General features: G+C 65.2%; 43 protein-coding genes (2 of these 43 cut by a window edge). 21 read left to right on the forward strand and 22 right to left on the reverse strand.

Going from position 1 to position 57,671, the window contains the following annotated elements:
• The 5 genes from guaA to M2332_RS12285 form a co-directional block, all read left to right on the forward strand.
• A protein-coding gene (guaA, locus tag M2332_RS12265; RefSeq protein WP_181560712.1) for a glutamine-hydrolyzing GMP synthase crosses the window boundary here: on the forward strand, nucleotides 1-663 show its final stretch. It extends 918 nt beyond the left edge of the window; the window shows 663 of its 1,581 coding nt (coding positions 919-1,581); its start codon lies off the left edge, out of view; the stop codon is at nucleotides 661-663.
• Nucleotides 664-1,028: 365 nt separating this feature from the next.
• Complete coding sequence (locus M2332_RS12270; RefSeq protein ID WP_264574255.1) at nucleotides 1,029-3,878, forward strand: TonB-dependent receptor domain-containing protein; 2,850 nt, start codon at nucleotides 1,029-1,031, stop codon at nucleotides 3,876-3,878.
• Nucleotides 3,879-3,936: 58 nt separating this feature from the next.
• Nucleotides 3,937-5,538: a carboxylesterase/lipase family protein gene (locus M2332_RS12275; protein WP_264574256.1), complete on the forward strand. Its 1,602-nt coding sequence runs from the start codon at nucleotides 3,937-3,939 to the stop codon at nucleotides 5,536-5,538.
• Nucleotides 5,531-7,225 carry a tannase/feruloyl esterase family alpha/beta hydrolase gene (locus M2332_RS12280; protein WP_264574257.1) on the forward strand — a complete coding sequence of 565 codons (1,695 nt, stop codon included), beginning with the start codon at nucleotides 5,531-5,533 and terminating at the stop codon, nucleotides 7,223-7,225. The genes M2332_RS12275 and M2332_RS12280 overlap by 8 nt, the downstream gene beginning before the upstream one ends.
• 104 nt (nucleotides 7,226-7,329) lie before the next feature.
• Complete coding sequence (locus M2332_RS12285; RefSeq protein ID WP_264571367.1) at nucleotides 7,330-7,452, forward strand: hypothetical protein; 123 nt, start codon at nucleotides 7,330-7,332, stop codon at nucleotides 7,450-7,452.
• Between the two features lie 23 nt (nucleotides 7,453-7,475).
• On the opposite strand, the gene M2332_RS12290 is transcribed toward M2332_RS12285, so the two are convergent.
• Genes M2332_RS12290 through M2332_RS12315 form a run of 6 tightly spaced genes read right to left on the reverse strand, consistent with a single transcriptional unit; the run spans nucleotide 7,476 to nucleotide 15,342 of the window.
• A complete protein-coding gene (locus tag M2332_RS12290) occupies nucleotides 7,476-8,222 on the reverse strand; it encodes a response regulator (protein ID WP_264574258.1) in 747 nt (248 codons plus the stop codon).
• Nucleotides 8,219-10,888 (reverse strand): sensor histidine kinase, encoded by a 2,670-nt coding sequence (locus M2332_RS12295; RefSeq protein ID WP_264574259.1) that lies wholly within the window; start codon nucleotides 10,886-10,888, stop codon nucleotides 8,219-8,221. The genes M2332_RS12290 and M2332_RS12295 overlap by 4 nt, the downstream gene beginning before the upstream one ends.
• The gene (kdpC, locus tag M2332_RS12300) at nucleotides 10,885-11,475 is read right to left on the reverse strand and encodes a potassium-transporting ATPase subunit KdpC (protein WP_264574260.1); all 591 of its coding nucleotides are present in this window, start codon (nucleotides 11,473-11,475) and stop codon (nucleotides 10,885-10,887) included. The genes M2332_RS12295 and kdpC overlap by 4 nt, the downstream gene beginning before the upstream one ends.
• An 11-nt stretch (nucleotides 11,476-11,486) precedes the next feature.
• Complete coding sequence (gene kdpB, locus M2332_RS12305) at nucleotides 11,487-13,520, reverse strand: potassium-transporting ATPase subunit KdpB (protein WP_264574261.1); 2,034 nt, start codon at nucleotides 13,518-13,520, stop codon at nucleotides 11,487-11,489.
• Nucleotides 13,521-13,533: 13 nt separating this feature from the next.
• Nucleotides 13,534-15,237, reverse strand: coding sequence for a potassium-transporting ATPase subunit KdpA (gene kdpA / locus M2332_RS12310; protein WP_264574262.1), 1,704 nt, complete (start codon nucleotides 15,235-15,237; stop codon nucleotides 13,534-13,536).
• 15 nt (nucleotides 15,238-15,252) lie between these two features.
• On the reverse strand, nucleotides 15,253-15,342 hold the full coding sequence (locus tag M2332_RS12315) for a potassium-transporting ATPase subunit F (RefSeq protein ID WP_181560703.1): 90 nt from the start codon (nucleotides 15,340-15,342) through the stop codon (nucleotides 15,253-15,255).
• A 368-nt stretch (nucleotides 15,343-15,710) separates the two neighbouring features.
• Here M2332_RS12315 and M2332_RS12320 point away from each other — a divergent pair, with 368 nt between their 5' ends.
• From M2332_RS12320 to M2332_RS12330, 3 genes are read left to right on the forward strand one after another with little or no spacing between them, the layout of a single operon-like run.
• Complete coding sequence (locus tag M2332_RS12320; RefSeq protein ID WP_264574263.1) at nucleotides 15,711-17,384, forward strand: MFS transporter; 1,674 nt, start codon at nucleotides 15,711-15,713, stop codon at nucleotides 17,382-17,384.
• On the forward strand, nucleotides 17,381-18,541 hold the full coding sequence (locus M2332_RS12325) for an HlyD family secretion protein (RefSeq protein ID WP_264574264.1): 1,161 nt from the start codon (nucleotides 17,381-17,383) through the stop codon (nucleotides 18,539-18,541). Before M2332_RS12320 ends, M2332_RS12325 begins: the two co-directional genes overlap by 4 nt.
• Entirely contained in the window at nucleotides 18,541-19,914 is a 1,374-nt protein-coding gene (locus tag M2332_RS12330; protein WP_264574265.1) for an efflux transporter outer membrane subunit, read from the forward strand. The genes M2332_RS12325 and M2332_RS12330 overlap by 1 nt, the downstream gene beginning before the upstream one ends.
• Nucleotides 19,915-19,939: 25 nt before the next feature.
• On the opposite strand, the gene M2332_RS12335 is transcribed toward M2332_RS12330, so the two are convergent.
• From M2332_RS12335 to M2332_RS12380, 10 genes are all read right to left on the reverse strand, one after another.
• Nucleotides 19,940-20,509 carry an alpha-ketoglutarate-dependent dioxygenase AlkB gene (locus M2332_RS12335; protein WP_181561528.1) on the reverse strand — a complete coding sequence of 190 codons (570 nt, stop codon included), beginning with the start codon at nucleotides 20,507-20,509 and terminating at the stop codon, nucleotides 19,940-19,942.
• Nucleotides 20,510-20,525: 16 nt separating this feature from the next.
• The gene (locus M2332_RS12340; protein ID WP_264571358.1) at nucleotides 20,526-20,789 is read right to left on the reverse strand and encodes a DksA/TraR family C4-type zinc finger protein; all 264 of its coding nucleotides are present in this window, start codon (nucleotides 20,787-20,789) and stop codon (nucleotides 20,526-20,528) included.
• 65 nt (nucleotides 20,790-20,854) lie between these two features.
• On the reverse strand, nucleotides 20,855-22,825 hold the full coding sequence (malQ, locus tag M2332_RS12345; protein WP_264574266.1) for a 4-alpha-glucanotransferase: 1,971 nt from the start codon (nucleotides 22,823-22,825) through the stop codon (nucleotides 20,855-20,857).
• Between the two features lie 11 nt (nucleotides 22,826-22,836).
• A complete protein-coding gene (locus M2332_RS12350) occupies nucleotides 22,837-23,151 on the reverse strand; it encodes a DUF2934 domain-containing protein (protein WP_264574267.1) in 315 nt (104 codons plus the stop codon).
• Nucleotides 23,108-25,387 carry a malto-oligosyltrehalose synthase gene (gene treY / locus M2332_RS12355; protein WP_264574268.1) on the reverse strand — a complete coding sequence of 760 codons (2,280 nt, stop codon included), beginning with the start codon at nucleotides 25,385-25,387 and terminating at the stop codon, nucleotides 23,108-23,110. Before treY ends, M2332_RS12350 begins: the two co-directional genes overlap by 44 nt.
• Nucleotides 25,388-25,389: 2 nt before the next feature.
• Complete coding sequence (treZ, locus tag M2332_RS12360) at nucleotides 25,390-27,144, reverse strand: malto-oligosyltrehalose trehalohydrolase (protein WP_264574269.1); 1,755 nt, start codon at nucleotides 27,142-27,144, stop codon at nucleotides 25,390-25,392.
• Entirely contained in the window at nucleotides 27,117-29,267 is a 2,151-nt protein-coding gene (glgX, locus tag M2332_RS12365; RefSeq protein ID WP_264574270.1) for a glycogen debranching protein GlgX, read from the reverse strand. Before glgX ends, treZ begins: the two co-directional genes overlap by 28 nt.
• Nucleotides 29,264-30,496 carry a glucose-1-phosphate adenylyltransferase family protein gene (locus M2332_RS12370; RefSeq protein ID WP_264574271.1) on the reverse strand — a complete coding sequence of 411 codons (1,233 nt, stop codon included), beginning with the start codon at nucleotides 30,494-30,496 and terminating at the stop codon, nucleotides 29,264-29,266. The genes glgX and M2332_RS12370 overlap by 4 nt, the downstream gene beginning before the upstream one ends.
• Nucleotides 30,497-30,728: 232 nt before the next feature.
• Nucleotides 30,729-31,742: an inorganic phosphate transporter gene (locus M2332_RS12375; protein WP_181560695.1), complete on the reverse strand. Its 1,014-nt coding sequence runs from the start codon at nucleotides 31,740-31,742 to the stop codon at nucleotides 30,729-30,731.
• 12 nt (nucleotides 31,743-31,754) lie between these two features.
• The gene (locus M2332_RS12380) at nucleotides 31,755-32,861 is read right to left on the reverse strand and encodes a DUF47 family protein (protein WP_264574964.1); all 1,107 of its coding nucleotides are present in this window, start codon (nucleotides 32,859-32,861) and stop codon (nucleotides 31,755-31,757) included.
• 288 nt (nucleotides 32,862-33,149) lie between these two features.
• On the opposite strand from M2332_RS12380, the gene M2332_RS12385 reads away from it, so the two are divergent.
• The 3 genes from M2332_RS12385 (at nucleotide 33,150) to M2332_RS12395 (ending at nucleotide 38,800) form a co-directional block, all read left to right on the forward strand.
• Entirely contained in the window at nucleotides 33,150-34,685 is a 1,536-nt protein-coding gene (locus tag M2332_RS12385; RefSeq protein WP_264574272.1) for a right-handed parallel beta-helix repeat-containing protein, read from the forward strand.
• 195 nt (nucleotides 34,686-34,880) lie between these two features.
• A complete protein-coding gene (locus tag M2332_RS12390) occupies nucleotides 34,881-36,374 on the forward strand; it encodes an ATPase domain-containing protein (protein WP_264574273.1) in 1,494 nt (497 codons plus the stop codon).
• Nucleotides 36,374-38,800 carry a PAS domain-containing sensor histidine kinase gene (locus tag M2332_RS12395; RefSeq protein WP_264574274.1) on the forward strand — a complete coding sequence of 809 codons (2,427 nt, stop codon included), beginning with the start codon at nucleotides 36,374-36,376 and terminating at the stop codon, nucleotides 38,798-38,800. The genes M2332_RS12390 and M2332_RS12395 overlap by 1 nt, the downstream gene beginning before the upstream one ends.
• A gap of 23 nt (nucleotides 38,801-38,823) precedes the next feature.
• Here the strand turns inward: M2332_RS12395 and M2332_RS12400 are convergent, their stop codons facing one another.
• Nucleotides 38,824-40,992 (reverse strand): sugar nucleotide-binding protein, encoded by a 2,169-nt coding sequence (locus M2332_RS12400; RefSeq protein ID WP_264574275.1) that lies wholly within the window; start codon nucleotides 40,990-40,992, stop codon nucleotides 38,824-38,826.
• A 193-nt stretch (nucleotides 40,993-41,185) separates the two neighbouring features.
• Between M2332_RS12400 and glf the strand changes: the two genes are divergently transcribed.
• Nucleotides 41,186-43,447, forward strand: a complete 2,262-nt coding sequence (glf, locus tag M2332_RS12405; RefSeq protein ID WP_264574276.1) for a UDP-galactopyranose mutase — start codon at nucleotides 41,186-41,188, stop codon at nucleotides 43,445-43,447.
• A gap of 272 nt (nucleotides 43,448-43,719) precedes the next feature.
• Here glf and M2332_RS12410 read toward each other — a convergent pair whose 3' ends face one another.
• Nucleotides 43,720-44,343, reverse strand: coding sequence for a class I SAM-dependent methyltransferase (locus M2332_RS12410; RefSeq protein ID WP_264574277.1), 624 nt, complete (start codon nucleotides 44,341-44,343; stop codon nucleotides 43,720-43,722).
• Nucleotides 44,344-44,515: 172 nt separating this feature from the next.
• Here M2332_RS12410 and M2332_RS12415 point away from each other — a divergent pair, with 172 nt between their 5' ends.
• A complete protein-coding gene (locus M2332_RS12415; RefSeq protein ID WP_264574278.1) occupies nucleotides 44,516-45,523 on the forward strand; it encodes an alcohol dehydrogenase catalytic domain-containing protein in 1,008 nt (335 codons plus the stop codon).
• A gap of 23 nt (nucleotides 45,524-45,546) precedes the next feature.
• Here M2332_RS12415 and M2332_RS12420 read toward each other — a convergent pair whose 3' ends face one another.
• Both M2332_RS12420 and M2332_RS12425 read right to left on the reverse strand, forming a co-directional pair.
• A complete protein-coding gene (locus M2332_RS12420) occupies nucleotides 45,547-45,780 on the reverse strand; it encodes a hypothetical protein (protein ID WP_181560687.1) in 234 nt (77 codons plus the stop codon).
• Between the two features lie 159 nt (nucleotides 45,781-45,939).
• Nucleotides 45,940-46,845, reverse strand: a complete 906-nt coding sequence (locus M2332_RS12425; protein WP_264574279.1) for a LysR family transcriptional regulator — start codon at nucleotides 46,843-46,845, stop codon at nucleotides 45,940-45,942.
• A gap of 87 nt (nucleotides 46,846-46,932) precedes the next feature.
• Between M2332_RS12425 and M2332_RS12430 the strand changes: the two genes are divergently transcribed.
• The 4 genes from M2332_RS12430 (at nucleotide 46,933) to M2332_RS12445 (ending at nucleotide 49,924) form a co-directional block, all read left to right on the forward strand.
• Nucleotides 46,933-47,967: an aldo/keto reductase gene (locus tag M2332_RS12430; protein WP_264574280.1), complete on the forward strand. Its 1,035-nt coding sequence runs from the start codon at nucleotides 46,933-46,935 to the stop codon at nucleotides 47,965-47,967.
• Nucleotides 47,968-47,981: 14 nt separating this feature from the next.
• Nucleotides 47,982-49,163 carry an MFS transporter gene (locus tag M2332_RS12435; protein WP_264574281.1) on the forward strand — a complete coding sequence of 394 codons (1,182 nt, stop codon included), beginning with the start codon at nucleotides 47,982-47,984 and terminating at the stop codon, nucleotides 49,161-49,163.
• A gap of 114 nt (nucleotides 49,164-49,277) precedes the next feature.
• On the forward strand, nucleotides 49,278-49,628 hold the full coding sequence (locus M2332_RS12440) for a DUF2200 domain-containing protein (RefSeq protein ID WP_264574282.1): 351 nt from the start codon (nucleotides 49,278-49,280) through the stop codon (nucleotides 49,626-49,628).
• An 86-nt stretch (nucleotides 49,629-49,714) separates the two neighbouring features.
• Entirely contained in the window at nucleotides 49,715-49,924 is a 210-nt protein-coding gene (locus tag M2332_RS12445; protein ID WP_264571338.1) for a hypothetical protein, read from the forward strand.
• 1 nt (nucleotide 49,925) lies between these two features.
• On the opposite strand, the gene M2332_RS12450 is transcribed toward M2332_RS12445, so the two are convergent.
• Nucleotides 49,926-50,111 carry a YbdD/YjiX family protein gene (locus tag M2332_RS12450; protein WP_264571337.1) on the reverse strand — a complete coding sequence of 62 codons (186 nt, stop codon included), beginning with the start codon at nucleotides 50,109-50,111 and terminating at the stop codon, nucleotides 49,926-49,928.
• The gene (locus tag M2332_RS12455) at nucleotides 50,108-52,156 is read right to left on the reverse strand and encodes a carbon starvation CstA family protein (protein WP_264574283.1); all 2,049 of its coding nucleotides are present in this window, start codon (nucleotides 52,154-52,156) and stop codon (nucleotides 50,108-50,110) included. The genes M2332_RS12450 and M2332_RS12455 overlap by 4 nt, the downstream gene beginning before the upstream one ends.
• A gap of 310 nt (nucleotides 52,157-52,466) precedes the next feature.
• Between M2332_RS12455 and M2332_RS12460 the strand changes: the two genes are divergently transcribed.
• The 4 genes in view from M2332_RS12460 to M2332_RS12475 are tightly spaced (at most 57 nt apart) and all read left to right on the forward strand, a layout consistent with a single transcriptional unit that may run on beyond the window.
• The gene (locus M2332_RS12460) at nucleotides 52,467-52,796 is read left to right on the forward strand and encodes a hypothetical protein (protein ID WP_264574284.1); all 330 of its coding nucleotides are present in this window, start codon (nucleotides 52,467-52,469) and stop codon (nucleotides 52,794-52,796) included.
• 57 nt (nucleotides 52,797-52,853) lie between these two features.
• Complete coding sequence (locus M2332_RS12465; protein ID WP_264574285.1) at nucleotides 52,854-54,128, forward strand: TolC family protein; 1,275 nt, start codon at nucleotides 52,854-52,856, stop codon at nucleotides 54,126-54,128.
• Nucleotides 54,125-55,267, forward strand: coding sequence for an efflux RND transporter periplasmic adaptor subunit (locus tag M2332_RS12470; protein WP_264574286.1), 1,143 nt, complete (start codon nucleotides 54,125-54,127; stop codon nucleotides 55,265-55,267). The genes M2332_RS12465 and M2332_RS12470 overlap by 4 nt, the downstream gene beginning before the upstream one ends.
• Nucleotides 55,268-55,270: 3 nt before the next feature.
• On the forward strand, nucleotides 55,271-57,671 hold the 5' portion of the coding sequence (locus tag M2332_RS12475) for an efflux RND transporter permease subunit (protein WP_264574287.1). The gene runs 848 nt beyond the window's last position; the window shows 2,401 of its 3,249 coding nt (coding positions 1-2,401); the start codon lies at nucleotides 55,271-55,273; the stop codon falls past the right edge of the window.

Here is a 57,671-nt window from a genome sequence, read left to right on the forward strand (position 1 = left end):
GCCAAGCGCAAGTTCATCGGCAAGGCGTTCATCGACCTGTTCGAGGAGGAAGCCCGCAAGATCGGCGGCGCGGATTTCCTCGCGCAGGGCACGCTCTACCCGGACGTGATCGAGAGCGTCTCGTTCACCGGCGGGCCGAGTGTGACGATCAAGAGCCATCACAATGTCGGCGGCCTGCCTGAGCGCATGAACATGAAGCTGGTCGAGCCGCTGCGCGAACTCTTCAAGGATGAGGTGCGCGATCTGGGCCGCGAGCTTGGTCTGCCGGACATCTTCGTCGGCCGCCATCCCTTCCCTGGGCCCGGCCTCGCGATCCGCATCCCCGGTGAGGTGACCCAAGAGCGCTGCGACGTGCTGCGCAAGGCGGACGCCATCTACCTCGAGGAAATCCGTAACGCCGGGCTCTATGACGCGATCTGGCAGGCCTTCGCGGTGCTGCTGCCAGTGCGCAGCGTCGGCGTGATGGGCGACGGGCGGACCTACGACAATGTCCTCGCCCTGCGGGCGGTAACCTCCACCGACGGCATGACGGCCGACATCTACCCCTTCGACGCCGCCTTCCTCAGCCGCGTGGCGACGCGGATCATCAACGAGGTGCAGGGTATCAACCGGGTGGTGTACGACTATACCAGCAAGCCGCCGGGCACGATCGAGTGGGAATGAGATCGGCATAAGCTACGCACGGGTATCTTGCTAAATTCCCAGAGGCCGCGAGCCTCCGGGTTGGCTTTTATCTACGCGCGAATTAACGATCCCGGCGGCTCGGCGGTGATCGTGACAGCTTGATGCCGTCCCGCCTCCAATTACGCCGACAAATAATGGCCGTTGACCGAAAATTCCGGCTCAGAAAATTGGCGTGATTTCAACGGAAAGCACCAAAATCTGCCGCCAGCGCCCACGCTATTTGTTGAAGTTTCTACATCATATATTGACATCTCAACAACATTTGACAGATAATGGTCTGCAATCGATTGAATCGAGCATGCTCGCCAGGGAGGCGGGCGCAATTGTCCGAAAGAGGGGATGTTATGAACGAGCGAGTCTCAGCCAAAACGCGCGGATTGCGCGATTCTCTGCTGATCACGGCAGCAATCTGTGCGGTGGCGGCAAGCGTGCCGGCGATGGCGCAGGACGCGCCCCAGGCCGATGAGGCCGACGCCGAAAGCATCGTGGTTACCGGCACGCGCCTAAGCGCCACCGGCTTTACCGCGCCGACGCCGGTCACGGTGATGGATGCGGACCGGATCGCAAAGATCGCGTCGCCCACCGTCGGTGAGGCGCTGGCCCAGCTGCCGTCCTTCCGGCCGTCCAGCACGCCGAACACGCAGAACATCTTCCCGGCCAATGCCGGCGCCCGCATCTCGGATCTGCGCGGTCTCGGTGCCTCGCGCACGCTGGTGCTGCTCGATGGCCGGCGCTTCACGCCCAGCACCTCGACCGGCAGCATCGACCTCAACATGATGCCGACCCTGCTGATCCGCAGCACGGAAATCGTCACCGGCGGCGCGTCGGCTGCTTATGGTTCGGACGCTGTCTCGGGCGTGATCAACCTGCGTCTCGACACGCGTCTCGATGGGCTCAAGGCGACGGCCGGCTACGGCGTGACCGATCGCGGCGATGGCGACCAGTATTTCTGGCAGATCGGCGCGGGCAAGCGCTTCGCCGATGATCGCGGTCGCTTCATCTTCGGCGCCGAGTATAACAAGGACGAAGGCACCGGTGGCTGCTACACCCGCGATTTCTGCGGCAATGAAGTGGGCGACCTGACCAACGTGCCGGGCCTCGGCGGTCGTCCCGCTCACAACATCATCACCGGCATGCGCACCGCGACACTGACCCCGGGCGGCCTTATCACCGCGACCATCAACGGCGCAGGCACGTCCACGCCGGCGCGCGGCGGCGTGCTGGACGGCATTCAGTTCGGCCCCAATGGCTCGCCCACGCAGTTCGTCTACGGCCAGAACGCCAGCGGTCTCTTCCAGCAGGGCGGCTCGGGCGAAGGCCTCAACGCCTTCTTCGACGATCCGCTCCTCTCCATCCCGGTGACGCGCTACAACACCTTCGCGCATCTGGAATATGAGTTCTCGCCAGCCTTCACCGCGTTCCTCGAAGGCAGCTACGGCCATGTCGATGGCTTCACGCGGGGCCCGGAAATTCGTGCGGCTTCCAACATTGCCGTCGACAATCCCTTCCTGCCCGCCTCCATCCGTACCACGATGCAGAACAACGGCATCGCCGCGATCAGCGTTGGTAAGCTCGGCGTCGACTTCGGCCGCATGGACAGCACGTCGATCCGCGACACCTATCGCATCGTCGGCGGCGCACAGGGCGATCTGGGCGGCGGCTGGTCATGGGATGCCCATGCGCAATATGGTGAGACGGCTTACAAGCAGAACACCATCAACAATCGCATCAATGCGCGCTACGCCAATGCCGTCGACGCGGTGGCCGGCCCCAATGGCCCGATCTGCCGGATCAATGCGGACAGCAATCCCAACAATAACGATCCGTCGTGCGTCGCGCTCAACATCCTGGGTCAGGGCCAATATTCGCAGGCCGCGAAGAACTACGCCTTCGGCACCACCTGGCAGGACAACAAGTACACCCAGCTTGCTGGCGCTGTGAACATCAACGGCACGCCGTTTGAGACCTGGGCCGGCCCGGTCGCCTTCGCGGTCGGTGTGGAAGGGCGTCGCAACACGCTCGACATCAGGGTCGATCCGATTTCGGCCGCCAACGGCTTCTACGTGTTCAACCAGACGCCGTCGGCCGGTAACACCAGCGTTGTCGAAGGCTATGTCGAGCTGGGCGTGCCCCTGCTGCGCGAGAGCGCTGTCGGGTCGCTGGACCTGAACGGCGCGATCCGCCAGGCCCATTACAAGAACGAAGGCGCCGCAGGCAGCAACACGTTCAACGCCACCACGTGGAAGGTCGGCGCGACCTACAAGCCGGTCAACTGGGCGATGCTGCGGACGACCTACTCGCGCGACTTCCGTGCGCCCAACACGTCCGAGCTGTTCACGACGCCCGTCAGCGGGGTCGGCGTGTTCTATGATACGGTCAAGGGCGCCGAGAAGTTCATGAACGTGCTCACCGGCGGCAATGTCCGGCTGCGTCCGGAAACGGCCAACACGTTCACCGCTGGCTTTACCCTGCAGCCGCAGGGCGCATTGCAGGGCCTGCGCTTCTCTGCCGACTACTATAACATCCGCATCAACGATGCGATTGCCACGCTGTCGGCGCAGGTCATCCTCAACACCTGCAACACGACGGGTGCTGCCGATGTCTGCTCGCTGGTCCAGCGCGACGCCAACAACTTCGTGGACACGATTTCGGTTCTCTTCCTGAACCTCAATCGTCAGCAGCTGCGCGGCGTCGACTTCGAGGCAGGCTACAACCTGCCGTTCGGCGGTGAGCGTTCGGTCGATTTCCGGCTGCTCGCCACCCACACGATCGACTTCACCAACAGCGCCCTGCCGGGCATCGATCGCGCCGGGGACAACAGCGCGTCCGGTATCCCGTCCTGGATCCTTGATGGCATGGTGAGCCTCGATATGGGTCGCCTGGGTGTGAACCTGCAGGGCCGCTATCTCTCGAGCGGTAAATATGATGCGACGCTGATCGGCCCGGAAGATGCCGGTTACAGCATCACCCTGCCCAACAGCATCAACACCAACCGCGTGCCGTCGCGCTTCTACACGAACGTCGGCGTGACGTTCGACCTGATGAGCGAAGGCAGCAAGAAGGTTGAGCTGTTCGCCAACGTCTACAACCTGTTCGACGTGATGCCGCCGCCCTACTGGAACGGCAACAACAACGCCGTCTACTACGACAATGTCGGGCGCCGTTACCGCATGGGCGCACGGGTCGTCTTCTGATCAAATCCTGAAAGCCCCGACCTCGGCCGGGGCTTTCGCTTTTTAAGGAGAGGGCGCAATGCGCGAGGATGCTTTTCCGGCCAAAGGCATCAGCCGCCGGGCTTTTTCGATAAGCTGTGCGGCGGGGCTGGGCGGACTGCTTGCCCGTCCCGCGCTGGCCGCAGCGGCACCGATCGCAACGACCACGCACGGGCAGGTCCGCGGGCGGTGCGAATATGGCGTCAATGTATTCCGCGGCATTCCCTATGGCGCCTCGACGGCGGGCCGGAACCGATTTGCCGCCCCGCAGCCGCCTGCGGCGTGGAGCGGCGTGCGCGATGCGCTCGACTATGGCCTGCGCAGCCCGCAACTGCCCGATGGGCCGGACGGGCCGGGCTTCTCCTCATGGCGCGAGCCGAAGGCCTCGGGCGAGGATTGCCTCGCGCTCAATGTCTGGACCCCGGGCCTTGCCGACGGGAAGAAGCGCCCGGTGATGGTGTGGCTGCACGGCGGCGGCCTGGCGGTGGGCTCGGGCGCGACGCCGGTCACCGACGGGCGCAATCTGGCGGCGCGGCAGGATGTCGTCGTCGTCGCCGTCAATCACCGGCTCAACCTGTTCGGCTATCTCTATTTCGGCGATCTCACCCGCGATCGCAGCGTCGCCGCCAATCCGGGGCAGCTCGATATGGTCGCCGCCCTGCAGTGGGTGCGCGACAATATCGCCGCGTTCGGTGGCGATCCGCAGAATGTGACGATCTTCGGCCACTCCGGCGGCGGCCTCAAGGTCGCGGGGCTGATGGCGATGCCGGCGGCCAAGGGGCTGTTCCATCGCGCGATCCTGCAGAGCGGCTTTGGCACTACCACTGTCGCGCGCGACGAGGCGGAGCGCATCACTGCCTCCCTGTGCAAGGCCGTGGGCGTGCGGGCCGGGGACGTGGAGGCATTACGCGCCATCCCCATCGAGCGCCTGCTGGCCGGCCTGCAGGAGATCACCGGCGGCAATCCGGTGCGCGGGCCGGGGCTGGTCGCCGATGGCACCGTCGTGGCGCGGACACCGTTTGCGCCCGATCTTCCGGCGGTCTCGCCCGACATTCCGGTGATGGTCGGCCATACCAGTGCGGAGACGACCGTGCTGTTCCCGCCGCCCGGCGCCTTCGATCTCGACTGGACAAATCTGCCGGCGGCGCTGGAAGGCCGCGTGGCATCGCCTGCGCCGCTGATCGAAGGGTTCCGCAAGCTGCACCCCAAGGCCACGGCGAGCGACATCTTCTTCGCCATCACGACCGAGGCCGGCATGGGCCGCAATGCCCGCATCGTCGCGGAAACCCGCGCGGCGGGCGCGACGAAGCCGGCCTATGCCTATCTCGTCAACTGGCAGTCCCCGGCGCAGGGCGGGCGGATGCGCAGCCCCCACGGCATCGAGGTGCCGATGGTGTTCGATATGGTAACGGAAAGCTATGGCAGCGTCGGCGAGCGCATGGCCAATGCCAAGCATCTGGCCGACGGCATGAGCCGCTATTGGGCCAATTTCGCGCGAACCGGCGATCCGAATGGCGATTGCCTGCCGCTCTGGCCGGCTTATGGACAGGACCAGCGGATGACGATGATTTTCGACACTGAGTATGCCGCCAGCGCCGATCCGCTCGGTGCCGAGCAGACGCTGATTGCCCGCTATGCCTGAGGCCTTCCCGGTCCGGGCTGTGACGTCCGCTCGCCCTGCCACGCAGGCCGTGCTGGCTATCCTGCTGCTTGTGCTGTCAGCCCTTGTCGCCGCGCCGCACGCTATGGCCGCGCCGAAGAGCGAGGCCACGCCGTTCACGCTCCCGGCTCGCCCGGCCAGTGCGCCGCAAATGCCCTGCGGTGACCTCGTCAAGCCGGTCTCCCAGCAAGCGGAGGACATCGTCTATCGCGTGCGTTCGGCGACGGTGGAAGGCGCCAGCGCGGCGACACCGGGCGTCTGCCTCGTCAAGGCTTATACGGCGCCGCAGACCGAGTTTGAGCTCCGACTGCCGATGGCCGGCTATGCCGGGCGGTTCCTGCAAGGGGGCTGCGGGGGCATGTGCGGAGTCATCGGCCGCGAGGTGACGCCGCTCTGCAGCAACGCCCATATCGCCGATGGCAGCTTTGCCGTCGCCTTCAACAATGGCGGCCATCACAGTGCCGGCATCGGCGATGGCACATGGGCGGTCGGCGCGCCGGAATTGCGGGAGCAGTTCGCGCACAAGGCGGCCCATGCCGTTGCCGTTGCCTCCAAGGCGATCGTTGCGCAATTTTACGGCGCGCCGCCGGCTTACAGCTATTTCGTCGGCTGCTCGGGCGGCGGGCGGGAAGCCTTGATGGAGGTCCAGCGCTATCCGGATGACTTCGATGGCGTCGTGGCCGGCTCGTCGGTCGCCATGCCGGCGGCGATGCAGCTCTTCCTGTGGGAAGCGCAGCAGGGGCTTTATCCCGATGGGCGCGAGATTTTCACGCCGCAGGCTGTCGACCTGCTGCACGCCGCCGTCATCAAGGCCTGCGACGGGCTGGATGGCATCACCGATGGCCAGATCGACGATCCGCGCCGCTGCCGATACGACCCGGCAAAGCTCGCCTGCCGTCCGGGCGCGTCGGGGCAGGCCAATTGCCTCAATGCCGGTCAGGTTGCCGCTGCCCGCGCTTATTATCGCGGCCCGACCGATGTCGGCGGTCAGGCGCTCTTCCCCGGCGGCGCGCCTTATGGCGCCGAACTGGGCTGGGTTGGCCGCGGCGCGCCGACGCAGACGGGCAAGTTCGCGGCACAATCCTTCCTGCAATATCTGCTGCTGCAAGGCGAACTCCCGGCCGACTTCACCTGGCGCGACTGGACCTTCTCCCGCGAAAGCCTGCAGCGGCTGCTCAAGGGGGGCGAACTCTACGATGCCGGCAACCCGGACCTCTCGGCCTTCCGCGACGCGGGCGGCAAGCTGCTGATGTGGCAGGGCGTTGCGGACAATGCCGCCGGCGCTTATGGTATGCTCGACTATTATCAGGCCGTGCGCGACCATGCCGGTGGCCTGGACGCGGCCCGCGCCTTCGCCCGCATGTTCCTCGTGCCCGGCGGTTATCACTGCGCGGGCGGCTATATCCCCTATGATCAGGATTTCCTGGGCGCGGTGGTGCTGTGGGTGGAAGAAGGCAAGGCGCCGGACACCGTGGTGGCCAGCGCGCGCCTTGACGATGGGGTGGTACGCCATCGGCCGCTTTATGCCTATCCCATGCTCACCCGTTACCGGGGCGGCGATGTGAATGCCGCGACGTCTTTCGAGCCGGTCGCGCCGAAGACGGAGCCGCAAGACGGCTTCGACTGGCCCGGCTCCCACGCCAAGACGCGCCCGTTGACCGGGCGTTGATCCGCGCGCGGCGGGCCAGGAGGGTGGATGGAATCACAACGCGTGATACCGCCGCGATCTGATAAGCTGCCGGCCTGCGCGAGGAGACGCTGGTCACGGTTGTCATGAGCGTCTCCCGCCCCGACGAACGTCTGCTGCTGATTGGCGATGCACTGCTGTGCCCATGCAGTGAGCGCAAACGAGCCGCAGCTCTGGCGCAGATCGGGGAGGCAGCCGCGCTGGATTGATCCGGCAGCGGTTTGCCCGTTCCTTATCCGCCGAGCCTCGCCGCTGTGTCTCCTGCGGCGAACTCCTCTGTCTCGCCTTCCACATTGAAGCGCAGACGATAGCCGATGCCAAGCTCGTTGCCGATGATCCGGGGACGCTGGGGATCGGCTTCCAGCTTCTGGCGCAGCGTGCGGACGAGCACGCGCAGATACTCCACATGATGCGCCTTTTCGTGCGGCCAGGCATGGGCCATGATCTGCTGATGCGTGATCACGCGGCCGGGGAATTTGGCGAGCTGGGCGAGCACGGTATATTCCTTGGGCGTCAGGTGCACTTCTTTCCCCGCCTTCAGCACGATCCTGTTGAGAAGGTCGATTTCCACGTCGCCCGCCCGCACCATGGACACGCCGCCCTCCTTGGCCATGCGATTGCGCAGCGCCACGCGCACGCGCGCCAGCAGCTCGTCGGTATCGAACGGCTTGGTCAGATAATCGTCGGCACCCAGATCGAGCGCGGCGACCTTCTGGTCCGTCGCGTCGCGGGCTGACACGATAATCAGCGTCGTGTCCGACTGCTGTTTGAACAGCGGCACCAGTTCGAGGCCGTCGCGGTCGGGCAGTCCCAGATCGAGGAGGCTGATGTCCGGCCGCTCCTCTTTCAGCTTCTCCATCGCTTCACGCGCATTCTCCGCTTCGACGATGGCGTAATCGGCGCGGGCCAGCGCGGTGTGGATCAGCTTGCGGATATGCGGCTCGTCATCGACGATCAGCACCTTGTGACGGACGTTCATAGCAGATCCTCGTGGGGGACGTCGGAGATGATCAGCGCCTGCGGGATCATGATCGTGAAGGCGGCGCCGCGCGGCTCGGCATTGTTGGCGGCGGACACCGTCAGGCCCATGGCCTCGGCAAAGCCTTTCACGATGGCAAGGCCAAGGCCGGTGCCATGCTTGGCCCGGTCGGAGCCTTCCAGCCGCGTAAAGGTATCGAACACCCGCGCTTCTGCACCCGCCGGAATGCCCGGCCCTTCATCGACCACCGACAGGGCGATCGCATCGGGCAGGCGCTGGCCGCGCACGATCACGGGCGTTCTGGGATGAGCATAGCGGCCGGCATTATCCAGCAGGTTGATGAGGCAGTGGTGAAGCAGCGTCGGGTCGACACGAACCAGCGGAATGTCGGGCGCGATCTCCACCTCGACCGCATGGCCCTGCAGGGACTGGCGCGTATCATGCACGGCGCCGGCGACAGCATCAAAGAGGTCGGTCGGCTCGACCTTGAGCGGCAGGGCGCCCGCTTCCACCCGCGCCATGTCCAGCAGGTTGGCGACGAAGCGGTTCAGCCGTTGCGCTTCGGCATCGACGGTATCGAGCAGATCGGAGGGATGCTGGCGTTTCAACTCGTGGACGGCGGAGAGGATGGTCGTCAGCGGCGTCCGCAAATCGTGGCTGACCGAGGAGAGCAGCGCCGAGCGCAGCCGGTCGCGTTCCCTGATCTGGTGCGCATCGAGCATTTCCTGCTCCAGCGCCATGCGATCGAAGGCGATGGAGGCCTGATCGAGCAGGCTCATCAGCAGCGGAACCTGATCGGACCGCAGCGGCGGCCCGGCGTCTTCGCGGGCCAGACCTAGCACGCCGAGCACGCCGCGCTTGGTCCGCAGCGGATGGAACAGCCAGTCCGACGCGGTGAGCGTGGAGGATCCGCGCCCGGCCGGCTGCTCATTGTCCATCGCCCATTGCGCGGCGGCCTTCTCGATCTGTTCGAGCCGATCCTCCGGTGGCACCGCTGCGCGCAGTTGCGGCCCATCGCGTGACGGGAGCAGCAGGACGGTGCGCAGCTGGAGCAGGCGGCCGACTTCCGCGCAGATGGCGTGCATCAGCTCCTCCTGGCTCGCCGAGGCGGTGAGCTGGCGCGAGAACCCTGCGAGCGCCGCGTTCTGGCGCGCGCTGGACTGGGCAAGATCGGCCTGGGCGCGGACGCGCGCGGCGAACTGGCTGGTCACGATCGCCACACCCAGCAGAACAAGGATGCTGACGACATTCTCAGGATTATTGACCGTCAGCGTGCCGGTCGGCGGCAGGAAGAAGAAATTATAGGCGAGGCTCGAAAGCAGGCCGGAGACCAGCCCCGCCCGCAGGCCATAGCTGGCGGCGGCGAACATGACGGGCACGAGGTACATGAGCGCGATATTGCTGAGGTCGATCGCCTCGATGAGCAGCCTGCCGAGCGCCGTCATCGCGGCGATCATCACCGCCGACCAGAGATAGTGGGACGGTTTACCCCATCCCTGACGAAAACGCTGGCGCACCGCCTGCGGGCCGGGCGTGACGGCATCGCCGGGCAGGACATGCACCGCGACATCCCCGATCTCGCGCACCAGCTTGTCGACAACGGAGCCATGGCGCAGCTCGAACCACCAGGGGCGCGCCGATTTGCCGATCACGATCTGGGTCGCGCGGGCGTCGGCCACATAATCTTTCAGCCCCTCGACGACGGACGTCGCAGGGATCGTCGCAGTCGTGGCGCCGAGGCGGGATGCGAGCGCCATGGTGTCGGCCAGTTGCTCCCGCTCTTTGGGGGTAAAGGAGAGGCTGCGCTGCGTCTCGATATGGACGGCGGACCAGGGCGCCTTGAGCGCATCGGCGAGCCGCTTGGCCGCGCGGACGAGGCCCTGCGCGCTGGTGACTTCACTGATCGCGACCAGAACGCGTTCGCCCGCCGCGAAGCTGCCGGCCAGGGCATGGGCGCGCACATAATCGAGCATCTGGGCATCGACGGCCTGTGCGGCGCGGCGCAGTGCCATCTCGCGCAGGGCTGCGAGGTTGGACTTCGAGAAGAAATGGTTGAGCGCGCGGCTCGCTTCCTGCGGAATATAGACCTTGCCCTCTTTCAGGCGCTCGATCAGCTCGTCCGGCGGAATATCGACCACCTCGATCTCGGCCATTTCGAGGATGGAATCGGGCACGGTCTCGCGCACATGGACGCGGGTGAAGGAGGCGACGACGTCGTTGAGGCTCTCGACATGCTGGATATTGACGGTGGAATAGACGTCGATGCCCGCATCCAGCAGCTCCTCGACATCCTGATAGCGTTTGGGATGCCTACTGCCCGGCGCATTGCTGTGCGCCAGCTCATCCACCAGCACGAGCTGGGGGCGGCGCGCGAGGATGGCGTCGATGTCCATCTCGCCGAGCCGGTGCCCCTTATGCTCGACGGCGCGGCGGGGGATTACCTCATGCCCGATCAGCAGCGCCTCGGTCTCCTTGCGGCCATGGGTCTCGACGACGCCGACCACGACGTCGATGCCGGCCGTGAGCCGCTGCATACCGTCGGTCAGCATCTCGTAGGTTTTGCCCACGCCCGGAGCAGCCCCGAGGAAGATCTTGAGACGGCCGCGACCCTCCTGCGTCGCCTGACGCAGAAATGCTTCCGGATCGCGGCGGTCTGGATCGCTCATGACGGCGTGGTAGCGCCGTTTCCGTCCAGACGTCGATTGATTTCCAGCACATTGACGCGCGGCTCACCCAGAACACCGAGCAGCGGTTGTTCGATGCTCTGGTCAACGAGGGACCGGACCCTGGCTGCGTCCCAGCCGCGCGCACGGGCAATCCGGTCCACCTGATAGTAGGCCGCCTGCGGGGTGATGTGCGGATCGAGGCCTGAGCCGGATGCCGTGACCAGATCGGCCGGCACCGCCTTGCCGGCATTGGTCCGTTCCAGCGTGGCTATGTCCGCCTGCACACGGTCGATGAGCGCGCGGCTGGTCGGGCCGAGGTTCGAGCCGGAGGATGCCATGCCATCATAGCCGTTGCCCGCCGCCGAGGGGCGGGGGTGGAAATAGCGATCCGCCGTGAACGCCTGCCCGATCAGGCGCGAGCCGACCGGCTTGCCCTTCTGTTCTACCAGGCTGCCATTGGCCTGTGACGGAAAGATTAGCTGGCCGATGCCGGTGAGCGCGAGTGGATAGGCGAGCCCCAGCAGGAGGGCGAAGAGCGCTGTCATGACCAAAGCCGGTCTGAGCGCGGTGAGAATGTCCTTGTTCATGCGTCTGTTCCTCAGGCCAGGCCAAGGCCGTTGACGGCCAGGTCGATGAGCTTGATGCCGGCGAAGGGCGCGATCAGGCCGCCCAGGCCGTAGATAGCGAGATTGCGCGCCAGCAGCGGCCCCGCGCCGATCGGCTTGTAGGTCACGCCCTTGAGCGCGAGGGGCACCAGAAACGGGATGATGAGGGCGTTGAAGATGATCGCTGACAGGATGGCGCTCTGCGGCGTCGCGAGGCCCATGACGTTGAGCACGCCCAGCCCCGGATAAAGCACGACGAACATGGCCGGGATGATCGCGAAATATTTGGCGACATCATTGGCGACGGAGAAAGTGGTGAGCGCACCCCGGGTCATCAGCAGCTGCTTGCCGAGGCCGACGATCTCGATCAGCTTGGTGGGATCGCTGTCGAGATCGACCATGTTGCCTGCCTCGCGCGCCGCCTGCGTGCCGGTGTTCATGGCGACGCCGACATCGGCCTGCGCCAGCGCGGGCGCGTCGTTGGTGCCGTCACCGCACATGGCGACGAGCCGGCCGCCTTGCTGCTCCTTGCGGATCAGCGCCAGCTTGTCCTCCGGTGTCGCCTGAGCCAGGAAATCGTCGACCCCGGCCTCGGCGGCGATCGATGCGGCGGTCAGCGGATTGTCGCCGGTGATCATCACCGTGCGGATGCCCATATTGCGCAGTTCGCCGAAACGCTCGCGGATGCCCGCCTTCACGACATCCTTGAGGAAGATCGCCCCCAGAAGCTGGCCATCCTTGGCGACCGCCAGCGGCGTGCCGCCGGCCCGGGCAATCTCGTCGGTGATGCGCCGCAGTTCCGCCGCCGCGGGGCTTTTGTCCGGGCCTGCCATGGCATTCAGGACCGCATCGACAGCGCCCTTGATGACCGTGGTGTCGCCCGTGACCACGCCGGAAATCCGGGTTTGCGCGGTGAAGGGGATCACCTGCGCATCGGCCGGCAGGGCTCGGGCTGCCTCACCGAATTTCTCGCGCGCGAGCGCCACGATCGAGCGGCCTTCCGGCGTCTCATCGGCCAGACTGGCCAGCAGGGCGGCTTCGGCCAACTGGGCCGGCGTCGCCCCGCCGACTGGCCGGAATGCCGTCGCCTGCCTGTCACCGACCGTGATCGTGCCGGTCTTGTCGAGCAGCAACACATCGATGTCGCCCGCAGCCTCCACCGCACGGCCGGACTTGGCCAGCACATTGAAGCGCACAAGGCGGTCCATGCCGGCGATGCCGATCGCCGAGAGCAAAGCGGCGATGGTCGTCGGAATGAGCGTGATGAGAAGGGCCGCAAGGATCGACACCGGAATGGCGCCGCCGGCATAGCTGGCGAAACCGGGAATGGTGCCGACCGCGATCAGGAAGATGATGGTGAGGCCGACCAGCAGCAGCGTCAGCGCGATTTCGTTCGGCGTCTTCTGCCGTTCGGCGCCTTCCACCAGCGCGATCATGCGATCGAGAAATCCCTGGCCGGGATTGACGGTGACGCGCACTTGGATCTCGTCCGAGATGACGCGGGTGCCCGCCGTCACCGCCGACCGGTCGCCGCCCGCCTCCCGGATGACCGGGGCGGACTCGCCGGTGATCGCGGCCTCGTTGACCGAGGCGACGCCCGCGACGACCTCGCCATCCGATGGGATGAGACCGCCGGTCCCGACCAGCACGGTGTCGCCGACCCGCAATGCGCTGGCCGGCACGGTCTCGACCTCATGACCGTTCTTCAGGCGTTTGGCGGTGAGGTCCGCCTTGGTCGCCCGCAGGGACGCCGCCTGCGCCTTGCCGCGACCTTCGGCCAGCGCTTCGGCAAAGGTGCCGAACAGGACGGTCAGCCACAGCCAGATGACGAGCTGGAGCTTGAAGCTGGCGGCAAGGCCATCCTGACCGACGATGAGCAGCACCGTCAGGAGCACCGCCACTATGGCGGTCGTGAACATCACCGGATTACGGATGAGCTGGCGCGGGTTCAGTTTGCGGACCGAGTCCATGATCGCCGGGACGATCAGATCGGTCTTGAAGAGCGATGGGGACGCTTGGCGTGCCATGGAGGGGCTCCAATCAGAAAAGCTGGCCACGGATCATCGCGAGATGATCGGCGATGGGGCCAAGGGCGAGGCTGGGCAGGAAGGTGAGGCCGCCGACGATCAGCACGATTCCCACCAGCAGGCCGGTCCAAAGCGGCCCGGTGGTCGGAAAACTGCCTGCCGTCTCCGGCGTGTAGGTCTTCGCCGCCAGCCCGCCGGCAATCGCCAGCATGGGCACGATGACGAAAAAGCGGCCGACCCAGATGGCGACGCCCAGCATGCCGTTGTAGAAAGGCGTGTTGGCCGAGAGCCCGGCAAAGGCCGATCCATTGTTCGCAACCGCGCTGGTGAAGGCGTAGAGAATCTCGGAAAAGCCGTGGGGTCCCTTGTTGAGCGGGCCGGCCAGCCCGGCCGCGGTGACCGAGGCGATGGCGGTGAAGCCCAGGATCATGAGCGGCAGCACCGCGATGGCGAGAACGGCGAGCTTGACCTCGCGGGCCTCGATCTTCTTGCCGACATATTCCGGGGTTCGCCCGACCATCAGGCCTGCGACGAACACTGCGAGGATGGCGAACAGCAGGAAGCCATAGATGCCGGCGCCCACGCCGCCGACGACAACCTCACCCAATTGCATGTTGAAGAGCGGGATCAGGCCGCCAAGTGCGGTGAAGCTGTCATGCATCGCATTGACCGCGCCGCAGGAGGCCGCCGTGGTGACGACGGAAAAGAGCGCGGAGGCGGCGATGCCGAAGCGGACTTCCTTGCCCTCCATATTGCCGCCGGCGATGCCGAGGCTGTGCAGGATGGGGTTGCCCGTTGCCTCCTGCCAGTAGGTGATCGTCGTTCCGGCCAGGAAGAGCAGCATCATGGCGGCAAGGATCGCCCAGCCCTGGCGACTGTTCCCGACAGCCTTGCCGAAGGTGTAGGTGAGGCCCACCCCGATCACGAAGATCGAGAGCATCTGGACGAAGTTGACGAGCGCCGTCGGGTTCTCGAACGGATGCGCGGAGTTGGCGTTGAAAAAGCCGCCGCCATTGGTGCCGAGCATCTTGATCGCTTCCTGCGAGGCGACCGGCCCCAGCGCGAGTGTCTGCCTCGCACCTTCCAGCGTCGTTACATCGACTGACCCCGCCAGCGTCTGCGGCACGCCGCTCGCGATATAGAAGAGCGCGATGACGCAGCAGAGCGGCAGCAGCAGATAGAGCGTCACCCGCGTCACATCGGCCCAGAAATTGCCGATGCCCTTGGCTTCCCGCCGCGCGAACCCGCGGAACAGCGCAAAGGCCAGCGCGATCCCGGTCGCTGCCGACAGGAAGTTGTGGATCGTCAGGCCGAGCATCTGGCTAAGGGGCGACATCGTCGACTCACCGCCGTAATTTTGCCAGTTGGTGTTGGTCGCAAAGCTGATTGCCGTGTTGAAGGCGAGCGGCTGGCTCACCCCCGGATGGCCCAGCGGGTTGAGGGGCAGCACGCCCTGCAAGCGCAGGATCGCATAAGTGAAGACCAGCAGCGCCGTGTTGAACAGGAGCATGTGGACGGCATAGCGGCGCCAGCCCTGCTCTTCCTGCGGGTCGATGCCCGCCAGCCGGTAGAAGCCGCGCTCCAGTGGCCCGAGCAGGCCATGGAGCGGCGTCTGCCGCCCTTCATACAGCGCGAAGAGCCACAGGCCGACGGGTTTGGCCAGTGCCAGCAAGATGCCGACAAAGACGAGGATCATGATCCATCCCTGAACTGTCATGATGTCGCTCCCGGATCAGAAGCGTTCGGGGCGTGCGAGCACGGCCACCAGATAGAAGAGCAGGCCGACCGCGGTCGCAGCGGCCAGCCAATGGTCGATAGTCATGGTCGCCTCCCTCACGCCTTGTCGCACAGCGCCGCGTAACCGAGCGTTGTGGCCAGCAAGCCGAGGGTGAGCCCCAACCAGAGCATGTCCTGCATGATCATTCTCCTGCACGACGTCCGAGACCGCAGGAGATGCGGCGCCGAATCATGTGCCGCAGGTCAAATAAGGCAGAGCCGCATTTGAATTCGAGAGACAGGAAAGGCGATCCGCATAGTATTTGCATATGAATCGCGCAGGTCTGGGGCCCGCAGCGCGCTGGACTGGCCGACAGACCGCCCATCCCTGGAACGATCCGCGCGCTGAACACTTTGCATTGCAGTCTTCAGATATCCGTCCGAGGATAGAGGCTGGCATGGAAAGGCCCGTGGTTGAGCAGACGGTCTGAAGAGTCGGAATATCAGTTCGAGCCGCACGAGCGGCCGATGATGCCGGGGTCTCCGGCGACGCCCTACCATCCAGGCCGGCGCCGCTTGGGATATTTGCTGATCGGCGTGCTGCTCGGCCTCACGGGTGGCTTCATCAACGGCCTGCTGATGGCGAACCTGCCCCAGATCCAGGGTGCGCTCGGGCTGACCAGCGTGGAGGCCGGCTGGCTGACTGCTGCCTATACGATGACCAATGTCTGCATGAGCCTGCTGCTCATCAAGTTCCGCCAGCAATTCGGCATCCAGCGCTTTGTGCGGATCGTGCTGATCGGCTTTCTCGTGCTCAACACGCTGCAACTGTTCGTGCACAGCTATGGTCTGGAACTCTTCGTGCGCGCGGGCAGCGGCATCGTTGCCAGCGGCCTGTCCACGATGGCGCTGTTCTACATCATGCAATCGATGAAGGCAGAGGCGCGGCTGGGCGGGCTGGTACTGGGCGTCGGCGTCTCGCAGATCGCAACCCCGCTCGCCCGGGTGATCTCTCCGGCATTGCTCATCCATGGCGATGTGCAGAACCTGTACCTGTTCGAGTTCGGCCTCACATTGCTCTGCCTCGCCGGGGTATGGCTGCTGCGCCTGCCGCCAAGCGAGCGCATCGACGCCTTCGAGCCGCTGGATTTCCTGACCTTCGCTTTGTTCGCCCCCGGCATAGCCCTGCTCTCCGCCGTGCTTGTGCAGGGCCGCATCGTCTGGTGGTCGACGCAGTGGCTGGGCTATGCGCTGGCGGGCGCGATCCTGCTGATCGGCGCGGCGGTGATCGTCGAGCACAACCGCGCCAATCCACTGCTCAACACGCGCTGGATGGGCAGCGCGGCGATCATCCGGTTCGCCGTCATCGCCGCCAGCATGCGCGTGCTGCTCGGCGAGCAGAATGTCGGCGCCAGCGGTCTGCTGACCGTGCTCGGCATGGGGCAGGACCAGCTGATCGGTTTCTACACGGTGGTCACGCTGGCGACCATATTCGGGCTGGCGGTGAGCCTCAAAACGCTCAAGCCGACCGACCTGCTCAAACCCGTGATCATCTCCTGCGCGCTCATCGCCATCGCCGCGTTCTTCGACACCCAGTCCAGCAATCTCACGCGCCCGGCGCAGCTTTATGTGACCCAGGCGATGATTTCCTTCGCTGCGATCTACTTCATGGGGCCGACGCTCATGGCGGGCATCCTGCAGGCACTGGCCAAGGGGCCGAGCCATATCGTCAGCTTTTCGGCCGTGTTCGGCATTTCGCAGCAATTGGGCGGCATCGGCGGGGCAGCCCTGCTGGGCAGCTTCCAGATTGTCCGTGAGCGCTTCCATTCCGAAATGCTGGTCCAGTCGCTCGTGGGCACCGATCCGCAAGTGGCGCAGCGCATCCAGCAGCTCGGCGGCGCCTATGCGCGGACGCTGGGCGATCCGGCCTTGCGTCAGGCGGAGGGCAGCATCCTCCTCTCCCAGCAGGTCGCGCGGGAAGCCAATATTCTGGCGTTCAACGATGTGTTCATGCTGGTCGGTGCGCTGGCCACGCTCGCCTTTGTGTATCTCGGCGCGCGGTGGATTTATTATCGTCGCAAAGGCATTACCCCCCTGGCCGAAGAGCTTGCGGCCTTGGCGGCAATGAGGACCAGGGCCCAATCATGAGTGACACATCCGCCGAACATCCGCGCCCATCCAACCGGACCGACCGTCTGGAAGATCCGGTGGAAGTGCCCAATGACACCACCCCCGTGGCCAGCGCGCCGAAGCGCGGCTGGGCGCCCCCGCAAGCCGGCCGCAGGGTCACGCTGCTGGCCGTGCTGTTCATCGTCGTCGGCATTCTCATCGTACTTTACGCCTGGGGCCTGCCGCCTTTCTCCTCGGATGTTCAGACGACGGACAATGCCTATGTGCGCGGCCAGACGACAGTCATCGCGCCGCAGGTGAACGGCTATGTGGTGGAGGTGCAGGTTCAGGATTATGAGCAGGTCCGCAAGGGGCAGGTCCTCGCGCGGATCGACGACCGGATCTATCGCCAGAGAGTGGCGCAGGCGCAGGCCCAACTCGCCACGCAGCGCGCCAATCTCGCCAATAGCAGCCAGAGCGAGGCGTCCAGCCAGGCCCAGCTTGCTGGGCAAGCGGCCAGCGTTGCCAACGCCAGGGCGCAACTGGCCCGCGCGCAGGCCGATATGCGGCGTGTGAACGATCTCGTCAGCCAGGGGTCGGTCTCCCTGCGCGAGCGGGACCAGACTCTGGCGGCGCTGCGTCAGGCGGAAGCGGCCGTGCTGCAGGCGCAGGCGCAGCAGCAGGTGGCGAGCGAGCAGGTCCGCACGGTGACGGTGGGGCGCGGTGGCCTGCGCGCCAATGTCGATGCGGCGCAGGCGGCCCTGCGCCTCGCCGAGATCGATCTCGCCAACACGATCATTCGCGCCCCGCAGGATGGGCGGCTGGGCGAGGTGGGCGTGCGGCTGGGGCAATATGTCACGGCCGGCTCGCAGCTGACCTTCCTCGTGCCGCCCTTCGTCTGGGTGGCTGCGAACTTCAAGGAAGCGCAGACGGCCCATATGGCGCCGGGCCAGAGCGTGCGGCTGCGGGTCGATGCGCTCGATGGCGCCGTGATCCACGGCAGAGTCGAGCGGCTGGCGCCCGCCGCCGGCAACGAGTTTCAGGTGATCCGATCCGACAATGCCACCGGCAATTTCGTGAAGGTGCCGCAGCGCATCACGGTGCGGATTGCCCCGGATGCCAAAGACCCCCTCTATGCGCGGCTGAGGCCGGGCATGTCCGTCCAGGCCAGGGTCGATACGGCAGGTCACAGGTGATGCGGCCGGCCATCGCCTTGCTGGGCGTCGCCTGCCTGTCCGGCTGCATGGCGCCACCGACGCCGCTGCCCTCCTCGGCCACCGTGACGCCGCCTGCCGGCTGGCAAAACGCCGTGGTGGGGGACGGAGAGGTCGATGCCGGCTGGTGGCGGGCATTCAATGATCCCGCGCTGACGCAGCTGGTTGAGACCGCGATCGCCAACAATGTCGACATTGCTATCGCTGCCGCGCGGGTCCGCGAAGCGCGGGCGCAGGAGCGGCTGGCGCGCGCCCAGCTTTTCCCCACGCTGGATGCGACCGCCGCCGGCTCCCACGGCCGATCGCTCAACCCGTTTGGCCAGGCGACCGAGGGCACCAGCGCCCAGCCTGCGCTGCAGGTGGCTTATGAACTCGATCTGTTCGGCAGGATCGACGATCAGACGTCGGCAGCGAGATCGGCCTGGCTGGCCAGTCAGGCCGCGCGCGACGCGACGGCGCTTTCGGTCAGTGCGGCCACGGCATCGGGCTACATCACGCTGCTGGCCCTCGATGCGCGTCGCGACGTGGTCCGCCGGACGATCACGGCGCGGGCCGAAAGCCTCCGTATTGCCCGCTCCCGCGCCGAGGCCGGCTACACCTCCCAGCTGGAGCTGCGCCAGGCCGAGGCGGAATATCAGGCCGCAGCCATCATCCTCCCGCAGGTCGATCTGGCGATCCTGCGGCAGGAGAATGCCCTGCGCCTGTTGACCGGGGATGGGCCGGGCGTGATCCAGCGCGGCGGATCGCTCGACGCCCTCGTCGCGCCGCCCGTGCCCGATCAGGGGCTGCCGTCCGAACTGTTGCGCCGCCGTCCCGACATCGCGCAGGCCGAGTTCGCTCTGGCCGCATCGGATTCCACCCTGTCAGCCGCGCGCAAGCAGTTCCTGCCGAGCCTTCGCCTGTCTGCTGCGGCGGGCGCGATTTTCAGCAGCGCGTTGGCGAACCCGGTAACGATCTGGTCCGTCGGCGGCAGTGTGCTGGCGCCCTTGTTCGAGGGCGGGCGCTTGCGCGCCGGCGTGGAAACGGCCGCCGCCCGCCGCGATCAGGCCGCCTTTACCTATCGCAAGACGGCCCTGACCGCGTTCGGTGAGGTGGAGAATGCGCTGGGCAATGTCGCCAGCCTCCGCCAGCAGCGCGCGAGCGCCGAGGCGCAGAGGGCAGCCATTGCCGACGCATTGCGTCATGCGACCAATCGCTATCGTGCGGGCTACAGCAGCTATCTTGAAGAACTCGATGCACAGCGCGCCCTGCTCTCCGCCGACCTCGCGCTGGTGCAACTGCGCTCCGATCAGCTCAACGCCCTGGTCACTCTGTATCAGGTGCTGGGCGGCGGCTGGGAGAGCGACGCGCGTTGACCTGCATTAGCTTTGGGAGGCTGGCTCAGCCCCTACGCCCTTTGTCGGATAGGCTGCGGAAGGTGATCGACCAGCGCGGCTGGGTCATCGGCGCGATGCTGTGTTCCCAGTCGTGGCGGACCTCGCCGGACAGATGGTAGACCGACCGCGGGGCCAGTTCGAGCTTCGCGCGTTCGAAGCCGCCCGAATGGCGCCGGCGCAGCCGCAGCACCGCATCGCTGCCGAGCGAGATGCCCACGACATGCTCGAACACCGGCCGATCCCTGTGCCAGCCGATGCCGGCCCCCGCGTCATAGCGGGTCAGCAGCGACTGGACGAGATCGTCAGCAGCGAGCCCCGCGAAGCGGGCGGCGCGGGCTCTGAGCGGGAGCAGCCAGTCGGGTATGGGGTCGGTCGTCCCGAAGCTGCCGGTCTCGAAATCGTAGCGCCATCCAAAGGAGTGGGTGAGGCGCTTGCCGGTCCACTGCTGGAACCGGAAAGGCGCCAGGCCCAGTGCGTCGATCCGCTCGATCAGCGCGGCTTCCTCCCGGCCATCGATGATGTCGGCGCGTGCGTTCAGGCCGGGCACAAGGGGCGTATCGAACAGGTCGAGCATCGTCATGCAGGCGGCCTCACCGCAACTGGCTGTCCTTGCTGCCGCGTCGGTTGATGGCGGAAAACGACGGGCGCCTGTCGCGTGCCGACTGGCAGGCGACGCAGGTCCGCGCGCCAGGCAGCGCCTTTCTGCGCGCCTCGGGGATTTCCTCGCCGCATTCCTCGCACGCCAGGGTGCCGGGGCCCGATGGCATCCGGGCCCGGGCGGTTGCCAGAGCGTCTTTCACGCTGTCGTCGATTTGATCCTGAACGGCGCCGTCGGGCGCCCAGCCATTGGCCATGCTCGCCTGCTCCCGCATCTGTGTCTGCGATAAGTCCTATATGGGGTCGCTATCCCCGAATTTCATCAGGTCGACATGGGGGCATCGACGGACGTGTCCGCCTTGCGCCCGCAAAGATCGCGCAGCATCTTCGTGCGGCGCGCGACCTCCGGTCGTCGGAGCAGGGCGTCGACCGGGGCGGGCAGGCGGCGGCGCCAATTGGGGTGCTCGTCGAGCGTGCCGGGGAGGTTGGGCTGCTCCTCAAGGCCCAGCAGATCCTCGATCGAGATGATCTTCACCGGAGTCGGCGCCTGGGCGATGTGGGCGAGGGCTGCGTCGACCACGCTGTCGGTCGAGACGCTGGCAAGCGCCTCGGGTGCGCCGGCCAGCAGGTTCCACAGATGCTCACGCTCCTCCGCGCGCCGGTCATGGTCTGCGGGCGTCTCGGGCTGCAGGCTCTGCCGCCATTCCAGATCGCGCGCGCGCCACCAGCCGGCGACGGTGGGCGTGTCGTGGGTGCCGGTCATCGCGACGCTGTGCGGGCGATAGGCCGAGGCGGCGGCGAATTTGCCGTGGGCGTCCCGCTCGAACCACAGCACGCTCATGCCCAATATGCCCCGCGCGGCCATGACATCCATAAAGCTCTCGGGCGCCGTCCCAAGATCTTCGGCAATGATGAGCGCCCGACTGCGATGACTTTCGATGGCCAGGATCCGCAGCAAATCCTCGAACGGATAGTCGAGATAGACGCCCTCCGTGCTGGGCGCGCCCTCGGGGATGACCCACAAGCGGCGCAGTCCGAACGCATGATCGATGCGGAGGCCGCCGGCATGGCGCAGCGCCGTCCGGATCATTCGAATCCACGGGCGGAACCCCTGCGCGCGCAGGGCGTGCGGCGAATAGGTGGTAAGGCCCCAATTCTGCCCGTTGGGACCGAGCGGATCGGGCGGGGCGCCGATGGTCAGGCCGCGCAGAAAGCCATCCGGATCGCTCCAGACGTCGCTCCCGCCGGGATCGACCCCGACGGCGAGGTCGGCGATCAGGCCAATGCGCATCCGTGCGGCACGCGCCGAGGCCTGCACTTTGCCCAGCATCCGGTCGGTCCGGGTCTGCGCCAGAATGTGAACCGCAACCTCCTGCCAGTGGCTCCGGGCGAAATGGTCGACGGCCGGGCTTTGCGGGCTTTGAAACGCGGCCGGCCAGCGCTGCCAGGGGCGGCCGCGAAACTCGATGGTGAGCGCGTCGAATAGCGCGTGGCGGATCAGGGCGAGGTCGGATTGCGCGTCGTTCCAGATTGCACGCTGGGCCTCCTCGTCGAGCGCCGCGAAGGTGGCGCGCTGCTTGAGAAGCGCCGCATCCCTGGCTGCGGTCCAGTCGATCAGTTCATCATTGGCATGATCGGGCGGCGAAACAGGCGCATCGGCCAGCAGGGTGTTGAGATAGGTGCGGCTGGACGGCGCGTAGGGGCTGAAATGGCGGGCGGAACCCGGCACCAGCGCATGGACTGGGCTGATCGCCAGCAGATCGGCGCCTTCCTCTGCAAAGCCGAAGCCCGCCACGCGCAGGTCGTCGAAGGTGCCATACATCCTCTCGCTGCGCAGCGAGGGGATCTGGATCGCTGGCCCCCAAATGGCGGGATCTGCCAGCTCGCAGCACCGGGGCGGCGCCACCGCCAAGGTAAAGACATGGCCTGCGATGTCGACCCGATGATAGCCGATTGCGGTGAAGGCCGGCAGTTGCCCGGCGTGGATGGCGACACGCCCTGCGCTGCCATCCTCAGAGGTGACCTCTGCAAAGGCTTCAGCCGCCAGACGATCCGGCAGAGGGACGGGCTGGCCGGCATCCGCACTCAGAAAGTCCGGAGGTCGCGCCGCCTCTTCAGTCAGCTTGGCCCAAGCCTGCGCCCGCTGCGCATCCGTCTCGGCGGCATAGCCCAGTGCCTGCAGGACCGCTCGAAGCGTGTCCTGCGACACGCTATGCGCGAGGCCGTCGGCATCCTTCCAATGGATCGCGAGCCCTGCCGCGTGCGCCAGGGCTAGAATGTCATCGTCAGGCACAGCGCCCGGCCTCAGGGCGTTTTGGCTTTCTTCGCGCGGCCAGCTGCCGATGCCTTTTTGGCCGGCAGCGCCGTCGAAGCCGGGGAACTGGCGGCAGCCATCGTTTCGCTCTGCTCCTGCGGCAGGGATAGGTCAGCATCATCGGCAGGGGAGGCAGCCTGCTGTTGCTGCTGGCTCAGGACTTCCTGTTCTACCTGCTCCCAATGCTCGCGGTCACGCCCATGGGGGCGGCCTTCGGCTTCCCACAGCTCATAGGCCCGCTTGCTGATCGTCTGATACTGGTCATCGTCCATACTGGGTTCCTTGCGTTTCTTGGGGTCGATCATGCTGGCCTCGCGCCGCCGCATCGGGGCCGGCGATCAGGTCTGGCAGGGGAATGTCGATGGTGACCGCGCGGTTTTGCCATGTCCGGGTGACGCGCAGCCCTTCCGGCGTTCGCTCCAGCCGATAGCTGCCCATGGCGAACAGTTCCGCATCCTCCCGGCGGCGCGCGAGCAGGTCCTGTGTCAGCTTTAGCTTGCGGGCATCGCGCCCGGCTGGGCCGGAGGCGATCGTGTCCCAGTCCACGGCTCGGCGATTGTCCGGGTCGGTCAGGGCGATCGCGACGATTTCCGTGCCCTGATAGATGTCCGGCACCCCGGGCGCGGTGATCTGGAGGGCGGTCTGCGCCATTATGAGCGCTTCCCATGTCTGCAGGAACGCCTGTCGCTCGTCGGCCGACCACAGCGCGCCGTCTTCAAGCGAGGCCATCAGGGACAGCGCAAGCTCGGTCACGCCGTTTTCCATCTCAAGCGCCGGCGCCTCATAGCTGGATTCGAGCTTTGCCTCACGCATGGCCTTGGCCATGTGGTCCCCAATGCGTTGCGCGGCATCCGGCTGATCGAGCATCATCAGCGCGCATTGAATGGCATAGATGCCCCAGCGCGGCGGTAATGCCCGATCCTGTGCCCGTGCGAGTGCCTCCCCGTAGAGGCGCGCGCCCAGCTCCGGAAAGGCGGCCAAGGCGATGATCGCGGCCCTGGCATCGGCCGAGCGCTTGGTGTCATGGGTGGACAGGGCATTGAGCGCGCAGGGGGTCTCGGACGCACGCTCGTTCATGCGCGCCGCAAAGCGCTCAAGGTTCATCGGCTGGAGGTCCGGGGCGGCGCCCACCTCGCAAAACGGCAGATAGGCGATGGACCGATAGAAGACGGTATCCTCCTCGGACTTGGCGGTGAGCGCACCGGTCAGCTGCTCGAATCGGGCTGCAAAGGCGCGCGCCAGCGGATCGTCGGGGGCGGATAGCAGGCTGAACACCGGCCCCAGCATCCCGCTTGGGTGCGGATCGCCACGCGCGCCGGCCAGAGCCTGCGCGCAAAGGTCGCCCGGCGGCATCACGTCGCCGGCGTAGGAGCGATAGACCGGCCAGTGCATCGCAAGCTGCACGATGGCCGCGCGCACCTCCGGCGCTGCGACGGGCGATCCGGCCAGCGCCATGATGGCCGCATCGGTCACCCGATCCAACTCGGGCGTAAAGACGGTGTACAGCATCGTCCGGCGGACGCCGCGCACCTCAAGGGCATAGTCCGTCGGCACATGCGCGCGCGCTGCGGCCGCCAAGGCATCCAGACCTTCCGACGGGGTCAGCAATTGGGTCACGGGCGCCATGAACTCATAACCGCTCATGCCCTCGACCGGCCAGCCCGGCGCCAGCGGCTCGCCTTCCTTGACGATCTTCTCCACCCAGATGGGGATGAAGCCCAGCGCCTCGCGCAGCCGGCGGAGGTAGCTGAGCGGGCGGGCCAGCCCATCGATATGGTCGACGCGGACGCCCTGGACGCGCCCGGCCCGAACCTGCTCCACAATCCAGCGATGGGTGAACTCGAAGACCTCGGGGTCTTCCTGTCGCACCCCGATCAGATCGGTGACGTTGAAGAAGCGCCGGTGGACGATGTCGCCGCCATCCTCCTGCCAATGGCCGATCTGCCAATGCTGTTCATCGAGCAGCTGCGCCAGCAGGCCTTCGTCCAACGTCTCCCCGCCCGCCAGCCGCTCGGTCAGCGGTGTTGCGCGCAGGGGGTAATGCTTGTCGTAGACGCGCAGGGTCGGATCATTGCCGATGAGCGAGAAGGCCAGTTGTTCCGCGTCCAGAAGATCGGCCGGCGTCCCGTCCAGAACCGGGAACTGCAGCGGGCCACGGTCCCAGTCGATATCGAACAGGGGCGCAAAGCGGCTCTCCTGCCCATGCCGCATGATGTCGGCGATGAAGGGATTTTCCGGCGTGAACGCCATATGATTGGGCACGATGTCCAATATGATGCCGAGCCCGGCGGCGCGCGCCGCGTCGCTCAGCTCGCGAAAGGCCTCGTCACCGCCGAGCACCGGATCGACCCGATTGGGATCGGTCACGTCATAGCCATGGGTTGAGCCCGTCGCGGCGCTGAACAGCGGCGAGAGGTAGATATGGCTGATGCCCAGCGCCTGCAGCCAGGGAATGCGCGCGCGCACCGCCTCCAGATCGACGCCGTTCCGCAGCTGGATCCTGTACGTCGCGACGAGGCCGGGGGCGCTGGGATGGCGCATGGTCATTGGTCCTTTCGAACGGCGGCGGCGAAAGCGAAGCCGCTTCCTTGCGCAGCCTCCACGAAGAAGGGGTCGGTGGGTGTGGAAACATCCTCGCCGCCAAGCAGCAAGCGGACGTGCAGGGTCGCAGTGGTAAATTCCCACCGCGCATCGAACGCCGCGCCTTCGCGCAGGACGACTGCCTTGGGCCGTTCCGTCTGTGCAAGGAGCGGCGTGATATGGAACGCCCGCAGCGCGAGAAGATCGCGCACAAAGGCTTCATGCTCGCGCTGCGCATCGTTGGCCGCGTGGCCGATCATCGAGCGGGCGGCCGTTTGCGGGTCATTGGGGTCCGGCACGGTGCCGGCGAAGGATGTGAACTTCTCGAACTCGCGTGCCCGGCCGGTGCGCACCGCTTCAGCCAGATCGCCCGTGAAATCCGTGAAGAACAGGAATGGCGCTTCGGTAAGAAACTCATCGCCCATGAACAGCATCGGCGTAAAGGGCGTCAGCAGGGTCAGTGCCGTCACCACCCGCAGCGCGGCGCGGTCCGCCACCAGATGGTGCAACCGCTCGCCCTGCGCACGATTACCGACCTGATCGTGATTGCCCAAGAAATTGACGAAGGCCGTCCGGGGCAGCAGGGCGGATGGCTCGCCGCGCAAATGCTCATGCGGGGGCCGTTTCTGCCCCTGCTCCACATATCCATCGCGCAGCGCCATCTCGATGTCCGCCAGCGGATCGACGGCAAAGGGCGCGTAATAGCTCTCGTCTTCCCCGGTCAGCAGGCAGTGGACCGCGTGGTGCCAGTCATCGTTCCAACTGGCATTGAAGGGCGCATCTGGCTCGAGATAGTCGACGAGGTTGCGCTCATCCTCGGTCACCAGGTGGACCGGGCGTCCCCAGTCGCGCGCGCGAACCGCCTTGCCCAAATCTTTCAGGAAGTCTTCGGTCGTCTGGTCGGCAATGGCGTGAACGGCGTCCAGGCGCAGTCCGTCCAGCTGATATTCCTCCAGCCAGAAAACTGCGTTGTCCAGGAAGAAAGCGCGAACGGCGGGCACATCGAAGGCGATGCCATCCCCCCAGGGCGTGCGGGCCGAGGCGTGGAAGAAGGACGGGCACCAGGCGGGCAGATAATTCCCGGAGGGGCCGAAATGGTTGTAGACCACGTCGAGCATCACCGCGATGCCGAGCTTGTGCGCCGCATCCACGAACTGCTTGAGGCCGTCCGCACCGCCATAGCAAGGATGGGGCGCATAGAGCAGCACGCCATCATATCCCCAGCCGCGCGCGCCCTCGAACTGGGCGACCGGCATCAGCTCGACGACCGTCACGCCGAGGCTTTTCAGGCGTGGCAATGCCCGTTGCGCGGCGGCAAATGTGCCCTCGGGCGTGAAGGTCCCGACATGAAGCTCATAGATGACCGCCTGATGCCAGGGGAGACCCGCCCAGTCGGCGGACCATTGGAAGGCGCGAGGGTCGACCAGGCGCGAGGGGCCGTGAACATCGCCCATCTGTGCCCGCGCTGCCGGGTCGGGATAGAGCCTGTCCCCGATGCGAAAGCCGTAGGAGGCCCCCGGTTGAGCCGCAGCGGTGCCGGAGAACCAGCCGTCGTCACCCGGCGCCAAGGCCGTCGATCCGCCGTCGATCTCGACTGCCACTGCTTCGCGATCCGGCGACCAGAGCGAGAAGCGCCATTGCCCGTCTTCCTCGGGCTCTGCGCCCCAGCCTTTGCGGAAATGGTGGCCGGTCATCGTGCGGTCGGCGCGTAGACGCATACGCTGTTGGCCGGGATGGCGAGGACATCGCCCTCGCACGGGTCTTCCCTGAAGGGATCGGCGCTGGCGGTATCCAGGATGCGCGTCCAGTGCGCGATGCCATTGGGGTGGGGCAGGGTGAAGTCGAGCGCGTCGCCTGCGTTCACGATGATGAAGAGCGCACCGATATTCTCATCGTCAAGGAAGGCCGCTCGCGCGGAGTGGTCGATGAACAGACCAAGGACGCGTAACTCCGTTTCTGCCCACACCGCCTCATCCATCTCGCGCCCGTCCGGCTGATACCAGGCCACTTCCGTCCGCCCATCGTCCCCCGCATCGCCGAGCAGGAATGTCTCCTGTGCAAGGACCGGATGATCGAGGCGGAAGCGGACCATCCGCTGCACGAAATCGAGAAACGCATCGTCGCGCTCGGGCCAGGCGATCCAGGCCGTCTCATTGTCCTGACAATAGACATTGTTATTGCCCTGCTGGCTGTTGCCGATTTCGTCCCCGCTCAGGACCATCGGCACGCCCTGGCTCAGCAGCATCGTCGCGATCATATTCCGGCGGCGCTGGCTGCGTGCCGCGCAGATATCGGCGTCGTCCGTCGCGCCTTCGGCACCCATATTGGCGGAAAGATTATGATCATGGCCGTCCGCGCCATTCTCGCCATTGGCCTCGTTATGCTTGTCGTTGAAGGACACGCAGTCCATCAGCGTGAAGCCATCATGAGCGGCGAGGAAATTCACCGAGGAGGTGGGGCTCCGGTCCGAATGGTTGAACTGCTCGGGGGAGCCCAGCAGGCTCCCGGCCAGATCGCCGACCAGCCCGCCATCCCCCCGCCAGAACCCGCGCACGGTATCGCGGAACTTGTCGTTCCATTCGCGGAACGGCGCGGGAAAGCCGCCAACCTGATAGCCGCCCTCGCCGACATCCCAGGGCTCGGCGATCAACTTTACACCGGCGAGGATGGGGTCCTGCCGGATCGCGCCGAAGAATGTCCCCTCGCGATCGAACCCGGCCGCCTGCCGTCCCAATGTCGAGGCGAGATCGAAGCGGAACCCGTCGACATGCATGACCTGCACCCAGTAGCGCAGTGAATCGAGCACCATCCGCAGCACCATGGGGTGCGCCACAGAGAGCGTGTTCCCCGTACCGGTCTGGTCGAACGAGTATCGCGGATGGTCCGGCGACAGGACATAATAAGCCGCATTGTCGAGGCCGCGGAAGCAGAGCGTCGGGCCGCGTTCCGATCCTTCGGCGGTGTGGTTGTAGACCACATCCATGATCACTTCGATGCCGACCCGGTGGAAGCGCTTCACCATCTCCTTGAACTGGCGAATGGCACCGGGGACGCCCTCGCCCTGCTGGAGGAAGCGGGTTTCCGGGGCGAAATAGCCGAGCGTCTGATAGCCCCAATAATTGGAAAGGCCGCGTTCCAGCAGGCTTCGATCATCGAGGAAGAACTGGCAGGGCAGCAGCTCGATGGCGGAGACGCCAAGCTTGCGAAGATGGTCGAGGATCGGCTCGCACACCATGCCGGCATAGGTGCCGCGTAGTTCCTCCGGCACGTCGGGGTGCGTCATGGTGAGGCCACGCACATGGGCTTCGTAGATGATCGTCTCGGTCCATGGGAGACGCAGCGCCGCGTCTCCCTCCCAATCGAAATCGGGGTTCTGCACCACGCTCTTGACCATGAACGGGGCCGAATCCCGCGTGTCGAACGTCAGATCGTCGCCACTCAGGAGATCATAGCCCCACAGCGCATCGTCCCATTTGAGCGTGCCGGATACTTCCCGCGCATAGGGGTCGAGCAGCAGCTTGTTGGGGTTGAAACGATGGCCCTGCTCGGGCTCATAGGCGCCGTGCGCGCGATAGCCATAGAGTTGACCGGGCTTGAGGCCGGGGAGAAAGCCCGAGTGGATCGAGCCTTCGCGTCGGGGCAATTCGAGCCGCTGAACCTCTTCTTCCCCATCGTCCGAGAAGAGCGAGAGTTCGATGGCCTCGGCATTCTCGGAAAAGACCGCAAAATGAACGCCCTCGCCGGTATATTCGGCGCCGAGCTCATGGTGCAGCCTGTCCGGCTTTGCGAAGGCCAGAGGCGTCGCGTCTGGCTCCAGGCCGATATCGTCTACCTGGGTCAAAGTCCGGGCGCCAGCATTCTCCGGGGGCTCTCATCTGCCGAGGCATAATGGGGCTTGGCGGATCGTTTCGCGCCGGCGAGCCGGCTCATCGCCTGCGCGGACAGGAGGCGAATGCCGCCTTCCGAGACAAGGCAGTCCTCGCCGCATTGCCTGAGCGCTTCGGAAAGGTGGAATCCATCGGGAATGACGGCATCGCCGGTCACGATCGCATTGTCGATGCGCACATCCGAGCCGACGCGCGCGCCGGGCATCACCACGACGTTGCGAAGCTGGGCTCGCTCGCCGACGCTGGCATCTTGGCCGATCATATGGCCCGGCCAGGCCGGACGGTCGGAAACCGGCGCAGACCGCACCGGCAGGCCAATGGCGCGCCGCCCGGCGACCGGCCATGAGGGATCGAGCGCGACCCGGCCGCTGGCGATATCGGCATGAATGCCATGATAGGCATCCACCGTGCCGAGATCGCGCCACAGCGGCGCGGCCTGCCCACGCCCGGGCAGCGCGTAGACATAGGCGCCTCGCTCGGCCACCAGCCGGGGCAGGACATGCTTGCCGAAATCCAGATCCTCATGGAGCGGAGCCAGTTCGGCCAGCACCTGCCGCAGCAGCTGCCAGGTGAAGACATAAATGCCCATCGATGCAAAGGCATGACCGGGACGGTCGGGCGCTTCCGCAGGCGAGGCCGGCTTCTCCGCGAAATCGGTGATCAGGCCATCCGCGCCAGCCGTCATGACACCGAATTGGTCGGCGTCGGCTAGCGGGACGTGCACCGCGCCGACCGTCACTTTCGCATTGCTCAGCATGTGGCGTTCGATGAACGGCCGGTAGTCCATCTGGTAAAGGTGATCGCCCGCGAGAACCACGACATGGTCCGGCGCTTCCTGGTCGATCTGGTCGCTGATCTTGAAGACTGCGTCCGCGGTTCCGTTGAAGGGGCCGCATTCATTGCCGTCGAGCACGTCTAGCTCGATGCCGCCAAAGCGCTGCCACGTCTGGTTCAAATGGCGATGCAGCGCGTCGGGCTCATATTGGGTGAGCACCAGTGCGCGGGGGATGCCGGAATTGGCGACGTTCGCCAGCGTGAAATCGATGAGCCTGCCCACATCGCCAACCGGAAGAGCAGGTTTGGCGAGCGCGCTGGTCAGATCATGAAGGCGACTGCCCCGACCGCCTGCCAGGACAAGAGCCAGCGCCTCAGAAGTCGCATGCCGGGCATTCGATTGGCTCATATCTACCTCAGGTCAAAGGAAATCTTCGCCTGATTAACCAACGGCAACGCGCACTGTTCCCTGTCTTTACATATGTTAAGCGATTTTTGTTGCCGCCCCTTGGGGAGTGACATGGCCCGGAGCGTGCGGCGGACGAAGCCGCGCCGATACCGGCAATAGAGGCGCCACTGTGCCAGCCGCCAAGCCGGCCGCAACGTCGGTGTTTGGCTAGCCCCTCACGATGGGCGCAAGATCAGAACAGCCGGGCCAGAAAATAGAAGGCTGCGCCCACGACAGCTGAGGCCGGGATGGTGATGATCCAGGCGATCATGACGCTCTGCGCCACGCCCCAGCGCACGGCAGAGGCCCGTCGCGCGGTGCCTGCACCGATCACGCATCCGGTGATCGTGTGGGTGGTCGAAACGGGAATGCCCATCAGCGAGGCCGTGAACACCATGATCGAGCCGCCAAGGGAGGCGCTGAATCCCTGGTGCTGCGAGAGCTTGGTGATCCGCGAGCCCATCGTTTCGATGATCTTCCAGCCGCCCGTCAGCGTGCCCAGCGCGATCGCGATATAGCAGGCAATCGCCACCCAGTGCGGCACCGCGAATTCGCCGGTGAGATAGCCAGTCGAATAGAGCAGCACCGTGATGATGCCCATGGTCTTCTGCGCGTCATTGAGGCCGTGGCTGACGGAATAGGCGGCCGAGGACAACAGGTGCAGATAGCGAAACGCATGCTCGGCGCCACGAGCGGTGGCCCGGCGGAACACCCAGCTCGTCGCCAGCATGATCAGCATGGAGAGCAGCATGCCCAGCGTGGGCGAGAGCACGATGGCGATCAGCGTCTTGTTGAGGCCGCTCCACTGGATGCCGGAGATGCCGGCATGGGCCATCCCCGCGCCGATGAGGCCGCCGATCAGGGCATGGCTGCTGGAGGAGGGAATGCCCTTGAGCCACGTCACCACATTCCAGAACATGGCGCCGATCAGCGCGCCGAAGATGACGGCCGGCGTGATCAGATCCTGGCTGACGAGGCCCGCGCCGATCGTCTCGGCGACCTTGTGCAGGCTGGGGAAGGCCAGCATGAGAAAATAGGCCGCGAAATTGAAGAAGGCCGCGAAAACCACCGCCGCGACCGGGCCGAGCAGGCGGGTCGCCACCACGGTTGCAATCGAGTTGGCGGCATCATGCAAGCCGTTGAGATAATCGAATGCGAGCGCGATGACGATCAGGCCGACCAGCAGCGGAAAAGCGAGGTTGTGCATGACCCTGTGCGCTCAGCTATGGTCGATCACGATGCCGTCAATCGCATTCGCGACATCCTCGAGCGCGTCGACAATCCGCTCCAGATGCTTGTAGATCTCGCGCCGGACGATGAACGCCATGGGATCGGCCGTCCGGAACTTGCGATAGGCCTGCTTCAGCCCCTCGCTGTGGATGGCGTCGGCATGGCCTTCCATCCGCACCAGCCGCTCGGTCAGTTCATGCAGGCGCTTGCCGTTTTGTGCGACATTGCGCAGCAGCGGCATGGCTTCCGCCAGCACGCGCGTGCTGTCGACGATAATCGCCGCCATATCCTTCATTTCCTGATCGAAGTCGTGCACGTCATAGATGTCGATGGCCGCCACTGCCGACTGCATCTCATCGATCGCATCGTCGGTCGAACTCACAAGGCTGATGATCGCGCTGCGGTCGAATGGCGTGAGGAACGTCTTGCGGACAAGGTGAAGCACCTCACGGATGATCTCGTCGGCATCGGTTTCCCGCTCGATCACCTCGCGAATATGGTCATCGCGGCTGTCCCCGTCATGCAGCAGCCGGGTCAGCGCGTCGGCGCCGGCGACCACGGTCTGGACATGCGCTTCGAACAGATCGAAGAAATTGCCCTGCTTGGGCAAAAGGCGCTGAAACCAACCAAACATCCTGCTTATCCCTGAAGTATGTGCAACGGTGTCCATCACCGATTGGCGCCGTGTCGCCGCCTTGAACTCGGATGCTGCGAAAGATCGGATCAGATCGCTTAGATCCGGCTCGTCGACGGCATCGGCTGCCTCGCTGAGGCTGAACCACCGCCGCTCGCGTTCGTGCTGCTCTTTCCAGTCGGTCAGTTCCCGATTGACGGCCAGCGGGAACACCTCGACGTCCACCATCAAGTTGGCGCCGTTACGCCGCCGTTTGCGGTAGCGATAGGTTCCCAATGGCGTCGGGCAAACGGCCCCGACGATGCCGGCTTCTTCCTCGGCCTCGGCCGCGGCCGCCTGATGCGGGAGCTTGCCCGCCGATCCATTGCCCTTGGGAATCACCCAGCGCTTCGTCTCGCGCGAGGTGATGAGCAGAATCCGGATCGGTGCATCCAGCGCATCGCCTTCAGCCCGATAGGGCAGTGCCGCAATCTGTTTGATTGTTTGTCCCCTCAGCAGAGCGCGTGGCGCCCATTGTGACAGTTTTATGTCAGTTGCAACAGTCAACCGCGCGCGATGTCCCCTGAAGAGCAGCGGGTCATTCGACATTCATGCCCTTGCCGCTAGAGCGAGGACTGTTCGATCTTCAAGGCCCTCTGCCGCACTATGTTCAGCACGCTGCTTCCGACCCTCTACTCCGCCCACGTTCCCCGGCCTTCGCCAGACCTCAGCAATCCCGGCGCTGGCCTGCAAGGCCGGGCCCTGCGTTTCATGCGCCCGGGCAGAGGCCTCAAGCTCATCGCAGTGGCGCTCAGCCTCACCGCTGCCCATGCCAGAGCAGAGACCTATCATGTGAACGCGATCACGGGGGACGATCGTTTCGACGGTCGGGTTGCAACGCAGCCATTTCGGTCGCTCGCCCGGTTGGGCAGCGTGAAGCTTAAGCCGGGTGACAGGATCCTGCTGGCGGCGGGGTCGGTGTGGAAAGAACCGCTCACCATCACCCAATCGGGCAGCAGAGGGGCACCCATTGTCGTCGGCGCAACCGGCTCGGGCGCGCGCCCCCGCATCGATGCGGGCGGCGTATCGCCCCATGCGGTGGCGATCCTCAACGCAAGCTATGTGACGGTGAGCGGCCTTGAACTGACCAATGACGGCCCGCCTGCCGGCTCGCGCTATGGCGTGCTCGTGTCGGCCGAAAATGTCGGCGTCGTCCGCGGCATCCGCATCAGCGACATGTACATCCATGATGTGCGCGGCACGAATGACCGCAAGGACAATGGCGGCATCGTCTTTCAGGCGCTCGGCCCGCGCTTTCCGACCCGTTTCGATGACCTTGCGATCGAGCGCAACATCATCTGGCGGGTGGACCGCTCCGGCATTGCCGGGATCAGCGATCAGGTCACCGCCGCGCGCTGGTATCCAAGCTATGACATCGTGATCCGGGACAATTATCTGGAGGACATTGGCGGGGATGGCATCGTGCCGCGTGGCACCGATGGCGCGCTGATCGAGCACAATATCGTTCGCTATGCCGCCGGCCGGGCGCCCGGATACAGCGCCGGGATCTGGCAGTGGAGCACGGATCACAGCCTCATCCAGCTCAATGAAGCTGCCTACACCCGCACGCGCTACGACGGTCAGGGCTTCGATTCCGACTTCAACTCGCGCCGGACGACCATCGCGTACAATTACAGCCACGATAATGCCGGGGGCTTCCTGCTGATCTGTTCGCCCAAGGCCAATGACAAGGACAATATCGGCAATCGCGGCACCGTGGTGCGTCACAATGTCAGCCAGAATGACGGGACGCGCATCTTTCAGCTGTCAGGCACGATTTCGGACGCCTTGATCGAGAAGAATGTGATCCACGTCGCCAAGGGCAAGGATGTCCAGATGGTGGTCGCCACCGAGTGGCAGGGCTGGGCGAGCGACGTCCGCTTCCGCAACAATCGCTTCGCGGTGGCGGGCACGGCGCGTTATGGCAGCGAGGTCGGCCGCCAGGGGCCGGATTATCTGATCTCGGCCGGCTTCTCGCCGGCTCAGTTCATTCGCTTCACGGGCAACGACTATCTGGGCGCTCATGTCGATCCGCCCCGCGACGAGGTCGGCCTGATGAAGGCTGACTATAAGGCCCCCTCGCTCGATTGGGCGGTGCCGACATTCGACCCGGCCAAGCCGGACGGCTTCGCGGATTATCTCGCGCGCCACCGCCAGTGGATGCTCGCCATGCTTGAGCGAGAACTGGGCGCGCCGGTAAAGCTGCTCACGCCCCGCCGCGCGTCGGTCTTCGAGGCGCGGCGCTAGGGGTTCCAGCTTTCGGGTTCCTCGCGCGTTCCCAGCGGGCAGGGCCAACATCGTAACTTCAAATTAAAGCGTTGAGCCCGCGCAATCCTGAGAGACGGAGGGATCGCAATCCTCTATCGTGGGTTTTCAGCTTGCTCTTTTCGGGAGCGGTGGACGTGCGGAGACGGTCCGGCGTTTGCGAAGGGAGATATGCGGATGGATCGGACGGCGAAGGCGTCGAGTGGGATTGAGGGTCTTGATGATGTGACGGCGGGCGGCTTTGCCTGCGGCAGGCTGTTCCTCGTCGAGGGCGATCCGGGCACCGGCAAGACGACCATCGCAAGCCAGTTCCTCATGAACGGGGCAGAGGCCGGGGAGCGGGGGCTGTATATCACCCTGTCCGAAACCGAGGAGGAACTGCGTGAGACCGCTGCCTCGCACGGCTGGGCACTGAACGAGCTTTTCCACATTTTCGAACTCGTACCGCCCGAGACGCTGCTGGACGAGAATCAGCAGCAGAGCCTGCTCTACTCCTCCGATCTCGAACTGGGCGAAACCACCAAGCGCATCCTCGAGGCGATCGAGCGGGTCAAGCCGCAGCGGGTGGTGATCGACAGTCTCTCGGAAATCCGGCTGCTCGCGCAAAGCTCGCTGCGCTACCGCCGTCAGATTCTGGCGCTGAAGCACTATTTCGCCAAGCATAATGCAACCGTGCTGATGCTCGACGATCTGACCTCCGACACCAATGACAAGACGGTGCACAGCGTCGCTCATGGCGTGCTGCGGCTTGAGGAGCTGGCACCGCTTTACGGTTCGGAACGCCGCCGGCTTCGGATGCTCAAATATCGCGGCCAGCGCTATCGCGGCGGCTATCATGATTTCGTGATCGATACCGGCGGTGTCCGGGTTTTTCCGCGACTGGTGTCGCTGGAGCACAAATCCGATTTCGTGCGGGCCACCGCGCCCACGGAAAGCGCTGAACTCAATGCCCTGCTCGGCGGGGGCTTTGACTCCGGCACCAGCACGCTGATCCTCGGCCCGACGGGAACGGGCAAATCCCTCCTGGCGCTCAATCTCGTGAAAGGGTGCATCGCGCGCGGAGAGACGGCGGCCATGTTCGTCTTCGATGAGGAACTTGGCCTGCTGGCCGATCGGGCCAAGGGGCTTGGCATCGATGTGAGCCGGCTGGTCGCGGACGGCAAGCTCATCATCGAGCAGGTCGATGCAGCCGAAATGTCGCCCGGCGAGTTTGCTCATCGGGCGCGCGCGACCGTTGAGGAGCATGGCATCCGCACCGTCGTGATCGACAGCCTCAATGGATATCGCGCGGCGATGCCCGAGGAGAGCGCGCTTGTCCTCCACATTCACGAGCTGTTGCAATATCTCAATCGGCGCGGGGCCAGCACGTTCCTTACCGTCACGCAGCATGGCGTGGTGGGAGACATGCAGGCCCCGGTGGACATCACCTATCTGGCCGATACGGTTGTGCTGCTGCGCTATTTCGAGGCGGTGGGCCATGTCCGGCGGGCCATCTCGATCGTCAAGAAACGCTCGGGCGTCCATGAGAATACGATCCGCGAATATCGTATCGACGCACAAGGCATCACCATCGGCGAGCCGCTGACGCATTTTCAGGGTGTGTTGCGTGGCATCCCCACGATGGTCGGTGCCGGCAATCTGATGGATCTCGGCCAGGACAAGCGCGGCTGATGAACCGCACTTTTTCGGAGCGTGCCGTCATCCTCGCCCCTCACGGTCGGGATGCAGAGATCGCCGCCGCCATCCTCAACCAGGCCGGCATCGAAACCGAGATTGTCCCGTCGCTCGATGCGCTGGTCGCGCGCCTCGCACAGGGTCTTGGGTTCGTGATGATGACCGATGAAGCGGTCAAGGCGGCCGATCTGAGGCCGCTGGTGGAGCTCATCGCCGCGCAGCAGGAATGGTCCGATCTTCCCTTCGTCCTGCTCACCCAGCGCGGCGGCGGCATCGAGCGCAATCCTGCCGCCGGCCGTCATCTCGAATTGCTCGGCAACGTGACCTTTCTCGAACGCCCCTTTCACCCGACCACATTGGTCAGCGTTGCGACGGCCGCCTTGCGGGCACGCCGACGGCAATATGAAGCGCGAACCCGGCTTGAGGATATTCGCGCGGTCGAAGAACGCTACCGCCTGGCGAGCAAGGCGACGAACGACGCCATCTGGGATTGGGATTTCGTCACTGACTATGTGACCTGGAACGACGCGCTCTCCATCGCTTATGGCCACCCGGTCGACCAGATCGAGAATAACGGGACATGGTGGATCGCGCAGATCCACCCGGATGACCGGGACGAGGTGGACAGGACCATCCACGCGGCGATCGACGGCTCGTCGGACAGCTGGAGCGGAGAATATCGGTTCAGGCGTGGAGACGGGAGCTACGCCCACGTCTTCGATCGCGGCCACATCATCCGGGATGCGCAGGGGCGGGCCCTGCGTATGATCGGGGCGATGCTCGATCTGTCCGAACGGATGCGCGTCCGGGCCGAGCTGGCGATCAGCGAGGAGCGGCTGCGGCTGGCGACGGATGCCGCCGAGGTCGGCTTCTGGGACGTCGACGTGGTCAACGATGTTCTGATCTGGCCACCCATCGTGAAAGGGGTGTTCGGCATCTCGCCCGATGTCGAAGTGTCGATGCAGGATTTTTACGAAGGCCTCCATCCCGACGATCGCGCGCATACCACCGAAGCCTATCTGGCGGCCGCAGACCCCAATGTCCGCGCGATCTATGATGTCGAATATCGGACGATCGGCAAGGAAGATGGACTGGTGCGCTGGGTGGCCGCCAAGGGACGCGGCGTCTTCGACGAGGCCGGGCGGTGTCTGCGCGTCGTTGGCACGGCGATTGACGTGACGGCGCGCAAGCGGGCCGAGGCGGAACTGCGGGAGCTCAACGAGCATCTCGAGCGGCGCGTGACCGAGGAGGTGGCCGTGCGCGAGCAAGCGCAGGCGGCCTTGCGTCAGGCACAGAAAATGGAAGCTGTCGGCCAATTGACCGGCGGCATCGCGCATGACTTCAACAATATGCTGGCCGTGGTGATCGGCTCACTCGACCTGTTGAGCCGGCGCGTCATGGCCGATGATGAGCGCGCGAAACGCTATATCGATGCCGCGATCGATGGTGCGCAGCGCGCCGCGACCCTGACCCATCGCCTCCTCGCATTCTCGCGCCAGCAGCCGCTCAATCCCGAGGTGCTCGATCCCAACAAGCTCGTCTCGGGCATGTCCGAGCTTCTGCTGCATTCGCTGGGCGGCGATGTCAGGCTGGAGACGGTTCTTGCGGCGGGCGTGTGGCGCACCCATGCCGACCGCAATCAGCTTGAAAACGCGATCGTCAATCTGGCGGTCAATGCCCGCGATGCCATGCCGGATGGCGGACACCTGACGATCGAAACGCAGAACACGCACGCCGATGATCGCTATGCCGCGGAGAATTTCGGCGTTCCGGCGGGCCAATATGTGATGATCGCCGTGACCGATACCGGCACGGGCATGCCGGACGACGTCATCGCCAAGGCGTTTGATCCGTTCTTCACCACCAAGGCGGTGGGCAAGGGCACCGGTCTGGGGCTGAGCCAGGTGTACGGATTTGTCCGGCAGTCGGGCGGGCATATCAAAATCTATTCCGAGCCGGGCGAGGGGACGACGATCAAGATCTACCTCCCGCGATTCTATGGCGAGGCCGCCGGAGAGATCGAACAGGTGCGGGCCGACCTGCCGAGGGGCGATGAGCAGGAGGTCATTCTGGTGGTCGAGGATGAGGCCGCCGTCCGCCGGTTCAGCGTCGATGCGCTGGTCGAACTGGGCTATCGCGTGCTGGAAGCGGATGGCGGACATGCGGCGCTGCGCGTGCTCGACGAGCATCCGGAGATCACGCTCTTGTTCACGGACATCATCATGCCGGACATCAACGGACGGAAACTCGCCGATGAAGCATGCCGCCGCCGGCCGGACCTGAAGGTGCTCTATACCAGCGGCTACACGCGCAACGCGGTCGTCCACAACGGCGTTGTCGATCCCGGTGTGGAGCTTCTCGGCAAGCCTTTCACGGTCGAGCAGCTCGCGGCCAAGATCCGGGCCGTTCTCGAAAAGGCCTAGGCTGAGGCGACGAACCTGCGCCCTCAGCGGAGGTGCAGGGCAAAGCGGTCGATTGCCGAAGCCAGGCTGGGCATGATCAGGCCGCGCTCGCTGCTCATCGACGCATGGCGGGGCCGCCGCGCCGGCCAGTTCATCGCGTCGATGGAGACGGTTTCGATCAGATCGGTCGGCAGGTCCATCCTTTCGCCCACGGCATGCGCAAACTGCGCCCAGGAGAAAGCGCCGTCGCTGGTGAGGTGCCAGATGCCGCACTCGTCATCGATCACGAGGTCGAGCGTGGCGCGGACGAGATCGGGCACATAAGTGGGCGAGGTGATGCAATCCCCCACGGCGTGAAATACGCGTTCGGTCCGCAGCGCCGCCACCAGATGCATGGCGAAATTGTGCGGATCATAGGGTGAGAAGAAGGATGCGGTCCTGATGACCAGCGCGCGCCCGCCAGCCGCCAGAACACCCGCCTCGGCCCGCGCCTTGCTCTCTCCGTAGACGTTGAGCGGCGCTGGCGCATCGCTCTCCACATAAGCGCGCCGACCATGGCCATCGAAGACGAGGTCGCTGGAGAAGCAGCTATAATGGATGTCGCGTTGCGCGCAGGCGGCTGCAAGGGCGACGCAGCCTGTGAAATTGGTCGCAAGGCAGGCGTCGGCGCTGCCCTCTGCTTCATCGACCCGCACCCAGCCCGCGCAGTTGATGACGGCCCAAGGCCGCAGCCGATCCAGCGCGTCGGCAATCGTGGCGGCATCGTGCAGGTCGATGACGTCTCGTCCGACCAGCCGATGATCGATATCACGAAGCGAACAGGCCCCCGCAAAGGCCTGGCCCAAGGTTCCGGTCGCCCCGAGGATCAAGAGCGGGCGCGCTTCTGGAGCCGGCGGTCCATCGATCGTGCGTGGCTCTGTCGCAGGCCCCGTGAGGCGCCCGGGTCGACGCCACCATCCCTGCCCATGGAGGACGGGATGAGCCGGTCTTGCACCTCCCGCCAACGCGCGCATCATCGGCGCCAAAGCGGTCTCTCGCGGTTCGGGGCCCCGCACGTCGAACACGCCGCTCTCATAATGGCCGGCCTTTTTGGTGAGCAGGCTGTCCCAGTCGAACGCGCCGAACAGGCTCCAGACTGTCACTGCCTCGATGCAGATGCCGTCCGCGCGGAGGGCCGTGGCTGTCGTCCAGGCCTCATCGAGCCAGCGCATCTGCTCCTCGCGCGTGCAACCATTGTGCACCTCGGTGAGCACGATGGGCACCTCATAGCGCTCCCAGGCAGCGCGAACGGCGCCTTCAAGGCCCGGCGGGTGAGCTATGGCTCTGACGGCTTCGACGTCGGCAACCGGCCCGGTGGCGCAAGCGCCATGGCTGGCCGGGGGATGGCGCTCCAGCCGGTGGTCGAGGAAGCGGTCGCTGGTGAGATAATGATTGAGGCCGATGATGGCCGGCGGGCATGGCGCGGAAGCGATGTCACGAAGACGATCCGACAGCCCCAAGCCCTCGAGATGATCCCAAAGCGCGTGCCCCGCTATCAGGCGGCCGGTCAGCAAATCCCAGGTCGCCCAGCGGCGATGATTGTCGAAGCCTGCCTGAGCGGCCCGCTGCGGTGTCGCGTCGGTATGCCCCAGATCCTCTGTTTGAACGAGGCGCGCCGCGGGAATGATCATGCGGATCGCGTCCATCGCCCCCCGAATGGCATCGACCTGGTTGACGAGCGCGGTCCAGAAAGCCGTCTCGTCGCGAAGATGGGGATACCAATGACCATAAAGGGCGGAAAAGCGCGCAGTGGTGAGAGGCTCGTTGACCGGCGTCCAATCCTGGACCCAGGGGAACCGCTCGGCCGCCTCCCGCGCGTGATCGGCAAGACCCGCCGCAAATGCCGGGTCCAGCAAGTGGGTGGGGGCGGGACCGCTGCCATGATGGATCAGGCCGAGGATCGGGCGGATGCCAAGCGCGCGCAGCCGCCCTAGCCGGTCGGCGTGCCACGCCCAAAGAGCCTCGCGCTGGTCGCTTTGGGCAAAACTCTCCCACAGCAAAGGGTAACGCAGCGCCGTCACGCCCAAGCCGGCCAATCGATCCAGATCTTCGGGTCGATCACTGTGCCCGCTTCGCGCCGACTGATCGAGATAATCATCCCCGACGCGATTGATCGTGCATTCGCAGCCGCCCCACAGGGCGAGAGGGGCAAGCTGGGTCGATACGGCGTCCAAGGGAACCTCATACGGCGATGGCCGTGCACCGAGCATATACCAACCCGGCCCCCCGTTCGCCTCCAATCAAAGTCCTACTGGCACTATCGTATTGATATCGATCAATCGTGGTAAATAAGCGGGAGCAAGGACGCTGTGCGCGCATTGTTGCCCATACAGGTTCATTCCGCTCTAGCCTCGAAAGCCACAAATAATGACGCTGATGTGCTTCTCGCATCTGCGCTGGGACTTCGTGTTCCAGCGCCCGCAACATCTTATGTCGCGTTTCGCATATCGTCAGCTGGTCACCTTCTGGGAGGAACCGCTCGTGAGCGGCGAGACCGCTGATGCCTGGCTGGAGCTGAGGACACCCGCCCCGCAAATCACGGTCGCGACACCGCACCTCCCGGAAGGCCTGACGGATGCGGAAAGCCAGGTCACCCTGCGGCACCTGCTCGACGCCCATCTGGGCGATCATGCCGAGCCGCTGGTGACATGGTACTATACGCCGATGATGCTGCCCTTCTCGCGGCATCTCCAGGCGGCCTGCACCATCTATGACTGTATGGACGAGCTGGCGAATTTCCGGTTTGCGCCCCCGCAACTGGCGGAACTGGAAGCCGAGCTGTTCGAGAGAGCCGATCTCGTTTTCACTGGCGGCTACAGTCTCTACGAGGCGAAGCGCGCGCGCCACCCTGCCGTCCATGCCTTCCCCTCCAGCGTCGACGCCGCGCATTTTGCCGCGGCGCGTCTGCCGGGGGAGGATCCTTCCGACCAGGCCGAACTCGCGCGCCCGCGGCTCGGTTTCTACGGCGTCATTGACGAGCGGATGGACCTCGCCCTGCTCGCCGCCGTCGCCGATGCGCATCCCGATTGGTCGCTGGTGCTCGTGGGGCCCGTGGTCAAGATCGATCCCGCCGATCTGCCGCAGCGGCCCAACATCGCCTATCTGGGAAGCAAAGCCTATGGCGAGCTCCCGCACTATGCGCGGGGCTGGGACGTCGCGTTGATGCCCTTTGCCATCAATCCGTCCACGCAGTTCATTTCTCCCACCAAGACGCCGGAATATCTGGCAGCGGGCCTGCCGGTGGTTTCCACCCCGATCATCGATGTGGCGCGCCATTATGGCATGCTCGACGCGGTCGAGATCGCCGGCAATCCCGAGGCATTCGTGGCTGCGTGCGAGCGGGCTCTCTCTCGCGCCCGTGCGCCTGCCGATGCCCCGTGGAGGGCGAGCGCAGACGCATGTCTCGCCGATCTCTCCTGGGACAAGGTGGTCGACGCGATGTCGGCGCTCATCGAGGAGGTGATGACGCCGCTCCCCACCCGCCATTACGACTATCTGGTCGTCGGCGCGGGTTTTGCGGGCGCGGTGATGGCGGAACGCCTCGCGGCGGACGGCGGCAAGCGCGTCCTCGTCATCGATCGGCGCGACCATATCGCCGGCAATGCCTATGACCATTATGACGAGGCCGGCATTCTGGTCCATCGCTACGGTCCCCATATTTTCCATACGAACAGTCAGGACATCGTCGACTATCTCTCACGCTTCACGCGCTGGCACCCTTACGAGCATCGCGTCCTGGCGGACGTCGATGGGCTGCAGGTGCCGATGCCGATCAACCGCGACACATTGAACAGCCTCTACGGGCTGGCATTGGCGGACGAGGCAGAGGCGGAGGCCTTTCTTGAGAGCCAGGCGGAGCCGGTCGAGACGATCCGCACATCGGCCGACGTGGTCATCTCCAAGGTGGGGCGCCATCTCTATGAGACTTTCTTCCAAGGCTATACCCGCAAGCAATGGGGCATGGACCCGTCCGAACTCGACAAATCGGTGACAGCCCGCGTGCCCACGCGGACAAATACGGATGATCGCTATTTCACCGACGGCTTCCAGGCGATGCCGGCCGAGGGCTATACGGCGATGTTCGCCGCCATGCTCGACCATCCGCTGATTGACATGGAGCTTGGCGTTACCTTCGAGGAGGTTGCGGCCCGCGTGCGGTATGACCGGCTCGTCTTTACCGGCCCGATCGATGAATATTTCGGCCATCGCTACGGCAAGCTGCCCTATCGGTCGCTTGAGTTTCGGCACGAGACGCGCGACACCGAATGGCTGCAACCGGTCGCCGTCATCAACTATCCGTCAGAAGCAGTGCCCTATACACGGATTACCGAGTATAAGCATCTGACCGGCCAGAGTGCGGCCCGCACGAGCATCACCTACGAATATCCCAGCGCGGAGGGTGACCCCTATTACCCCATCCCGCGCCCGGAAAATGCCGCTCTGTTCAAACGCTATGAAGCGCTCGCTTTGGGTACGCCCGATGTCCTGTTCGTCGGACGGCTCGCCACCTACCGCTATTATAATATGGATCAGGTGGTCGGCCAGGCGCTCGCGACCTATCGGCGGCACATGATGCAGCTGAGGACGGCAAAACCCGCGCATGATATCGACGCGATCGCTGCTGAATAGGGGCGATCCCGCGCAAGCGGGCGAGCGCTATCGTCAAGGAGGACATGCTGGCCGCTGAGCGGGATGGCAGCTTTTGGCGATCAATCCCGGCGATCGAGAACGGCACTCCAGGGCCGAGGCAATCGCGATCATGGAGTACCTGATGGCCCGCCGCGGGGCGAACAGGGCAGGGGACCGCAGTGAGGTAGATGCTGCCGCCTTAGCCATCGCGTGCACAGACCGGAGCGCCCTCACTCCGCGATTCAGCAATTGCGATGGGGAGGGACGCCGGATCAGTCCACCCGGTTCGAAGAGCGAGATCGCTTTGGCTCTCGGCACCAGTACAGATGATAAGGCGGCACGTTGAGCCAACGCCGGCGCCGTTTCACTCGTGTGAAGACTTTGCGAAGTGACGGTTCGATCGCCCGACGCACCTGATAAGCGAGGAACTCACCGTCGTCGTTGAGAAGGCGCGCGGCATCCTCCACAATTCTTGCCCTGTCGGGCTTCTCCAACGCGGAGAAGGGGAGGCCAGAGAGAATATAGTCTACCCGTCCGACCACGTCGTGCCCGAGGATAGTCTGAGCTTTGAGGGCTGAACCAGTATGGACCGTAAAGCGAGGATCATCGATCGTCTGGCGAAGATGGTCGGCAAGCCCGTTTTCACTTTCGATCGCGATCAGCTGAGCGTCGCGTGGCAGGTGCGCAAGAATATAGCGGGTAAACTCTCCTGTGCCGGGGCCATATTCGACGAACAGACGCGTTTTGGCCCAGTCGACCCCTTCTAGCTGGCGCTTGATGGTACCCGCCGAGGTGGCAATGGGCGAGCCGACTGAAAGGGGTGCCTTGGCGAACTCCTTGAGGAACGTCGTCCAATGCGTTGAGCCACCATTCCCGCCCTGCGACGTGCTCGCCATGGCATATATCCTCCCGAAATCTTCAAGAACAATGTGATCGAGCGCTGTCCGTTCCGGGCTTGGCATTTTATTGGATGCGAGCAGTCGGTTAGGCCGTGTCAGCATTGAGGCGGATAAGATAGAGATGTCGCCCTCGGGCACGGGCCTCGGCGAGAGACGAAAGGGCATATTTGTGAAAGCCGTTATTTTCCAGGCGCTCCACACGCCGCTGGCGTTCGAGGATGTTCCTGATCCGACGCCGGGCGAGGGTGAACTGGTGGTCAAGGTCGGGCGCTGCGGGATTTGCGGCAGTGATCTGCATATGACGCAGGATGCCGCTTATGGATGCAAGCATGGCGATGTGCTGGGCCATGAGTTCGCCGGCGAGGTGGTGGCGCTGGGTCGGAACACGCAAGGGCGCAAGGTCGGCGAGCTCGTCTCGGTCATCCCGCTCAAAAGCTGCGGCGACTGCGAACATTGCCGCAAGGGCGAAGTGCAGTGGTGCGCGTCATTCGGGCTGCAGGGCGGCGGCTATGCCGATTATGCCGTCACGCGCCCAAACCAGTGCGTGCCCCTGCCTGCGGGGCTGACGCTGGCGGATGGCGCCATTATCGAGCCGCTGGCCGTAGCCCTGCACGGCGTGAACCTGTCGGGCCTGAAAACCGGTGACAAGGTACTGGTGTTGGGCGCAGGGCCGATCGGGCTTGCGGTGGCCTTCTGGGCCAAGCGGCTCGGGGCCGCCAAGGTGGCAGTGCAGGATATCTCCACCGCGCAGCAGCAGCGCGCGCACGAGATGGGCGCGGACGTGTTCGTGGTGGACCCGCAGAACCCGGTCGAAAGTGCCGTGCAGGGTCTGGGCGGCATGGCCGACATCGTCTTCGAATGCGTCGGCGTGCCCGGCCTGATCGCGCAAGCCGTGGACCAGGTGCGTCCGCGCGGCACGATCCTGTTGCTGGGCCTGTGCACCAAGCCGGACACGTTCAACTCCTTCGCCATGCTCGGCAAGGAAGTGCGCCTCGTTACCAGCGCCTTCTTCACCGTGCAGGAATATGAGGCCGCCCTTGCCGCGCTGGAACAGGGCGCCATCGCGCCCCGGCTGATGGTCACCAGCACCATTGCGCTCGCCGATACGCCCACGGTCTTCGAGGCGCTCAAACAGCGCGGCGAGCAGTGCAAGGTGCTGATCGCGCCGGACGTCTAGGCCCTCGGCGCCCTAACCCAGCGTCAACGGTCAGCCGTGAGGATGGGGTGGTTCTGGCGCAGTTCATCGAGCAGGCTCTCGACCTTTGCGATATCGGAGGTCGAACCGGTCGCATCGACCATCCAGTTGCAATGGGGATGGGTCCTGAGATCGTAAATCCGGATCGGACCGACGACCTTACGCCAGCGTTGGCGAGTGCCGCCATGGTCACGGACCAGTCGTGCAATGAGAATATCGGCCAGCTGAGATTGGGTCATGGCGCTGCCTATCTCTTGGGGCGCGGCCCGCGCAAGGGAGGAGTGAGCACCTGATCCGCAGCGCTGTCCCGCGTCATGGGCGCCACGCGGCGACCAGCTTCCCCGGATCATGAGCGCGAGCACAGCGGTCGTCTCGTCCATCACGGCGACAGGCGCAACCTACCGCATGTGCTCGATCAGAAAGTCGACAAAGACGCGCACGCGGGCCGGAAGATTGGCGCCGCCGACGAACACCGCATTGATCTGCTCGACGTCACCGGGGTTGTAGTCTTCCAGCAGCGGCACGAGCGTGCCGTTGGCGATCTCCTGCGCGACGCTGAAGGCGCCAACACGTGCGATGCCGACGCCCTGCGCAGCGAGTTGACCGAGCGTTTCGCCATTATTGGCTTCAATGCTCCCCTTCATCGCCAGGGAGAACGCCTCCCCGTCGCGCATGAAGGGCCAGACTGGCTCACTGCGGCGAAAGTTGAAGTTCAGGCAATTGTGGCCATGCAGATCCTCCGGCACGCGCGGGGTCCCGGCCCCTCCCAGATAATCGGGTGAGGCGATGATGACGCGGCGGCTTTCACCCAGCCTGCGCGCAGTCAGGCCGCTGTCGGCGAGCGGACCGAAGCGGATCGCAACATCGGCCTGCCCCGCCGCGACATCGACCAGCGCATCAGTCAGCGCGATGTCGACCAGAATATGGGGATAAGCCTGCGCGAAGCGGCCGAGCAGCGGCACCACGCATAGCCGCCCGTGCGACAGCGCCGCGCTGATCCGCAGGCGTCCGCGCGGCAGGCCCTGATCGGCGATCTGCTGCTCGCTATCGTCGAGATCGGCAAGGATGCGCCGTGCGGCTTGGAGATAGGCGAGGCCTTCCGCCGTCGGGGTGAGCGCCCGGGTCGAGCGGAGCAGGAGCCTGACGCCCAGTCGCGCCTCGATCCTGTCGACCGCGCGGCTCACGGCCGAGGGTGTCAAGCCCACCGCGCGGCCGGCGGCGGAAAAACTGCCTCGATCGATCGCCGCGACGAATATCTCCATGGCGCGCGCGCGATCGCCACTCTCAATAACTTTTGCGTCCATAGCAAAGATCCTTGGCTCGAATGCGCACTACAACAGCGGGGCGCTGCGGTCCATTTATGAGTGGAAATCGCAATCGAAGGATCGAGCATGGATTATCGGCAACTAGGGCGCTCGGGTTTGCGCGTGTCGGCCCTGAGTTTCGGCGCCGGGACGTTCGGCGGCGAGGGGCCGTTGTTCAGCGCCTGGGGACAGAGCGATGCTGCCGAAGCGCGGCGGCTGGTCGATATCTGTCTCGATGCGGGCGTGACCCTGTTCGATACCGCCGACGTCTATTCGAACGGCGCGTCGGAAGAGGTGCTGGGGTCCGCAATCAAGGGGCGGCGCGATGCCCTGATGATCTCCACCAAGACCGGCCTGCCGATGGGCGAAGGGCCGCAGGATTGGGGCGCCTCACGGGCACGGCTGATCCGCGCGGTGGAGGATGCGTTGCGGCGTCTGGGCACGGATTATATCGACTTGCTGCAACTCCACGCGCTCGATGCGTCCACCCCGGCGGAAGAGGTCATGGGCACGCTCGATAGGCTGATTGCGGCGGGCAAGCTGCGCTATGCCGGTGTCTCCAACTATCCAGGCTGGCAGGTGATGAAGGCGCAGGCCGCGGCCGAGCGCCATGGCTGGCCGCGCCTTGTCGCCCATCAGGTCTATTATTCGCTGATCGGGCGCGCCTATGAGTGGGATCTGATGCCGCTCGCCGCCGACCAGGGCATCGGCGCGCTGGTGTGGAGCCCGCTCGGCTGGGGACGGCTGACCGGGAAGATCGGGCGCGGCCGACCGATCCCCCCGGGCAGTCGTTTGAATGAGACAGAGCAATTCGCGCCGCCGGTTGCGGAGGACCATCTCTATCGCGTGATCGACGCGCTGGAGGCGGTCGCAGCCGAAACCGGCAGATCCGTGCCGCAGGTCGCGATCAACTGGCTGCTGGGCCGACCGACCGTCTCCTCCGTCATCATCGGTGCCCGGAATGAGGCCCAGTTGCGTGAAAATCTGGGCGCGGTCGGCTGGGCTCTGACGCCCGAACAGATTGCCGCGCTGGATGCGGCCAGCACCGTCATGCCGCCCTATCCGCATACGCCCTACCGCCAGCAGGATGGCTTTGCCCTGCTCAATCCCCCCATGGTCTGACGGGAGTGAACCCTTTGAAACTGAATCCCGGCATCACCGCACTGGCGATCGGCGCGTTCGGCATCGGTGTGACCGAGTTTGCACCCATGGGTCTGCTCCCGGTCATCGCCGGCGATCTTGGCGTGTCGATCCCGACCGCCGGCCTGCTCATCAGCGCCTATGCGTTCGGCGTGATGCTGGGCGCGCCATTGATGACCCTGACCACCGGCCGGGTACCGCGCCGCACGCTGCTCATTGCGCTCGCCGGCATCTTCACGCTCGGCAACCTGTTGGCTGCGATCTCGACCGGATACGGGATGCTGCTGGCGGCGCGGCTCGTCACCTCGCTCAACCACGGCGCCTTTTTCGGCGTCGGGGCGATCGTGGCCGCGGGCCTGGTTCCGCCAGAGCGCAAGGCTGGTGCAGTCGCGGCGATGTTCATGGGGCTGACCATCGCCAATGTCGTCGGCGTCCCGCTCGCGACCTGGGCGGGCGAGCATCTGGGTTGGCGGATGTCGTTCTGGGGGATCGCCGGACTGGGCGTCGCCACCATCGCCGCGCTGCGGCTGACCCTGCCGATCTTGCCTGCGCCCCAAGGCGGCAATGCCATTGCCGAGCTGCGCGTGCTGAAGCGCGGCCCGGTGCTCGCCGCACTGGCGCTGACCGTGATCGGATCGAGCGCCATGTTCACCGTGTTCACCTATATCGCGCCCATCCTGCGTGCAGAAACGCATGCGTCGCTCGGCTTCGTGACGGCGATGCTGGTGACCTATGGCGTCGGGCTCACGGTGGGCAACTGGCTGGGCGGCATCTTCGCGGATCGCTCGGTCGATCGCACATTGATGGTGACGCTCGCCGGGCTGGCGCTGGTGCTGGTTGCGTTCGCGGTCCTGATGCCGTTCGCCGCGCCAACCGCGATCCTGATCTTTCTCTGGGGCGTTGCAAGTTTCGCGCTCGTTCCGCCGCTTCAGGTCCGGGTGATGGCTGCCGCAGCGGATGCGCCCAATCTGGCGTCCGCTGTCAATATCGGCGCCTTCAACCTCGGCAACGCGATCGGCGCCGCCATCGGTGGCGGTGTGATCGCTGCGGGACTTGGCTATCGCGCTGTCGCCCTGGCAGGGGCCGGCGCCGCAGTCATCGGCCTGATCGCCGTCGTGGCCGCGGTGTGGACATCGCAGGCCCCCCAACGTCAGGAACCGAAAATTTGCGATGCTTGAACGGTGTTGAGACGCAACCACCTCTCTGCCACGGAACGGTCATTCCGGCAGAGCACTTGCTTATCGCCGGCCGTCTATTCATGCTTCGGGCACGATCATGTGATGGAGCGGCCGATGGCAGGGCATCGTATCTATTCAGTCAGTGTCGCAAGCGTCTATCCTCTCTATGTCGCCAAGGCAGCCAAGAAAGGGCGCACAAAGGAAGAGGTGGACGAGATCTTGCGCTGGCTGACGGGGCACAGCCAAGAGTCCCTCGATAGCGTGCTGGCCGCCGGCACCTCATTCGAGGACTTCTTTGCAACCGCCCCCTGTATGAACCCCGCGCGTTCCCTGATCACCGGCGTCGTCTGCGGGGTGCGCGTCGAGACGATCGAGGAGTGCACCATGCGCGAAATCCGCTATCTCGATAAACTGATCGACGAACTCGCGAAGGGCAGGGGGATGGAAAAGATCCTGCGCGGATAGAATGATGGAGAAAGCCGCACCGCTGTACGCGCGCGCGGAACTGGCTCCTGCGGCCTCCGTTTCCAAAGCAGAAACGGAGAAGACACATGGAAGAACACAACCCTCGACAAAAGCCGGAACGGGATCGGTCCATGCCGGACGGCAGACCCGAGCCGTCCAACCCCTCGGTCGTCCCGAACACCGATAAGCCACAAGGTCGCGAGCGCGATTATATTGAGGATGGCCAGCGAAAGGCCGAGCGCGACGAAAAGCAGATGCGGGATGCAGGTTTTGGTTCCGAGATAGGCGCCGAATAACCTAGCAGCACTTGCCTCCGCCAGCGCCCCCATAGCGCGCCTGCTCACGGTTACGGAAAAACTCGGTCCGCGTCATCGGTTTGGCCTGGGGATGGTGGCGCGCCATATGGGCCAGATAGGCCTCATAAGGCGGTTGCCCGACCATCAGGCGCGCGGTGGCGCGCAGCCGGTGCCACAGGCCGCTCATTCCGCAGGGACCATCTGGGCCGGGGCTTCATGCGCCGTCGGCTCGGGATTGCGCAGGCTCGCCAGACAGGTCCGGATGGTGAAGAAGAGCAGCGAGAGCACCACGGCGACAAACAGCGCGCAAAGACCGGCATCGATCCGATCATTGAAGATAATCGCGTTCATCTCTGCCATGGATTTCGCCGGGGCGAGAACTTCGCCCCGCGCGGCGGCGTCCGAAAAGCGCCGGGCATGTGCGAGGAAGCCGACGGCCGGATCGCTCGACAGGAGCTTGAGCGCGCCGGCGCTCAGCGTGCAGACCAGCAGCCAGAGGGTGGGGACGACCGTCACCCAGGCGAAGCGGTGCTGCTTCATGCGGAACAGAACCACCGTGGAGAGCATCAGTGCGACAGCCGCGAGCATCTGGTTGGAGATGCCAAACACCGGCCAGAGCGTGTTCACGCCGCCCAGCGGATCGGTGACGCCTTGATAGAGGAAGAAGCCCCAGCTGGCCACGCACAGACCGGTCGCGATCACCCCTGGCAGCAGGGCGTTGCCCGCGCGGAATGAGGGGACGGCAAGGCCGATCAGATCCTGCAGCATGAAGCGGCCGGCGCGCGTCCCGGCATCGACGGCCGTCAGGATGAACAGCGCCTCGAACAGGATGGCGAAATGATACCAGAACGCCTTCATCGCCGGCCCCCCGACGACATGGCTGAAAATCTCGGCCATGGCGACGGCGAGGGTCGGCGCGCCACCGGTTCGCGAGACGATGCTGTGCTCACCGACATCGCGGGCGGTCTGGGCCAATGTGTCGGCTGAGACCGGAAAGCCCATGGCGGTGACCGCGGCCGCTGCGCTCACGGGATCGCCGCCGGTGATCGCGGCCGGACTGTTCATCGCGAAATAGATGCCCGGATCGAGGATCGAGGCGCCCACCAGCGCCATGATCGCCACGAACGCTTCCATCAGCATCGCACCATAGCCGATGAAGGGCGCATCGGTTTCGGCCGCGATGAGCTTGGGCGTCGTGCCGCTGGAGATGAGCGCATGGAAGCCCGAGACGGCGCCGCAGGCGATGGTGATGAACAGGAAGGGGAAGAGGCCGCCCGACCAGACCGGACCGCCCCCGCCGACGAACTGGGTCAGCGCCGGCATCCGCAGCGGCGGGGCCATGACGACGATGCCGATCGCCAGCGCGGCGATCGCGCCGATCTTGAGAAAGGTCGACAGATAATCGCGCGGCGCCAGCAGCAGCCACACCGGCAGGATGGAGGCGACGGCGCCATAGCCGATGAGGATCCAGCAGAGCTGCGTGGGCGTGAAGGTGAAGATCGGCCCCCAGACGGGAGAGGCGGCGACCGATTGCCCGTACATGATGGCGAGCATCAGCCCTACGAAGCCGAGCAGCGAAACCTCGCCAATGCGGCCCGGGCGGATCCAGCGTGTGTAGATGCCCATCAAGAGGGCGAGGGGGATCGTGGCGGCGACAGTGAACATGCCCCAGGGGCTCTCCGCCAGTGCGCGCACGACGATGAGGGCGAGCACCGCGAGGATGATGACCATGATCAGGAAGGCGCCGGCCAGCGCGATCGTGCCGGCGACCGGCCCCATCTCCATGCGGACCAGTTCACCGAGCGATTTTCCGTCGCGCCGCATCGAGATGAACAGCACCATGAAATCCTGCACCGCGCCGGCCAGCACGACGCCGAAGATGATCCAGAGCGTGCCGGGCAGATAGCCCATCTGCGCCGCGAGCACCGGGCCGACCAAGGGGCCGGCGCCGGCAATGGCCGCAAAATGATGGCCAAAGAGGACGCGGCGATCCGTGGGCACATAATCCAGCCCGTCGCCCCGGTACTGGGCCGGCGTGGCGCGAGCAGGATCGAGCCGCATGACGTGCCGGGCGATGTAGAGCGCATAATAACGATAGGCGACGAGGAAGATACTGACCGCGGCAATGACGATCCACAGCGCGTTGACCGCCTCGCCGCGTGCCGTGGCGACGATGCCGAGACAGACGGCGCCGATGATCGCGAGGATGATCCAGAAAATATGCTTCACCATGTCCGCCCCTAACATTCCATCCTGGATTCGCCGCAATGCCCACTGCGCGCATGAGCTGTCGTAGGCGTCACGTACACGCTTTCCAAGCCGGTCCCGCAAGCTTGCGCGAGGGTGACCGCGTAAAGCCTGGCGCGTGATGCGAAAACCTCCACCGCTGCTCACGTCGACGAGCACGGTATGCCTGCTGCCCATCTCGATAACGGGGCATCGCTCTCGCCACCTCCAGCGGCGCGCAAATCATCCTTGTGCGTGAAGAGCTCATTTCAAATAAGCGGTTACGTCGTGGCGTCTGGGTGGTAAGGGACGGATGATGCGCAAGCTTCTCCCTTTGCTCGCCTGCCTGATGCTGGTGCTTTCCGGCTTCGCGGGCATGGCGCACGCTGCTGAAGCGGTGGGCGGGAGCGTGCTTGGCGCCGAACTTACGGTCCACGCACCGGGTGATGGCGACGAGGTGCCTGCGGACAGCGACAATGGACTGCCGCATCATCACAATCCCTGTCACGGACATCATGTTGGAACGCCTGCAACGATCATCGGGTCACAGGCGAGCCTGGTGACAAACGATCCCGAGCAGCGCCATTTGCGCGCGCCGCTGCCGGATGCCCGCGGCGGCGTCTTGCCAAGGCCGCCCCAAGCCTGACGGTTTCGCCGGCCGGCACATGCCGGCCTGACGATCAGCTGTCAGGAAGAATCACTCATGAAGAAATTGCTCGCGGCGATGCTCGCCGCAGCGTCCTGTGCCTCGGCGGCGCAGGCGCAACAGGGGCGCGTATCGGCCGATGCTGCGGCGTCGATCCTCACGCTTGAACAGGCCATCGCCGGAGCGGGCGGCGCTGCACCGTCAACCGACGCTGCCAAAGCCGCTATCGAAGCCGCCCGCGCCAACCGCATGGTTGCGGGCCTGCGTCCCAACCCCTTGGCGCAGGCGCAGGTCGAGAATGTCGTCGGCACCGGACTATATAGGGGGCTCCAGAGCGCGGAGACGACGATGGGCGTGACATTGCCCATCGAACTCGGCGGCAAGCGCAACGCGCGCGTTGCTGTCGCCACCGCGCAACTTTCACGTGCGGAATTGGAGGCAGCAGTCGTCGCGGCCGATGTCCGCCTTCAGGTCACGTCGCTCTATGTCGAGGCGATCGCGGCGGAAAGACGGCTCGCAACCGCCCATGACCAGCTCAGGATCGCGAACGATGCCCTGCAAGCGGCACGGGTGCGCGTGCAAGCCGGCCGTGCTTCACCGCTTGAAGAGCAGCGTGCGGATCTCGCCAGGATCAACGCGGCGGCGAGCCTGGAACGCGCGGCCCGGCTTGCGGATGTCGCCCGGCTGAACCTCGCACGACGGCTTGGCGGTTCGATTGATGGTGCGCTGGACATCGGGCTGCTGGACCAAATTCCGACAGCATCCTATGGCCCGACGATCGCGCCGTCAGCGTCCGGCACGCTCACGCTTGCGGCAGCCGACGCCGATCTTGCCGTCGCCGATGCCGGCATCCGTCTGGCGCGCGCCAATCGTGTGCCCGATCTTAATATCGGGCCGGCGCTCCGGCGTCTGGAAGCGACCAACGACACCGCCGCGGCTTTCGCCATCTCGATTGCAATCCCGCTGTTCAACAACGGGCGGGCGGCGGTGGCGCAGGCAAGTGCCGAGCGCACAAGGGCTGAGGCGCGGCGGCGCATGACGGCACTCGATGTCGATCAGGCGATTGCCGAAGCGCAAGCTGAAGCAGCCAATGCCGAAACGACCGCACGCGCGGCCGCCGGTCCGGCGCTTGCGGCCGCGCAGGAGGCGGCCCGTATCGCACGGATCGGCTATCGCGAGGGCAAGTTCAGCCAGCTCGACTTGCTCGACGCCGAGCGCACGCTCGCGGACACCCGCGTCGCTGCGATCGATGCCCTCGCCAATTATCACAATGCCCGTGCGCGGCTGGAGCGGCTGACCGCTCCCGCGCCTCAAGGGGGAAACCAGTCATGAAGAAAATCCAGCTTGCGGGCGCATTGTCGCTCGCGCTCATATTGGCTGCCTGCGGTGACGGCGCTTCGACGAACGAGACCGCGCCCGAGCAACCCAAGGAAACCGGTCATGCGGATGAAGGCGTCATCACGCTCTCGGTCGAACAGATCGCGGCGGCAGGCGTGCAGGTTGCCGTTCCGCTGATCGGCGGCGCCGGCACGATCGAACTGCCCGCGACGATCGATGGCAATCCGCAGGCGACACAGGTCGTCTCGGCGGCGATCGCGGGTCGTGTCGTCGCGCTTAACCGCAATCTCGGCGAAAGCGTTTCCCGCGGGCAGACGCTTGCGGTGATCGAGAGCCGCGAGGCGGCGCAGCTCAAGGGGGCGGTCGAGGCGGCCCGGGCACGGCTCGCCCTCGCCAATTCCAATCTCGCGCGCGAGCAAAGGCTGTTCTCTCAGCGCGTTTCACCTGAGCAGGATCTGATCGCGGTGCGAACTGCGGCAACCGAGGCGCGGATCGCACTCACTCAGGCGCAAAGCCAGGTTTCGGCAACTGGGGGCGGTGGGGGCGGGCTCAATCGCCTCGGCATCGTTGCTCCCCTCTCAGGGCAGGTGATCGCGCGACCGGTGGTGCTCGGTCAAACAGTTGCGGCTGACGCCGAGCTGTTCCGGGTCGCCAATCTGTCGAAAGTGTCGCTAACGCTCAGCCTCAAGCCCGAGGATGCGGGCCGCGTCCGACCTGGGGTGCCCGTGACGGTCACCGCAGCAGGACGCTCGGCGATCGGGCAGATCAGCTTCGTATCGCCAGCGCTCGATCCACAGACAAAACTGGTGCCGGCGATCGCATCGCTCGACAATGGCGGCGGCGTATGGCGCGTAGGCGAGGCGGTTACCGCGTCGGTGCAACTGGCTGGCGGTGGCGACGGTCCCGCCTCTGTACGCGTGCCCTTGACGGCCGTGCAAACGGTCGAGGGGAAAACGGTTGTGTTCGTGCGGACGGCAACAGGCTTCAGGGTCACGCCGGTGCAGCTTGGCGATCCCGCCGGCGACACCGTGCTCATCCGCTCCGGGCTTTCAGGCCGTGAGCGGATCGCCACCACCGGAAGTTTCACGCTCAAGGCCGAACTCGGCAAGAGCGAAGCAAGCCATGAGGACTGAACCATGATCGCCCGCATCGTCACATGGGCCGTGGAGCAGCGTTGGCTTGTCCTCGCTCTCACCGCCGTTGCCGCCGTCATCGGCGCCTATTCCTTGTCCCGCCTGCCGATCGACGCCGTGCCGGACATCACCAACAATCAGGTGCAGATCAACGTTCGTGCGCCCGCGCTCTCGCCTGAACTGGTCGAGAAGCAGGTGTCGTTTCCGATCGAAACGGCGCTCGCCGGTATTCCGGGTCTTGAGTACACCCGTTCGCTGAGCCGCAATGGCTTTGCCCAGGTCACGGCCGTATTCACCGACGCGACCGACATCTATTTCGCGCGTCAGCAGGTCGGCGAACGCCTTGAAAGCGTGAAAGAGAGCCTGCCCGGCGGTGTCAGCCCTGAAATGGGGCCGATCGCGACGGGGCTTGGCGAGGTCTATATGTGGACGGTTCGGCTCGACCATCGGCCCGACGACAAGCATCGGCCCGGCGAGCCTGGCCAGCAGCCAGACGGCAGCTACATCACGCCCGAAGGGCAACGGCTGACGAGCGAGGCCGATAAGGCCACCTATCTGCGCACCACGCAGGACTGGATCGTCACGCCGCTCCTGAAGAATGTGCCCGGCGTCGCCGGGATCGATTCGATCGGCGGCTACGCCAAACAATATCTCGTCGTTCCCAATGTCCAGAAACTGGCATCAATGGAGCTAACCCTGACCGACCTCGGCACGGCGCTCGAGCGCAACAACTCCAGCGTCGGGGGCGGGTTCGTCAATCGCGGTGGCGAAGGTCTCGCGGTCATATCGGACGCGCTGATCCGCAACGAAGCGGAACTGGCGCGGACAGTCATCGCGATCCGTAAGGGCGTACCGATCACGCTTGACCAGGTCGCCACGGTGCAGACCGGACAGGCGGTTCGGATGGGATCAGCCTCGGAGAACGGCACCGAAGTGGTGGTTGGCACGGCGATCATGCGGATCGGTGAAAACAGTCGCACCGTGGCGACCGCGGTTGCCGACAGGCTGCAGGAGATCAACGCATCCCTGCCCCCCGACGTCGTCATTCAGCCGGTGCTGGATCGGACGGTACTGGTGAACTCGACGATCAAGACGGTCGCAAAGAATCTCAGCGAAGGCGCGCTTCTGGTCATCGTCGTCCTGTTCCTGCTGCTCGGCAACTTCCGGGCGGCCCTGATCGCTGCGCTGGTCATCCCGATCACGATGGTGCTGACCGGTTTCGGAATGCTGCGCGTCGGCGTCTCAGCCAATCTGATGAGCCTGGGCGCGCTCGACTTTGGCCTTATCGTTGATGGCGCCGTCATCATCGTTGAGAATGCGCTCAGGCGTATCGCCGAACAGCAGCATCATGAGGGCCGCCTGCTCACAGTGCAGGAACGGCTCGGCAATGTCGGGAGCGCGGCGCGCGAAATGATCCGTCCCTCTGTGTACGGCCAGGCGATCATCATTCTGGTCTATGTGCCGCTGCTCACGCTCACCGGGGTGGAAGGCAAGACCTTCGTGCCGATGGCGCTCACGGTCATCATCGCGCTCGCCTTCGCCTTCATCCTGTCGTTGACCTTCGTGCCGGCGATGATCGCGATCTGGCTTTCGAAGAAGGTTGAGGAAAAGGATGGCCGGATCATCTCCTGGTTGAAGGCGCGGTACGAACCGGGCCTCGATCGGGCGATGAAGATGCCTTCGTTCACCATCGGAGCGGCGCTTGGAAGCCTTGCGATCGCGGCGGCGGCATTCCTCTCGCTGGGGCAGGTGTTCCTGCCACAGCTCGATGAAGGCGACATCCTGATCCAGGCCCTGCGGATCCCGGCGACATCGGTCCAGCAAAGCCAGGCGATGCAGGTGCCGCTCGAGCAGATGATGTCGCGTCAAAAGGAGGTGAAGTTCGTCTTCTCCAAGACAGGCACGGCGGAACTGGCATCCGACCCGATGCCGCCCAATGCAACGGACATGTTCGTGATCCTCAAGCCACGAGACGAGTGGCCCGATCCCCACCTGACCAAGGCGGCGCTGGTCGAGCGTCTAGAAGGCGAGTTGGGGAAGATTCCCGGAAACGCCTATGAGATCACTCAGCCGATCCAGATGCGCTTCAATGAGCTGATTGCCGGCGTCCGCGGCGATGTCGCGGTCAAGGTTTTCGGTGACGATTTCGCATCGATGAACCGGGTAGCCGAGCAAATCGCTTCGGTTCTGCGAAGGACGGAAGGCGCGACCGACGTAAAGGTCGAGCAGACCACCGGCCTGCCGATGCTCGACATCCGCGTCAATCGCGATGCGATGGCGCGGCTCGGCGTGACGGCGCAGGACGTGCAGGACACCATCACCGCCACGATCGGCGGCCGCACGTCAGGCATGATCTTCGAGGGTGATCGACGCTTCCCGGTGGTCATCCGCCTTTCCGAGGCCC

This window comes from Sphingobium sp. B11D3A (assembly GCF_025961695.1).
Classification (GTDB): domain Bacteria; phylum Pseudomonadota; class Alphaproteobacteria; order Sphingomonadales; family Sphingomonadaceae; genus Sphingobium.

Coding starts and splice junctions, on each gene's coding strand:
- M2332_RS12295 (WP_264574259.1), bottom strand. CDS start 10,888: ATGAGCGATCCAGACCGCCGCGATCCGGAAGCATTTCTGCGTCAGGCG.
- M2332_RS12445 (WP_264571338.1), top strand. CDS start 49,715: ATGGAAGAACACAACCCTCGACAAAAGCCGGAACGGGATCGGTCCATG.
- M2332_RS12470 (WP_264574286.1), top strand. CDS start 54,125: ATGAAGAAAATCCAGCTTGCGGGCGCATTGTCGCTCGCGCTCATATTG.
- M2332_RS12315 (WP_181560703.1), bottom strand. CDS start 15,342: ATGACTATCGACCATTGGCTGGCCGCTGCGACCGCGGTCGGCCTGCTC.
- M2332_RS12290 (WP_264574258.1), bottom strand. CDS start 8,222: ATGAACGTCCGTCACAAGGTGCTGATCGTCGATGACGAGCCGCATATC.
- M2332_RS12425 (WP_264574279.1), bottom strand. CDS start 46,845: ATGGACGCAAAAGTTATTGAGAGTGGCGATCGCGCGCGCGCCATGGAG.
- kdpC (WP_264574260.1), bottom strand. CDS start 11,475: ATGAACAAGGACATTCTCACCGCGCTCAGACCGGCTTTGGTCATGACA.
- M2332_RS12340 (WP_264571358.1), bottom strand. CDS start 20,789: ATGGCCAATGGCTGGGCGCCCGACGGCGCCGTTCAGGATCAAATCGAC.
- M2332_RS12440 (WP_264574282.1), top strand. CDS start 49,278: ATGGCAGGGCATCGTATCTATTCAGTCAGTGTCGCAAGCGTCTATCCT.
- M2332_RS12370 (WP_264574271.1), bottom strand. CDS start 30,496: ATGAGCCAATCGAATGCCCGGCATGCGACTTCTGAGGCGCTGGCTCTT.
- M2332_RS12390 (WP_264574273.1), top strand. CDS start 34,881: ATGGATCGGACGGCGAAGGCGTCGAGTGGGATTGAGGGTCTTGATGAT.
- M2332_RS12465 (WP_264574285.1), top strand. CDS start 52,854: ATGAAGAAATTGCTCGCGGCGATGCTCGCCGCAGCGTCCTGTGCCTCG.
- M2332_RS12280 (WP_264574257.1), top strand. CDS start 5,531: ATGCCTGAGGCCTTCCCGGTCCGGGCTGTGACGTCCGCTCGCCCTGCC.
- M2332_RS12430 (WP_264574280.1), top strand. CDS start 46,933: ATGGATTATCGGCAACTAGGGCGCTCGGGTTTGCGCGTGTCGGCCCTG.
- kdpA (WP_264574262.1), bottom strand. CDS start 15,237: ATGACAGTTCAGGGATGGATCATGATCCTCGTCTTTGTCGGCATCTTG.
- kdpB (WP_264574261.1), bottom strand. CDS start 13,520: ATGGCACGCCAAGCGTCCCCATCGCTCTTCAAGACCGATCTGATCGTC.
- M2332_RS12385 (WP_264574272.1), top strand. CDS start 33,150: ATGCGCCCGGGCAGAGGCCTCAAGCTCATCGCAGTGGCGCTCAGCCTC.
- glf (WP_264574276.1), top strand. CDS start 41,186: ATGACGCTGATGTGCTTCTCGCATCTGCGCTGGGACTTCGTGTTCCAG.
- M2332_RS12375 (WP_181560695.1), bottom strand. CDS start 31,742: ATGCACAACCTCGCTTTTCCGCTGCTGGTCGGCCTGATCGTCATCGCG.
- M2332_RS12285 (WP_264571367.1), top strand. CDS start 7,330: ATGAGCGTCTCCCGCCCCGACGAACGTCTGCTGCTGATTGGCGATGCA.
- M2332_RS12275 (WP_264574256.1), top strand. CDS start 3,937: ATGCGCGAGGATGCTTTTCCGGCCAAAGGCATCAGCCGCCGGGCTTTT.
- treZ (WP_264574269.1), bottom strand. CDS start 27,144: ATGCGTCTACGCGCCGACCGCACGATGACCGGCCACCATTTCCGCAAA.
- treY (WP_264574268.1), bottom strand. CDS start 25,387: ATGCGCCATCCCAGCGCCCCCGGCCTCGTCGCGACGTACAGGATCCAG.
- M2332_RS12325 (WP_264574264.1), top strand. CDS start 17,381: ATGAGTGACACATCCGCCGAACATCCGCGCCCATCCAACCGGACCGAC.
- M2332_RS12330 (WP_264574265.1), top strand. CDS start 18,541: ATGCGGCCGGCCATCGCCTTGCTGGGCGTCGCCTGCCTGTCCGGCTGC.
- M2332_RS12350 (WP_264574267.1), bottom strand. CDS start 23,151: ATGATCGACCCCAAGAAACGCAAGGAACCCAGTATGGACGATGACCAG.
- M2332_RS12450 (WP_264571337.1), bottom strand. CDS start 50,111: ATGAGCGGCCTGTGGCACCGGCTGCGCGCCACCGCGCGCCTGATGGTC.
- M2332_RS12270 (WP_264574255.1), top strand. CDS start 1,029: ATGAACGAGCGAGTCTCAGCCAAAACGCGCGGATTGCGCGATTCTCTG.
- M2332_RS12410 (WP_264574277.1), bottom strand. CDS start 44,343: ATGGCGAGCACGTCGCAGGGCGGGAATGGTGGCTCAACGCATTGGACG.
- M2332_RS12395 (WP_264574274.1), top strand. CDS start 36,374: ATGAACCGCACTTTTTCGGAGCGTGCCGTCATCCTCGCCCCTCACGGT.
- M2332_RS12455 (WP_264574283.1), bottom strand. CDS start 52,156: ATGGTGAAGCATATTTTCTGGATCATCCTCGCGATCATCGGCGCCGTC.
- M2332_RS12420 (WP_181560687.1), bottom strand. CDS start 45,780: ATGACCCAATCTCAGCTGGCCGATATTCTCATTGCACGACTGGTCCGT.
- M2332_RS12335 (WP_181561528.1), bottom strand. CDS start 20,509: ATGCTCGACCTGTTCGATACGCCCCTTGTGCCCGGCCTGAACGCACGC.
- M2332_RS12460 (WP_264574284.1), top strand. CDS start 52,467: ATGCGCAAGCTTCTCCCTTTGCTCGCCTGCCTGATGCTGGTGCTTTCC.